The organism is Rhizobium sp. SVR5-9E, assembly GCF_056755095.1.
Map to the genome: position 1 here is coordinate 1 of NZ_JBNDHS010000029.1, position 56,054 is coordinate 56,054.

Sequence of the window (56,054 nt, forward strand, 5' to 3'; positions counted from 1 at the left end):
CAGGACAATCAGGGCTTCGGACAGAAGCTGGGCGCGCCCGAAGTAGCGCCGCCTCCGGCCGCGAACACCTCCATGAGTGTGCTGTTGTCCCAGGGCTATGAAATCAAGGCTGCCGTTCCGAACGGCAACAAGTTCGTTGTGTTTATGCAGAAAGACCAGTCGGCCTATGCCTGCGAGATGCAGTCTCTGGCTGCCTCCCGGTGTGGGACCCTAAACTGACAAGGCGTGAGAAAGAATGTCTGTTCGTCGACTAGCCGAAGATCAATTCCAGCCTGCCGCATTCGCCTTCAATGACGAGAACGCGGCTTGGGCGGACAAGACGATCAAGAAATATCCCGCGGGCCGTCAGCAATCGGCAGTCATTCCGCTGTTGATGCGGGCGCAGGAGCAGGAGGGCTGGGTGACCCGCGCGGCGATCGAGAAGGTCGCCGACATTTTGGGCATGGCCTATATCCGCGTCCTCGAGATCGCGACCTTTTACACGCAGTTCCAGCTTGCTCCCGTCGGAACGCGCGCGCACGTTCAGGTGTGCGGCACCACGCCCTGCATGTTGCGCGGCGCCGAAGGTCTGATAAAGGTCTGCAAGAGCAAGATCCATGATCATCCCTTCGAGAGGAACGCCGAGGGCACGCTCTCCTGGGAGGAAGTCGAATGTCTCGGCGCCTGTGTCAACGCGCCGATGGTGATGATCGGCAAGGACACCTACGAGGACCTGACGCCGGAGCGCCTGGAAGAGATCATCCATTCCTTCGATGCCGGCATTGGCGCAAGCGTCACGCCCGGCCCGCAGATCGACCGTCATTTCTCGTCGCCCGCAGGTGGCCCGACGACGCTTCTGACGGCGGACCCAAAGCCGACGGCGAAGACCTCCGCCAAGCAGCCCGCAGAAGACGCGGTAAGCCTGCCTCCCGCCGAGGCCGGCCGGCCGAAGAGCACGGACGCTGAAACCAATCCAGCACTGAAGACGCCCCACACGGCGCCCAAGTCCGCGGCGAAAAACGCGAAAGCTGCGGAAACGCAGCCGCTTTCCGGAACGGCTGCAAGCGTTTCGGAAGCGAAGACGCCGGGCAGCAAGGGGCAGGGGGCTCCGGTCGCGGCAAAGCCGTCGCTGACCGACAAGAACCGCCCGGCTGGCATCGAAAAACCGGCAGCGCCGGACGATTTCAAGTTGATCTCGGGCGTCGGTCCGAAGATCGAAAGCACTTTGAACGAACTCGGCATCTTCACCTACGCACAGGTCGCAGGCTGGAAGAAGGCCGAGCGCGAATGGGTCGACGGATACTTGAATTTCAAGGGCCGCATCGAGCGCGACGACTGGGTCAAGCAGGCCAAGGCGCTCGCCAAGGGCGGCGAAGCGGAATATATCAAGGTCTTCGGTAAGAAGCCGCGGTAAGAGGTGAAGCATGTTACAAGATAAAGACCGCATCTTTACCAACATCTACGGCCTCAAGGACAAATCCCTGAAAGGCGCGATGAGCCGCGGCCATTGGGACGGCACCAAGCAGATCCTGGAAAAGGGCCGCGACTGGATCGTCAACGAGATGAAGGCCTCCGGCCTTCGCGGCCGTGGTGGCGCAGGCTTTCCGACTGGTCTGAAGTGGTCCTTCATGCCGAAGGAAAGCGATGGCCGCCCGCACTATCTCGTCGTCAATGCCGACGAGTCGGAGCCGGGGACCTGCAAGGACCGCGACATCATGCGTCACGATCCGCATACGCTGATCGAAGGCTGCGTTATCGCGAGCTTCGCGATGGGTGCCAATACCGCCTACATCTACGTCCGTGGCGAATATATCCGCGAGCGTGAAGCCCTGCAGGCAGCGATCGACGAATGCTATGATTACGGTCTGCTCGGCAAGAACAACAAGCTCGGCTGGGACATGGACATCTTCGTCCACCACGGCGCCGGCGCGTATATCTGCGGCGAGGAAACCGCGCTGCTCGAAAGCCTGGAGGGCAAGAAGGGCCAGCCGCGCCTGAAGCCGCCGTTCCCGGCCAATATGGGTCTCTACGGCTGCCCGACGACGGTCAACAACGTCGAGTCGATCGCCGTCGCGCCGACGATCCTTCGCCGTGGTGCAGCCTGGTTCTCCTCGATCGGCCGTCCGAACAATGTCGGCACCAAGCTCTTCATGCTCTCCGGCCACGTCAACAAGCCGTGCACCGTCGAAGAAGAGATGGGCATCACCTTCCGCGAGCTCGTCGATCGTCATGGCGGCGGCATCCGCGGCGGCTGGGACAACCTGCTTGCCGTCATTCCCGGTGGCGCATCGTGCCCGATCGTTCCTGCCAAGGACATCATCGACTGCCCGATGGATTTCGACGGTCTGCGTGCAGTCGGTTCGTCCTTCGGTACGGCCGCCGCGATCGTCATGGACAAGTCCACCGACGTCATCAAGGCGATCGCCCGCATCTCGGCTTTCTTCAAGCACGAGAGCTGCGGCCAGTGCACGCCGTGCCGCGAAGGCACCGGCTGGATGTGGCGCGTGATGGAGCGCATGGCCAAGGGCAATGCCCACAAGCGCGAGATCGACATGCTCTTCCAGGTAACGAAGCAGATCGAAGGCCACACCATCTGCGCGCTCGGCGACGCCGCCGCATGGCCGGTGCAAGGTCTGATCCGTAATTTCCGCCCGGAAATCGAGGCGCGTATCGACCAGTACACGGCGAGCGCACTGGATCACGGCGCGGTCCTCGAAGCTGCGGAGTAGAAAGATGAAGGCATCTCACAGTGCATGGAAGGAAGGCGCGACCGATCTCTCGGCCGACTTCGGCCGGCTTGCTGTCGAGATGCTGGAGCGTACTTTGCCGGTGCATCCGCTGATGGCGCCGCCCGTCGCCGCGATGGCGGCCGCGACCGCGATCGGTTTCGGCTTCTCGACGCAGATGGCGGGTGCATTCCTGGGCGCGATGCAGGGTGCGTTCGAGGCTACGCACAGATTGGCGGAAGCGCTCGACGACACGCCGCCGGAAGAACCCAAGCCGGAAGTGCGGATCAAGCCGGAACATATCCGGCCGGCAGCGGTGAAGACGGCCAAGCTTGCGATTGTCCCGGTAGCGGAACAGAAGGCATCGGCGCCGAGGCAACCTGCGGCGCCAAAGAAGCCGACGGTACGAGCAAGGAAAGCCGACGACCTGAAGCGGATTGCCGGCATCGGGCCGAAGCTGGAGCAGGTGTTGAACGCAAGGGGCATTCGGACCTTTGCCGAGATCGCGGCCTGGACGGATGCGGATATCGCCAAGATCGACGCCGAACTCGGTTTCGACGGCCGCATCGCCCGTGATGATTGGACGGGTCAGGCGAAGGCGCTTGTTGCGAAGGGCCGCAAGCGGACTTGATCTTTTGCGGCTGCCGCAAAGCAGCCGCGGACCCGGTTTCGGTTGCCGAAGCCGGATAGAGAATTTGGGCGACACCGGTGCCTGCGGGGACAAAATCCTGCCTGGCAGCGGCAAATGTTGCAGAATGGGTTTGTTTGCCGCCATCCGGCGAACAGGAAACAGGACTGAGTGACGATGGCAAAACTGAAGATTGACGGCAACGAGATCGAAGTCCCGGATCATTTTTCGCTGCTGCAGGCATGCGAAGAGGCTGGTGCTGAAGTTCCGCGCTTCTGCTTCCACGAGCGGCTGTCGGTCGCCGGTAATTGCCGCATGTGTCTTGTCGAAGTGAAGGGCGGCCCGCCGAAGCCGCAGGCATCCTGCGCCATGGGCGTGCGCGACATCCGCGGCGGCCCGAACGGCGAATTGCCCGAAGTCTTCACCAACACGCCGATGGTCAAGAAGGCCCGCGAAGGCGTGATGGAATTCCTGCTGATCAACCATCCGCTCGACTGCCCGATCTGCGACCAGGGCGGCGAATGCGACCTGCAGGACCAGGCGATGGCTTTCGGCATCGATACGTCCCGCTATCAGGAAGACAAGCGCGCCGTCGAAGACAAGTACATCGGCCCGCTCGTCAAGACGGTCATGAACCGCTGCATTCACTGCACGCGTTGCGTCCGCTTCACGACGGAAGTTGCCGGTATCTCGGAACTCGGTCTGATCGGCCGCGGCGAAGACGCCGAAATCACCACCTATCTCGAGCAGGCGATGACCTCCGAGCTGCAGGGCAACATCGTCGACCTTTGCCCGGTTGGTGCGCTGACCTCGAAGCCTTTCGCCTTCACGGCCCGTCCGTGGGAACTGAACAAGACGGAATCGATCGACGTCATGGACGCGCTTGGTTCGGCGATCCGCGTCGATACCCGCGGCCGCGAGGTCATGCGCGTCCTGCCGCGCGTCAACGAAGCCATCAATGAAGAGTGGATCTCCGACAAGAGCCGCTTCATCTGGGACGGCCTGAAGACGCAGCGTCTGGATCGCCCTTACGTTCGCAAGGATGGCCGTCTCCAGCCAGCGACATGGGCAGAAGCCTTCGGCGCCATCAAGACGGCCGTCGCTGCAGCGACCGGCGACAAGATCGGCGCTGTTGCCGGTGACCTCGCTTCCGTCGAGGAAATGTACGCGCTCTCCGAGCTGGTGAAGTCGCTCGGCTCCGAGAACCTCGATTGCCGCCAGGATGGAACGGCACTTGATCCGTCGCTCGGCCGCGCAAGCTACATCTTCAACCCGACGATCCAGGGCATCGAAGAAGCGGACGCACTTCTCATCATCGGCGCCAATCCGCGCTACGAAGCCTCGGTGCTCAACGCCCGCATCCGCAAGCGCTGGCGCCGGGGTGGTTTCCCGATCGGTGTGATCGGCGAAGCCGCCGACCTGCGCTATCAGTACGAATATCTCGGCTCCGGCCCGGACACGCTGAAGGAGCTGGTTGACGGCAACCATGGCTTCGCCTCGGTCCTGACCGAGGCCAAGAAGCCGTTGATCATCATCGGGCAGGGCGCTCTGGCGCGTGGCGACGGTGCCGGTGTGCTCGCAAGCGCTGCAAAGCTCGCGGACGCTGTCGGTGCTGTTGTGGACGGCTGGAACGGTTTTGCCGTGCTTCATACGGCCGCTTCGCGCGTCGGGGGCCTCGATCTCGGTTTCGTGCCAGGCACCAAGGGCGTCAATGCCGCTGACATGCTCGCCTCGATGGATGTGCTCTTCCTGCTCGGTGCAGACGAGCTCGATTTCTCGCGCAAGGCTGCCAAGCTCACGGTCTATATCGGTTCGCATGGCGACAACGGCGCGCACAATGCCGATGTCATTCTGCCGGCTGCCGCCTACACCGAAAAGTCGGGCATCTGGGTCAACACCGAAGGCCGCGTCCAGATGGGCAACCGTGCCGGTTTCGCACCCGGCGACGCGCGCGAAGACTGGGCGATCCTGCGTGCGCTTTCCGACGTCCTCGGCAAGAAGCTTCCCTTTGACTCGCTTGCCGAACTGCGCTCGAAACTCTATGCCGTGTTCCCGCATTTCGCGGCCCTCGACGAGATCGCACAACCAGACAGCGCCAAAATTGCCGCACTGGCCAAAAAAGCCGGGAAGATGAACAAATCCGGGTTTGCTTCACCCGTCAAAGACTTCTATTTGACGAACCCGATAGCGCGTGCCTCGGCTGTCATGGCCGAATGCTCCGCATTGGCCCGCAACAACTTCAAAGTCGCGGCAGAGTAAGGGCAGGGGACCATGGACTCATTCTTTTCGACATATGTCTGGCCGGGCCTCATCATGGTCGGCCAGTCGCTTCTCCTCTTGGTCTGCCTTCTGATCTTCATCGCCTATGTCCTGCTTGCCGACCGCAAGATCTGGGCAGCGGTGCAGCTTCGCCGCGGCCCGAACGTCGTCGGTCCCTTCGGCCTTTTCCAGTCCTTCGCCGACCTTCTGAAGTTCGTCTTCAAGGAGCCGATCATTCCGGCGGGCGCAAACAAGGTCGTGTTCCTGCTCGCACCGCTCGTCACCGTGCTTCTGGCGCTGTCCACCTGGGCTGTCGTACCGCTGGCGGATGGCTGGGTCATCGCCAACATCAACGTCGGCATTCTCTACATCTTCGCGATCTCGTCGCTCGAAGTGTACGGCATCATCATGGGCGGCTGGGCTTCGAACTCGAAGTACCCGTTCCTTGGCGCGCTTCGCTCGGCGGCGCAGATGGTGTCCTACGAAGTCTCGATCGGCTTCGTCATCGTCACCGTTCTCCTCTGCGTCGGTTCGCTGAACATGACGGACATCGTTCTTTCGCAGCAGACCGGCCTCGGCACCAAGCTCGGCCTGCCACCGTCGTTCCTCGACTGGCACTGGCTGTCACTGTTCCCGATGTTCATCGTCTTCTTCATCTCGGCTCTGGCTGAAACCAATCGTCCGCCCTTCGACCTTCCGGAAGCAGAATCAGAGTTGGTTGCCGGCTTCATGGTCGAATACGGCTCTTCGCCGTACATGATGTTCATGCTCGGCGAATACGCGGCCGTCTGCCTGATGTGCGCGCTGACGACGATCCTCTTCCTCGGCGGCTGGCTGCCTCCGGTTGACGTTTGGTTCCTGAATTGGGTACCGGGCATCATCTGGTTCACGCTGAAGGCGTGCCTGGTGTTCTTCATGTTCGCGATGGTCAAGGCTTTCGTGCCGCGCTACCGCTACGACCAGCTGATGCGCCTCGGCTGGAAGGTCTTCCTTCCGCTGTCGCTCGCCATGGTCGTCATCGTTGCATTCGTGCTGAAACTGACGGGATGGGCATGATGATGTCCGCCGTTGTTTCCAGCAAATTTGGAGGTTGAAGATGGCTAGCTTGTCTAACGCCGTCAGCTCGCTGTTCCTCAAGGAATTCGTCGGCGCATTCTTCTTGTCGATGCGCTATTTCTTCCGTCAGAAGGCGACGATCAATTACCCCTTCGAGAAGAATCCGGTCAGCCCGCGGTTCCGCGGCGAACATGCGTTGCGCCGCTATCCGAACGGTGAGGAGCGCTGCATCGCCTGCAAGCTCTGCGAAGCGATCTGTCCAGCTCAGGCGATCACCATCGAGGCGGGTCCCCGCCGCAACGACGGCACGCGCCGCACCGTGCGATATGACATCGACATGGTGAAGTGCATCTATTGCGGCTTCTGCCAGGAAGCGTGCCCGGTCGATGCCATCGTCGAAGGCCCGAACTTCGAGTTCGCCACGGAAACCCGCGAAGAACTTTATTTCGACAAGCAGCGGCTTCTCGATAATGGAGATCGCTGGGAGCGCGAAATCGCCCGCAACATTGCGATAGATGCGCCATACCGTTGATCGGAATTTGAAATGCCGCGCGGCGGGCACTTGCCTCCCGCGGTCAACATGCACCGGAGCTGTTGCTGGCTTGACGCTCGCGAAGCTCCATCGGGCAGGGAACTCCCGGCTGCCCGGGGGAAGATGAAAAAGGCACCAACATGGGTCTGCAGGCTCTATTTTTCTATCTTTTCGCCTTTGTCGCGGTAGCGTCGGCGTTCATGGTCATCTGGGCAAAGAACCCGGTTCACTCGGTTCTGTTCCTCATCGTGACCTTCTTCAATGCCGCTGGCCTGTTCCTGCTCTTGGGAGCTGAGTTCCTGGCGATGATCCTGCTCGTCGTCTATGTCGGCGCGGTCGCGGTTCTCTTCCTTTTCGTGGTGATGATGCTCGACATCGACTTCGCGGAGCTGCGCGCGGGCGTCCTCGAATATGCGCCGGTCGGCGCGCTGATCGGCCTGATCCTTGCGGCCGAACTGATCATCGTCGCCGGCGGCAGCGTGATCTCGCCCAACGTCGCAAAGAACGTCGGCATGCCGATCCCGGCCATTACCGAGCGCACCAATACCGCCGCGCTCGGCGATGTGCTCTATACGAACTACATCTTCTACTTCCAGATCGCCGGTCTGGTCCTTCTCGTCGCCATGATCGGCGCGATCGTGCTGACGCTCAAGCACCGCACCAACATCCGCCGGCAGAATATTTCCAGACAGGTTGCCCGCACGCCCGAGACCGCCGTCGAGGTGGTCACGGTCAAGCCGGGGCAGGGCGTCTGAGGCAGGGACAAGGAACAAAGAACATGGTCATCGGTCTTTCCCATTACCTGACGGTCAGCGCCATCCTCTTCACGATCGGCATCTTCGGCATCTTCCTCAACCGGAAGAACGTCATCATCATCCTGATGTCGGTCGAACTCATCCTGCTCTCGGTCAACATCAACATGGTCGCCTTCTCGTCGTTCCTCAACGACATCGTCGGCCAGGTCTTCGCACTATTCATTCTGACGGTTGCCGCGGCCGAAGCGGCGATCGGTCTTGCAATTCTCGTTGTCTTCTACCGTAACCGCGGCTCGATCGCGGTCGAAGACGTCAATATGATGAAGGGCTGAGTGGCTCATGTTCCTCTATAAGGCTATTGTCTTTCTTCCCTTGATCGGCGCGATCATCGCCGGCTTTTTCGGCCGTGCGATCGGTGCAAAGGCGTCGGAATACGTCACATCCGGTCTGCTGGTCATCGCCGCCATTCTTTCCTGGTACGTCTTCTTCACGGTCGGCTTGGGTCATCTCGAGGGTGGGCCGATCAAGGTCGAGGTGCTGCGCTGGATCCAGTCCGGTGGCATCGATTCTTCCTGGTCGCTGCGCATCGATACGCTCACCTCCGTCATGCTGATCGTCGTCAACACGGTCTCGTCGCTCGTACACATCTACTCGATCGGATACATGCATCATGATCCGCATCGCCCGCGCTTCTTCGCCTATCTCTCGTTCTTTACCTTCGCCATGCTGATGCTGGTGACCTCCGACAACCTGCTGCAGCTGTTCTTCGGCTGGGAGGGCGTTGGCCTTGCGTCCTATCTGCTGATCGGTTTCTGGTACAAGAAGCCGTCGGCGAACGCAGCCGCGATGAAGGCTTTCATCGTCAACCGCATTGGCGATTTCGGTTTCCTTCTCGGCATTGCCGCTGTGTTCTACCTTTTCGGTTCGATCGGCCTTGATACGATCTTCGGCAACGCCTCGAGCTTCGCCCCTGCGGAAAGCGGAGGTGAGGGCGGTCAGATCGTTCTCAATTTCCTCGGTATGCACCTCGACAAGTCGCATGCGCTGACAGCGGCCTGCCTCCTGCTCTTCATGGGCGCCATGGGTAAATCCGCGCAGGTCCCGCTGCATACCTGGCTGCCGGATGCCATGGAAGGCCCGACGCCGGTTTCAGCACTCATCCATGCCGCAACCATGGTGACTGCAGGTGTCTTCCTTGTCGCCCGCATGTCGCCGCTCTTTGAACTTTCGCCGGACGCTCTGACCGTCATTACGGTCGTCGGCGCGATCACTGCCTTCTTCGCGGCAACCGTCGGCCTCGTGCAGAACGACATCAAGCGCGTCATCGCCTACTCGACCTGCTCGCAGCTCGGCTATATGTTCGTGGCGCTCGGCGTCGGGGCATATGGCGCGGCGATCTTCCACCTCTTTACGCACGCCTTCTTCAAGGCGCTGCTGTTCCTCGGCGCCGGCTCCGTGATCCATGCCGTCGATGGCGAGCAGGACATGCGCCACATGGGCGGCCTTCGCGGGCACATTCCGATGACGTTCGCGATGATGACGATCGGCACGCTGGCGCTGACCGGCGTCGGCATTCCCTTCACGCCGATCGGTTTCGCCGGCTTCTTCTCCAAGGACGTGATCATCGAGGCTGCGTTTGCCTCGCACTCTCCGGCAGCAGGCTTCGCCTTTACGCTGCTGGTGATCGCGGCTCTGTTCACGAGCTTCTATTCCTGGCGCCTTATCTTCCTCACCTTCTTCGGCCGGCCGCGCGCCTCCCATGAGGTGATGCACCACGTTCACGAATCTCCGCAGGTCATGCTCGTGCCGCTCTACATTCTGGCGATCGGTGCAGTCTTCGCCGGCGTCCTGTTCGAAGGCCGCTTCTACGGCGAGGAGTATGCCGAGTTCTGGAAGGGCGCGCTCTTCACCAGCGCCGAGAACGAACTACTGGAAGAATTCCACCACGTTCCGGTTTGGGTAGGCCTCAGCCCCTTCATCGCGATGCTCATCGGCTTCGTCACGGCCTGGTATATGTACATCAAGTCGCCGTCGACGCCGCGCACGCTCGCGCACCAGCACCGGGTGCTCTACCGGTTCCTGCTCAACAAGTGGTACTTCGACGAGCTTTACGATTTTCTCTTCGTCCGTACCGCAAAGGGCCTCGGCCGCTTCCTTTGGCAGAAGGGTGACATCGGCGTCATCGATACCTACGGACCGAACGGCGTTGCCGCCCGTGTCCTCGACGTCACCAATCGCGTGGTCCGTCTGCAGACCGGTTACCTTTATCACTATGCCTTCGCCATGCTGATCGGCATTGCGGCGCTCGTTACCTGGATGATGCTCGGGAGTTCTATCTGATGACCGATTGGCCTATCATTTCAACGGTCATCTTCTTGCCGATGGTCGGTGTGTTACTGCTGTTGTTCATGCGCGACGACGGCCCACACGGTCGCCAGAACGTCATGATCATTTCGCTCGTGACGACCATTGTCACCTTCCTTCTCTCTCTGGTCGTCTGGTTCGGCTTCGATGGTAACAGCCCCAGCTACCAGATGGTGGAGCAATACGCCTGGATGGCGAACGGGATCTCCTACCACGTCGGCGTCGACGGAATTTCAGTTCTGTTCGTCGTCCTCGCGACTTTCCTGATGCCTTTCGGCGTGTTGACGAGCTGGAATGCGATTACGCTGCGCCCCCGGGATTACATGATCGCCTTCCTGGTCTTGGAAACGCTGATCATCGGCGTTTTCGCCTCCATGGACATTGTCCTCTTCTACGTGTTCTTCGAAGCCAGCCTTATCCCGATGTTCCTGATCATCGGTGTGTGGGGCGGACCTCGGCGCATCTACGCGACGTTCAAGTTCTTCCTCTACACGCTGCTTGGCTCCATCTTCATGCTGATCGCCATCATTGCGTGCTATATCGAGGTTGGCTCGACGTCGATCCCGGCACTCCTCGGCCATCATTTCTCCCCGGAAATGCAGACGTGGCTCTGGCTTGCGTTCTTCGCGTCCTTTGCCGTCAAGGTACCGATGTGGCCCTTCCACACCTGGTTGCCGGACGCGCACGTCGAGGCTCCTACGGCTGGCTCCGTCGACCTTGCAGCGTTGCTCCTGAAGTTCGGCGGCTATGGCTTCCTGCGGTTCTCCCTGCCGATGTTCCCGCATGCGTCGGAGTACTTCGCGCCGCTCATCTTCGGTCTGTCGATAACCGCCATCATCTACGCATCGCTGGTGTCGCTGATGCAGACCGACATCAAAAAGATGATCGCTTATTCGTCGGTGGCGCATATGGGCTACGTGACGATGGGTATCTTCGCCGTGAACCAGGAAGGCATTCATGGTGCGATCTTCCAGATGCTGTCGCACGGCATCATCTCGGGCGCGCTCTTCCTCTGCGTCGGCGTCATCTATGAACGCACCCATACCCGCGACATCTCGCACTATGGCGGCGTGGTCAGCACGATGCCGCGGTATGCCACCGCTCTGATGGTATTCACCATGGCCAATGTCGGCTTGCCGGGAACATCCGGTTTCGTCGGCGAGTTTCTGACGGTGATCGGCATATTCCGCGTCAACACCTGGGTCGCAATTTTCGCGGCCTCAGGTGTGATCCTGTCGGCTGCCTATATGCTCTGGCTTTATCGTCGCATCATCTTTGGTGCGCTCGAAAGGCAATCGATCAAGGAGCTGCTGGATATCTCCTTCCGCGAGAAGTTCATCGTTTATCCCTTGATGGCGGTGATCATCTTCTTCGGTATCTATCCTGCTCCGGTCTTTGATGCGTCGGCTGCTTCAGTGGATCTGCTAATCAACAATTACCGCGCGGCAGTCGACGCCCTGCCGAGCACCGCACTGCTTGTGAAATGATGACGGGACTTTGGAAATGACTGCTGAAACACTCTTTGCCAGCCTGCATCTTTCCGCGCCGGAACTCATCCTGGCGGTCGGCGCCCTTGTCCTGCTCATGATCGGCGTATTCGCGGGCGAGCGGTCCGGGCGCGTGGTGAGCGTGCTCGCGATGATCCTGTTTGCCGCGTCGGCGCTCTGGCTGATCTTCGTGCCGGCCGAAGGCGTTGCTTATGGCGGTGTCTACCGGGCGGACGGCTTCTCCCGCTTCATGAAGGTGACGGCGCTTATCGGCTCCTTCGCGGCGCTTTTCATGTCGATTGGCCACGCAAGGGAAAATCAGCTCGACAAGTTCGAGTTTCCGGTCCTGGTCGTGCTCGCCACGCTAGGCGTCCTGCTGATGATCTCGGCAAACGACCTGATCGCCCTTTATCTCGGCCTCGAGTTGCAGTCGCTGTCAATCTACGTCATCGCGGCAATCAACCGCGAGAACCTGAAGTCCTCGGAAGCTGGCCTCAAGTACTTCGTTCTTGGTGCGCTTTCTTCAGGCTTGCTGCTCTACGGAATGTCGCTGGTTTATGGCTTCACAGGCCACACGCAGTTCGTCGCCATCGCTCAGGCGCTTTCCGTCGAAGGCGCGCGGTCGCTCGGCCTGATCTTCGGGCTGGTCTTCATCCTCGCAGGCATCGCCTTCAAGCTTTCGGCCGTTCCTTTCCACATGTGGACCCCGGACGTCTACGAAGGCGCCCCGACGCCGGTCACTGCCTTCCTTGCAAGCGCGCCGAAGGTTGCTGCGATGGCGATGATGACGCGCATCGTCATCACTGCCTTCCAGCCGATCATCGCCGACTGGCAGCAGGTGGTGGTGTTCGTCTCGATCGCGTCGATGGTGCTCGGGTCCTTTGCCGCGATCGGCCAGAGGAACATCAAGCGCCTGATGGCCTATTCCTCGATCGGTCACATGGGCTTTGCACTGGTCGGGCTCGCCGCCGGCAACCCCGACGGCGTAGCCGGCGTGATGCTTTACATGCTCATCTATCTCGTCATGTCCCTCGGCAGCTTCGCGATTATCATGTCGATGCGCCGCAAGGACGGCACAGTCGTTGAAGCCGTTGATGAACTCGCCGGCCTTTCGAGCACGAACCCCTTCATGGCGACGATCCTGACGATCCTGATGTTCTCGCTCGCGGGCATTCCGCCGCTTGCAGGCTTCTTCGCGAAGTACTTCGTCTTCGTGGCCGCCGTCGAGGCCAAGCTTTACGCGCTCGCCCTCATCGGCCTTCTGTCATCGGTCGTCGGCGCCTACTACTATCTGCGTATCATCAAGCTGATGTGGTTCGATGAAGCGACGGATGAGTTCGGCCGCGTGCCCGGCGCGCTTCGCTTGGTCTTCGGCCTTTCTGGAGCATTCGTTCTGGCGTATATCTTTTTTGCCGGGCCGATCGGTGTTGCGACCGAGCTTGCGGCGGCGACTCTCTTTTGATGGCGTCTCCCACACGGCGCCGGATATCGCTCGGCGATTTCCGGCACGAGGCGCTGTCTGAAACGTCATCCACGAATAGCGAATGCCTTGCCCGAGCCCGGGCTGGCGACCCCGGGTTCCTCTGGGTGACCGCCGAAAGGCAGACGAGCGGACGCGGTCGCCGTGGCCGCGCCTGGGCGTCGGAACGGGGAAATCTCTACGCTTCTCTTCTTTTGATCGAGCCGGCGCCGGTGGAGCGCCTGGCGTCGCTTCCGCTGGCGATCGCGGTTGCCGTGCATCAGGCGATCCGGATGGTTCTGCCGCCGGGCAGCGCACCGCTTGAGGTGAAGTGGCCGAACGACATTCTGATCTGCCGCAAGAAGACCTGTGGAATTCTCGTGGAAGGCGAACGGCTGGACGATGGCCGTCAGGCTTTGGTCATCGGGATCGGCGTCAATGTCTCGGTCATGCCGGACAGTCCGCTCTATCCGGTCACCTGTCTGCGTGAGCATGGAAGTGCTGCCTCTCCGGAAGAGCTCTTTGCCCATCTCTTCCGCTCGATGGCAGAGGTGCTCGACATCTGGAGCGAGGGGCGCGGCATTCGCGAGATTGCCGCCCGCTGGCGCGATGTCGCTTGCGGCATCGGGGAGAAGATCACGGTCAATCTGCCGGACCGTTCGATTTCCGGGCAATTCGTCGGAATTGATGATAATGGCTTGTTGATGCTTAAAACCGGCGCGGGCAAGATGATGCAGATTGCCGCCGGAGATGTGTTTTTTGGATAGCTGAGCTTATGGCAAAACAGGACGAACTGGTATTTCTGCCTCTGGGCGGCGTCGGCGAAATTGGAATGAATCTCGCGCTGTACGGTTATGGCCGGGCGGATAACCGCCAGTGGATCATGGTTGACTGCGGCGTCACCTTTCCCGGCCCGGACCTGCCGGGCGTCGATCTGGTGCTGCCGGATATCGGTTATCTCGCCAAGGAGCGTAAGAACCTCAAGGCGATCATCATCACACATGCGCATGAGGATCACTATGGCGCGCTGGCCGACCTTTGGCCGGGCCTGAATGTTCCCGTCTACGGTTCGCCGTTCACAGCAGGGCTGCTGGAAGCCAAGCGCAATTTCGAGAAGGACGCAATCGGCGAGGTGCCGGTCACAATCTTCAAGGCCGGCGATACCATCAATGTCGGTCCGTTCAGCATCGAGGGCGTCGCTGTCAACCACTCGATCCCCGAGCCGATGTCGCTGATGATCCGCACGCCTCTGGGGAACGTCATTCATACCGGCGACTGGAAGATCGACCACGAGCCTTCGCTTGGGCCGCTCACCAACGAGACCCGCTTCCGCCAACTCGGCGATGAAGGCGTGTTGGCTCTGATGTGCGATTCCACCAATGCGCTGCGTGACGGTGTGTCGCCGTCCGAGAAAGACGTTTCGGAAAGCCTTGCCAAGATCATCGAGGATGCCGAAGGCCGGGTGGCGGTTACCACCTTCTCCTCCAACGTCGGCCGCATCCGCACCATTGCCGAGGCCGCTGAGGCTGCTGGCCGTGAAGTCCTGCTGCTTGGAAGTTCGCTGAAGCGCGTCGTCGACGTCTCGCGCGATATCGGGCTGATGGAAGGTATCAAGCCGTTCATCGCGGAAGACGAGTATGGCTATATTCCGCGTGACAAGGTCGTGGTTATCCTGACCGGCAGCCAGGGCGAGCCGCGTGCCGCACTCGCCAAGCTTTCGCGTGACGAGATGCGCAACGTCGCATTCTCCGCCGGCGATATCGTTGTCTTCTCGTCGCGCGCCATACCGGGAAACGAGAAGGCGATTCAGGACATCAAGAATGGTCTCATCGAGCAGGGCGTGCACGTCATCACCGACAGCGAGGCCTTGGTTCACGTCTCCGGTCATCCTCGCCGCAATGAGCTGCAGAAGATGTACGAGCTGACGCGGCCGAAGATCGTCGTGCCGGTGCACGGCGAGGCAACGCACCTGACCGCGCACAAGGAGCTGGCGGAGCAATCCGGTATCGGCATGGTGCCGCGCGTGCGTAACGGTGACGTGCTGCGCCTGGCGCCTGGTCCGGCCGAAGTCATCGACGAGGCGCCGCACGGGCGGATTTACAAGGACGGCTTGCTTATCGGCGATTTCGACGAAATGGGCATTGGCGAGCGCAAGAAGCTTTCCTATGTCGGCCATGTCGCCGTCAACGTCGTGATCGACAGCCGCTTTGACATCATCGGCGACCCTGACCTGGTTGCGGTCGGGCTTCCGGTCTTTGACGACGAGGGCGACGACATGGAAGACGCACTCTTTGACGCCGTCGTCGGCGCAATAGAAAGCATTCCGCGCGCCCGCCGCAAGGACCTTAATATGCTGCAGGAGGCAGTGCGCCGGGCGGTCCGCGCCGCGGCGAACCAGATCTGGGGCAAGAAGCCGGTCGTGACGGCGTTCATTACCAAGGTATGATCCGATGCTGGGCCGCGTGAACCACATCGCCATCGTCGTTCCCGATCTTGCTGCAGCAACGGCAAGCTATCGCGATACGCTCGGTGCGAAGGTTTCCGCGCCGCAGCCGCTGCCTGAGCATGGCGTTACCGTCGTCTTCGTGGAGTTGCCGAACACGAAAGTAGAGCTGCTGGAGCCGCTCGGTGAAAATTCGCCCGTCGCCGCCTTCCTGGAAAAGAGTCCATCCGGCGGCATGCACCACATCTGCTACGAGGTCGCGGATATTCTTGCGGCGCGCGACCACCTTGTGAATGCCGGGGCGAGGGTGCTGGGCAGCGGCGAACCGAAGACCGGTGCCCATGGCAAGCCGGTCCTCTTCCTGCACCCGAAGGATTTCTTTGGTACCCTGATCGAGCTGGAACAGGTCTAGCTGGTCCGTCGGAACAGAAGAACCGGAAGACCGTTTGAGCTCTCCGTTATTCCGCTCTATAAGCGTATCTGTTGCGATGTTCGCAGCCGCACCTCGGGACATAAGAATGCTGCAGATTTTTCTACAGGGCTTTGCGGTCTATTTCATCGTGTGGTGGATCACGCTCTTTGCGGTGTTGCCCATCGGCCTGCGCACCCAAGCGGAGGATAACGAGGTCGTTCTCGGCACCGTTCCGAGCGCGCCGACGCGGTTTCGGGCGCTCTTCACCTTCTCGCTGACGACGATCATCTCGGCGGTCGTCTATGTCGCCTGGTATGTTTCGTCGACTTATTTCGGCTGGGGGTTCGATGCCCTCCCGCAGATCGGCCCCCATTTCCAATAATTGGAGCTTTTGCTCGATCTTTGAGCATATGCCGTTGTTCTAATTAAAAATCCCTGTCATACGCGCGTCACAAAAGTGCGGCAGAGAACTCACGCAACGGCATGTGGCCTTACCGTTACGTCAGAAACGGCTTTCTGCAGGTGATGGCTGATAAAAAACCAAAAAAAAACAAGGCTGAAAGCCTTGTTTCAAGTATCGCGTGATCTGTACCGTTGCCGGGGCTGCGATGAACGCGCCTAAGATCTGATCCTCCCAAGACTTGACCGCGAAATTCGACAGGGATTGAACTCCCTGCCTGTTTTGTAAGCTAAAGCTAGCTCAAAGAATGGGCTTTGTCACCAGCTTTTTTTGCATTTTTGCTACAGTTGAGAAGAAAATTCCTGTTGATGACATTTTGACGCAAGCCGTTCAAAAAGCCCGCTTTTTCCAACAGGGGCATCTTTTGACGGTAAACTTGCGGCTACGGAAGGGCGCCTGCGCCCAACGCGGGTTTCTTTCCGGCCGCGAAGCGGTTATGAACGCTCCCAATACCAATGATCGCCGTCGATTCCGTATGAGATGCGGAATCCCAACTGCTCTGGAATCCGTCATGCGTCTGTCCCGCTATTTTATGCCCATCCTTAAGGAAAACCCCAAGGAGGCGGAAATCGTCTCTCACCGGCTGATGCTGCGAACCGGAATGATCCGCCAGCAGTCTCAGGGCATCTATTCCTGGCTGCCGCTCGGCAAGCGGGTTCTCGACAAGGTCAACAACATCATCCGCGAGGAGCAGAACCGTGCGGGCGCCACCGAGCTTCTGATGCCGACGCTCCAGTCCGCCGAACTCTGGCAGGAGAGCGGGCGCTACGACGCCTATGGCAAGGAGATGCTACGCATCAAGGACCGGCAGGACCGGCCGATGCTTTACGGACCGACGAACGAGGAAATGGTGACGGATATCTTCCGTTCCTACGTCAAGTCCTACAAGAACCTGCCGCTCAATCTCTATCACATTCAGCTGAAGTTCCGCGACGAGATCCGCCCGCGCTTCGGCACCATGCGCTCGCGCGAATTCCTGATGAAGGATGCCTATTCCTTCGATCTGACGCGCGAAGGTGCCGAGCATTCCTACAACAAGATGTTCACGGCCTACCTGCGTACCTTCGACCGCCTGGGCCTGCGCGCCATTCCGATGCGCGCCGACACCGGCCCGATCGGCGGCAACTTGAGCCACGAGTTCATCATCCTAGCGGATACGGGCGAATCCGAAGTCTTCTGCCACAAGGATTTCGTCAATTTCGATATTCCGGCTGCAGATACGGACTTCGACAGCGTCGAGGGCCTGAAGGCCGTCTTCGACAAGTGGACCTCGCTCTACGCTGCAACGTCCGAAATGCATGACGAGGCCGCTTTCAACGCGGTGCCGGAGGGCGATCGTCTCTCCGCTCGCGGCATCGAGGTCGGGCATATTTTCTATTTTGGTACGAAATACTCCGAGCCGATGGGCGCCAGGGTGCAGGGTCCGGACGGCAAAGAACACGCCGTTCACATGGGTTCTTACGGGATCGGCCCGACGCGCCTTGTTCCCGCCATCATCGAAGCATCGCATGATGAGAACGGAATCATCTGGCCGGCTTCCGTCGCTCCCTTCGATGCGATCGTGATCAACATGAAGGCGGGCGACGGTGCCTGCGACGCAGCCTGCGAGAAGATCTACGTGGCGCTGTCGAATGCAGGCAAGGACGTTCTCTACGACGATACCGACGATCGCGCCGGAACGAAGTTCGCCACGGCCGATTTGATCGGTGTGCCCGTCCAGATCATCGCCGGTCCGCGCGCGGTCGCGAACGGCGAAGTGGAAATAAAGGACCGCAAGACCGGTGCCCGTGAAACGATGACCATCGACGCGGCGATCAACAAGCTCTTGGCGTAAGGCTGAACGGAGGCGAAATGGCAGAAGCGGCGGTGGACCAGCGGGGTTCGAAATCTGGCTTTGGTCCGGCAAGCAGCCCATTTTCTGCCTTCGAACGCCTTGTGGCGTGGCGCTACCTGCGCGCCCGCCGCAAGGAGGCCTTCATCTCTGTCATTGCCGGCTTTTCCTTCGTAGGCATCATGCTCGGCGTGGCGACGCTGATCATCGTCATGGCGGTGATGAACGGGTTCCGCACCGAGCTGATCTCGCGCATTCTCGGCATCAACGGCCATATGATCGTCCAGCCGGTAGACGGTCCCTTTAACGACTATGCGGCATTGACTGACAAGTTTGCAGCAGTGCCGGGCATCAAGATGGCGCTGCCGCTGGTCGAGGGGCAGACGCTGGCCTCGGGGCAGGCGGGTGCCGGAACCGGCGCGCTGGTGCGCGGCATTCGTGCGGAAGACCTTACCAAGCTCAAGACGGTTTCCGATAACATCAAGTCCGGGGACATGGTGGGCTTCGCCTCCGGGCAGGGCGTTCTCGTCGGTTCCGGCATGGCAACGCAGCTCGGCCTGCAGCCGGGCGATACGATCACGCTGATCTCGCCGGAAGGCGATGTGACGCCGATGGGCATCAATCCGCGCGTCAAGTCATATACCGTTTCCGGCATCTTCGAGATCGGCATGTCGGAATATGACGCGGCGATCATCTACATGCCGCTCGAAGAGGCGCAGCTCTATTTCAATGCCGAGGGGCTCGTTCAGTCGATCGAACTGTTCGCAAACAACCCTGATGATATCGACAATCTCCGTCCGAAGGTGGAGGCGGCGGCTGGCCGCCAGATCGCGATCACGGACTGGCGGCAGCGCAACCAGACCTTCTTTTCCGCCCTTGAGGTCGAGCGCAACGTCATGTTCATGATCCTGACGCTGATCGTCATCGTTGCGGCGCTGAACATCATCTCCGGCCTGATCATGCTGGTGAAGGACAAGGGCAGCGATATCGCCATCCTTCGCACCATGGGTGCGACTTCCGGCTCGATCATGCGCATCTTCTTCATGACCGGTGCTGCGATTGGTATCGTCGGCACCGTTGCCGGCGTGCTGCTCGGCGTGATCGTCTGCATCAATATCGAATCGATCCGCGAATTCTTCTCCTGGGTCTCGGGCACGGTGCTTTTCGATCCGCAGCTTTATTTCCTCAGCCAGCTGCCGGCGGAGATGAATCTCGGTGAAACGCTTTCCGTCGTCATCATGGCGCTGACGCTCTCCTTCCTTGCGACCATTTTCCCGGCCTGGCGAGCATCTCGGCTCGATCCGGTGCAGGCGCTCCGCTACGAATAAGGAATGCTGATTTCAATGAATCGGAACGTCGTTCTCAAGCTTTCCGGCGTCGAGCGTCACTATGGCCAGGGCGAAACGCTGCTTAGCATTCTCAAGGGCGCCGATTTTGCCCTTCATAGCGGCGAGATCGTTGCGCTGGTTGCCCCATCGGGGACGGGCAAATCGACGCTGCTGCACGTGGCCGGGCTGCTGGAACATCCCGATGCCGGCGAAGTCATGATCAATGGCCATGCCTGCGAAGGACTGTCGGATGAAAAGCGCACCGCGATCCGCCGTAGCGAGATCGGCTTCGTCTATCAGTTCCACCACCTCCTGCCGGAATTCTCGGCGCTCGAAAACATCATGATGCCGCAGATGATCGCCGGCCTTCCGCGCAAGGAGGCTGCCGAACGTGCAACGCAGCTGCTCGACTATATGCGCATCGGCCATCGCGGCACCCACCGGCCAGCCGAGCTATCGGGCGGCGAGCAGCAGCGCGTCGCGATTGCGCGTGCCGTCGCCAATGCGCCGGCGCTGCTTTTGGCCGACGAGCCGACCGGGAACCTCGATCCCGAAACCGCGAGCTACGTCTTTGACGCCCTCGAGGCGCTCGTCCGGCAGTCCGGACTCGCGGCACTGATCGCCACGCACAATCACGAACTCGCCCGCCGCATGGACCGCCGCGTGACCATCAGCGAGGGCAAGCTCGTCGAGTTCTGAGAGACGCGCAGCAGGTCTACTTTCCGCAGATAGCCTGACCGGTCTCGTCGGTCCAGTCCTGTATGGCGATTGTCTTCGGCGCGGCCTTAACGCTCTTGCCGTCCTTCTGCAGGCTTCCGGTCAGGGCGTTGTAATCGCAGGAACCGCCGGCATTGGGATCGAGCGTGTCATAATGCGTATAGGTGTAGCCGGCGACGATGAATTGCTTGTCTCGATAGGCAAGCGTCAATGTCTGATCCCAACGATCGCGGCCCATCGCGCTGTTCTGTGAGTGGATCGCAATCGACGACTTGCCGGCTGCCTTGACCGACGGCTCCTGCCCGAACACGCCGTCAGCGTCGGCACTGCCCCAGATCTTGCCAGGCGCGCTCACGGCAAGCCGCAGGAGCTGATGATCCTGGTCTCGAAGATAGATGTAGATGCCTATCTCGCCGCCGTCTTCCGAAGCCGCCGCCAGAACTGCGAGGTCCTGCAGGCCATCCTGATCCCAGTCACCCGTGGCGGCGTCGACGATGCGTGCGGGATCGATCGTTTCAGCCGAGGCAGCAGTGGCAAGGAACGCCCAGCAAAGAATGGTAACTACAATCTTCATGATTTGTTCTCCAGCCTTCCGTCGTTAACCAAACGGAAGAGATTCCTGTTGACACCAGAACAATAGCGGAACAAAGTAAAAACATAACAAGTAAAGGAGAGCCAAATGACTGACCTGATCCGTGATATCGCAGCATTCACCTCCATCGCAATGTTCGTAGCCAGCTTCTCGCTGATTCTGATGTCAATGTAATTTTTTGAGGGGACTGTATAACTTCATACAGCCCGAATAGGGGACTACTTCTGGACATCGCTGCCGGCAACCTCGACAATGCAGCCGATTCATTCGGGCGATTGAAAGGGCATGACATGGCAGATGCAGAGAGCGGTATCATCGGCGGTACGCCGGGTTTCGTCCATCTGCGTGTTCATTCCGCCTACTCGCTCCTCGAAGGCGCGTTGCCGCTGAAGAAAATCCTCTACAAGGCGTCCGGCGACAGCCAGCCGGCGATCGCCATCACAGATACCAACAACCTGTTCGTCGCTCTCGAGTTTTCGCAGAAAGCGATGGAGGAGGGGCTGCAGCCGATCATCGGCTGCCAGCTGTCGATCGACATGGAAGACGGACTGGAGACCGAGAAGCGCGGCGGTCAGCAGGCGTTGCTCAAGCTGCCGTCGATCGTCGTGCTTGCCGCAACCGCCGCAGGCTATGAGCGGCTGGTCGATCTCGTCAGCCGCGCTTACCTCGGCGGCGAGGACAACCAGGCGATCCATATCCGCGCGTCCTGGCTGGAGGAGGCTGGCACCGAGGGATTGGTCGCGCTGACAGGCGCGCTCGGCGGTCCCATCGACATGGCGCTGAAGCACGGCCATGCTGCACAGGCCGAGAGCCGGCTGCTCACCCTGAAGCGCCTCTTCGCAGACAGACTCTATGTCGAGCTGCAGCGCCACGGAACCTACGACAAGCGCCATGAGCAAAGGGTCGTGGGGCTTGCCTACGATCACGACCTGCCGCTGGTGGCAACCAACGAGGCATTCTTTCCGACGCGCGACGACTATGATGCCCATGACGCCTTGATGGCCGTTGCGCACAACGCCATCGTTTCCGACGACAGCCGCTTCCGCCTGACGCCCGATCATTATCTGAAGAGCCGCGCCGAAATGGCAAAGCTCTTTGCCGATCTGCCGGAAGCGCTGGAAAACACGGTCGAGATCGCCCGCCGCTGCTCCTTCATTCTGAAGACCCGCAAGCCGATCCTGCCGCGCTTCACCGGCGCGACGGCGGATGCCGAGGAGGCGGAACGCGCTGAGGCGCTCGAACTCCGCCGCCAGGCGGAAGAGGGGCTCGACATGCGCCTTGCGACGCTCGGCATGTCGGCGGGCTACGAGGAAAAGGATTACCGGGAGCGGCTCGAATTCGAACTGAGCGTCATCGAGCGCATGAAGTTTCCGGGTTACTTCCTGATCGTTGCCGATTTCATCAAATGGGCCAAGCAGCATGATATTCCGGTCGGCCCCGGCCGCGGTTCGGGCGCCGGCTCGCTCGTCGCCTATGCGCTGACGATCACCGATGTTGATCCGCTGCGCTTCTCGCTGCTCTTCGAACGCTTCCTCAATCCGGAACGCGTCTCGATGCCCGACTTCGACATCGACTTCTGCCAGGACCGCCGCGAAGAGGTGATCCGCTACGTTCAGAAGAAATACGGCCGCGAGCAGGTGGCGCAGATCATCACCTTCGGTTCGCTGCAGGCACGTGCCGCTCTCCGCGACGTCGGCCGCGTGCTGGAAATGCCCTATGGCCAGGTCGACAAGATCTGCAAGCTGGTGCCGAACAACCCGGCCAATCCGACGCCGCTCTCCAAGGCGATCGAGGAGGAGCCGAAGCTTCAGGAGGAGGCGGCGAAGGAGCCGGTGGTAGCGCGTCTGCTTGACATTGCGCAGAAGATCGAAGGCCTTTACCGCCACGCTTCGACGCATGCCGCGGGCATCGTCATCGGCGACCGTCCGCTGTCAAAGCTGGTTCCGATGTATCGCGATCCGCGCTCCGACATGCCGGTCACCCAGTTCAACATGAAGTGGGTGGAGCAGGCCGGTCTCGTCAAGTTCGACTTCCTCGGGCTGAAGACGCTGACGGTGCTGAAGGTTGCGGTCGATTTCGTCGCCAAGCGCGGCGTCAAGGTGGACCTTGCCTCGATCCCGCTCGACGACAAGAAGACCTACGAGATGCTGTCGCGCGGCGAAACGGTCGGCGTGTTCCAGGTTGAAAGTGCCGGCATGCGCAAGGCGCTGATCGGCATGAAGCCGGACTGCATCGAGGACATCATTGCGCTCGTGGCGCTCTACCGCCCAGGCCCGATGGAGAACATCCCGACCTACAATGCCCGCAAGCATGGCGAGGAAGAGGTCGAGTCGATCCATCCGACGATCGACTATCTGCTGAAGGAAACGCAGGGCGTCATCGTCTACCAGGAGCAGGTGATGCAGATCGCCCAGGTCCTGTCCGGTTATTCGCTCGGCGAAGCCGATCTTCTGCGCCGCGCCATGGGTAAGAAGATCAAGGCCGAGATGGACCAGCAGCGCGAGCGCTTCGTCGACGGTGCCGTCAAGAACGGCGTGTCGAAGCCGCAGGCCGACAACATCTTCGAGCTGCTGGCGAAGTTCGCAAACTACGGCTTCAACAAGTCGCACGCCGCGGCCTACGCCATCGTTTCCTACCAGACCGCCTACATGAAGGCGCATTACCCGGTGGAGTTCCTCGCCGCGTCGATGACGCTCGACATGTCGAACACGGACAAGGTCAACGATTTCCGTCAGGATGCCAAACGCCTCGGCATCGAGGTGATCGCGCCCTCCGTCCAGACCTCGTTCCGTCATTTCGAAACCGGCGACAACCGCATCTACTTTGCGCTCGCGGCCATCAAGGGTGTCGGCGAAAATGCCGTCGATCACGTTGTCCAGGTGCGCGGCGATACGCCGTTTGCGAGCATCGAGGATTTCTGCCTGCGCATCGACCCGCGCCAGGTCAACCGGCGCGTGCTGGAAAGCCTGATCTATGCCGGCGCCTTCGACTGCTTCGGCCAGGACCGTGCGCAGCTCGCAGCCGGCCTCGATCGCATCATGGGCTACGCGCAGCGCGCGCAGGAAAACAAGTTAAGCGGCCAGTCAGATATCTTCGGCGGTGCGCTGTCATCCGGGCCGGAGAAGATTGCGCTTCCGCCCTTTGCGCCCTGGCTCGCGTCCGAGCGGCTGCTCAAGGAGTTCCAGGTGCTGGGCTTTTATCTGACGGCTCACCCGCTCGACAGCTACAACAGCATCCTGCAGAAGATGCGTGTCCAGACCTTTGCGGAGTTCTCGACCGCGGTGAAGCAAGGGGCAACCAATGCCCGCCTTGCCGGGACCGTCATTTCGAAGCAGGAGCGCAAGACGCGCACCGGCAACAAGATGGGCATCATCGTCTTCTCGGATTCGTCGGGGCAGTTCGAAGCCGTTCTGTTCTCCGAAATGCTGAATCAGTACCGCGATGTGCTGGAGCCTGGAAAATCCTTCGTGCTCACGGCCACCGGCGAAGAGCGGCCGGAGGGCGTCGGGCTGCGCTTGCAGACGATCCAGTCACTCGAGGAAAAGTCGCTGCAGATGCAAAAGGCGCTGCGCGTCTATGTCCGCGATTCGGGCCCGCTGCGCGCCGTTGCGGCGCATCTCAACGCCAAGGGCGACGGCCTCGTTTCCTTCATCGTCATCAAGGAAGAGGGCAAGCGCGAGGTCGAAGTCGAGCTGCCGCAGAAATACCGCATCACGCCGGAGATTGCCGCCGCACTGCGCGCCGCACCCGGTATCATCGATGTCGAACTTGTCTAGGTCCTCAAGATTTCCTGCGCCGGCCTACAATTTTAAGCGAAGGTCGTTTCGAGCGCCTTCGCCGCATCCTTCGCATGGTTTCTACGCTCAATGAAGTTGCGTGCCCGGGGAATTGGGTCATGCAGATATTGATCAGGCCCGCGCATCTTCCGTTGGTTTAGCTCGGCCGTATTGAGCGGATCGAAGTCGACTCGCTCTATCGCACAGCCCCATCCGGGACTATGAGACGCCCAGCCCTTCCGATGGTGTTCCAGCAGCCGTTCGCGCGCCGAGTAGCCGTGATAATCGAAGGCGATGATGCCGTTCGTCACATACATATGTCCTCCCCAAAAGCCCTCGTTCGGTATGATGCGCTCAGCATAAAAGCCTTCGAGCGGCGGGCGCTGAAGGAAGACACCTGCGAGGATGTGGCACGCGCCATAGCCGAAGAAGATACGGTCAGGCAGCGCCCACCGCTTTTCGGGGTTTTTCTTGATGCCGTGCTTCAGGACATACATGCGTCAGCATTTCCATTTTTCGATCAAGCGCACCGCTTCATTGATTGATCGAATATCCTGATTCGGCAGAATTCCGGAACTTATGCGCGAGGTTCAAGACCTGCGACAACGCAGTGGGCTAGCGCGTGATCGTGATGAAATCGGTGCCGGCGCCTGTCTCGGGGCCGATGCCGCTGTCGGTGATCGTCAGAGTCGAACCGGCTGCCAGCATCCCGTCGATCCTCCGACGCGTTTCGTCCGGGAGAGAGATGCGCGACAGCGCGTTGGCGATCGGCGTGCCCGTCACGATCGCGCTTTCCTGGTTTGCAATTCCGAGCCGCTTCATCGTCTCGCGGGAGAGATCGTTCTTGAGCGTCACGCCCAGCCAGTCGGCCGTGCCGCTCTCGGCATCAATGGCATGCAGCGTGAAGAAATGCGTGCCCAGTGCGAGCCGCGGATTTTCGATGGTCAGCGGCGCCTCGAACACGGGTTTGAAATCCTGACGCACCATGATGACGCCGTTCGGCGGCTCGCCTTTGCCTGCCGCTGCGTAAACTTCCCTAAGGAGAGTATCGCTGACGAGGGCCTTGTCGCCCTTGAAAAGCGCCGGTCGCAAAGCCTTGAAAAGGTTGATGGCCTGAATGGTCGCCGTGCCGAGCAGGCCGTCCGGCGTACCTGCCGAAAAGCCCAGCTGGTTGAGATAGGTTTGAATATCGAGCACAGTCTCGCGTTGCGTGCGGCGAGTGATCAGAATGCGGATCGGATCGGTGTTCTCAGGTACCGCGATGGCCGCTACAGGCTGGGGGCCGACGGTGTTCATCGCCAGTTGGACGGACTTCCCGCTGGTATCGCCGATCGCCGGGCGCAGTTGCACATCCGAGAGCAGCAGTGGCGGCTCCGGCACTTCGGGATGGAAAAGATTGGGATGCACGATCGACTCCGGCGCCACTTCGGCATCGCTGATGATGACCGGCACGCTCAGGTCCGTCATCTTGTAGAGTTCCCTGGCAAAGGCGGCAGGCATGCGCACGCAACCGTGCGAGGCAGGATAGCGCGGCACTGAATTCGATTCGTGGAGCGCGATGCCGGACCAGGTCAGCCGCTGCATCCAGGGCATGGGAGCGTCCGAATAGAGGTTGGACTCGTGATACTTCTGCTTCTCGAGAACGGAGAAGATGCCGCTCGGCGTCGTGTGCCCAGCCTTGCCGGTCGAAATCTTCGACGTCGCCACCACTTCCGCGCCGTCATAGACCGTAAGCGACTGTTTGTCCTTGGAAACGAAGATTTGCAGGGTGCGAGCGTCGGCCGCAAGCGCTGCATGATGCACGAGTGCGGTCGCCGACAGCAAGCCGAGGCCGAAAACTAAACGCGAGAACATGTTATCCAACCAATACGCAATACTTGCCCGGGACAGTATGGCACGATGTTTAATGAAGCCTTGAGCATTCGTAGCTCAAAGCGGTCCTCACGCATTGGTGATTTTGAGGCCGCTCCGGCGGCGTGGTTGCCAGACTATCCGTCGCGCTTGCCGCCGCCGAACGTATAGCCGGTCTCCACGGTTTTCTGGCCGAATTTCTCGCGCAGTCTGTCCATGGCGGCTTCCGCTGCTGCGCGCCGCGTGGATTGCTGGTCGATGAGATCCGGCGGATCGGCCCGTGCCGGGTCGCAAAGGTCGGTGACGCCAATGCCGATCAGGCGGAATTTCGTGCCGTCCGTCTCTTTCTCCAGAAGCTCGATGCCGGTGCGGAAAATCCTGTCGGCGAGCTGCGTCGGGTCTTCCAGCTTCCGGTTGCGGGTACGGGATTTGAAGTCTGCCGTCTTCATCTTCAGCACGACGGTATTCCCGGCGATGCCACTCTTCTTCAACCTCCAGGAGACTGTTTCAGAGAGGTTGCGCAGGATCGGCACCAGCTCGTCGTAGCGGGAGATGTCGTCGAAAAAGGTCGTCTCTGAAGAGACGCTCTTGGCCGGATCGTTGAGGTGCACCTCGCGGTCGTCGATGCCGCGCGAAAGGCGCGCAAGCCTCTGGCCCATGCTGCCGTAGCGACGCATGAGGTCCGGTTCCTCCATTGTCTGAAGCTGGCCGATCGTGCGGATGCCGTCTGCTTCGAGGGTTGCCGCAAAGGCCTTGCCCACGCCCCAGATCGTGGTGACCGGCCGCGGCGCCAGAAACTCAACGGCCTCTTCACGACCAATGACGGAAAAGCCGCGCGGCTTCTGCAGGTCGGAGGCCACCTTGGCGAGGAACTTGCAATAGGAAAGCCCGACGGAAACCGTGATCCCGATCTCCTTTTCGACGCGGCGGGCGAATTTTGCGAGCGTGCGCGCCGGCGGATCGTGATGCAGGCGCTGGGTGCCGCCGAGCTCGAGGAAGGCCTCGTCGATCGAAAGCGGCTGCACCAGCGGCGTCAGTTCCTGCATCAGGGCGCGGACCTCATGGCCGACCTTGACGTATTTCTCCATATCGGGGCGGATGACGATCGCCTGCGGGCAGGCTTCCAGCGCCTTGAACATCGGCATGGCGGAGCGAACGCCGTGAATGCGGGCGACATAGCAGGCGGTGGAGACGACGCCGCGTTTGCCGCCGCCGATGATGACCGGCTTGTCTGCAAGGTCCGGATTGTCGCGCTTCTCGACGGCCGCATAGAAGGCGTCGCAGTCGATATGTGCAAGCGTCAGGTCATAGAGTTCCTTGTGCCGGACGAGGCGAGGGCTGCCGCAGACCGCGCAACGGCGCGCTTCGCTCTTCTGCTCGGCAAGGCAGTCGCGACAGAAGCCGGGTGTCTTGTCTGGCTTGAGCATCATCGTGGCGGGAACAAAGATTGAACATCGGCAGATTACGCTTTAAGCTTTTGAGTCTCAAGAGACGGGAGAGAATTGACCTTGGATATCGAGCTGCGTTTTGAGCCGCTGACGCCCGGGCGCTGGGCAGATTTCGAAACGCTTTTCGGCCCGCGCGGCGCCTTCTGCGACTGCTGGTGCGTGGCCCTCAGGCTGCCGCATGCCGTTCGCACGAAAATGGGGCCGGATGAGCGGAGGGCGCATATCAAAACCCGCATCGCCGCCGGTCCGCCGCCGGGTATTCTCGCCTACGCGGAAGATCAGCCAGTGGCCTGGGTGCAGGTGGGGCCGCGGCATGACGTTCCGCAGTTCAACTCGCCACGCACCGTTTCGCGCCCGCTGGAGGATAGCGATGCTCTGGATTCCTCGGTCTGGGCGGTCAGCTGCTTCTTTCTTGCAGCACCGTTGCGCGGCAAGGGGCTCAGTCACCATCTGCTGCGGGCCGCCATCGACCACGCGAAGCAAAACGGCGCGCGCTATCTGGACGGCTGTCCCATCGACCACACGAAGCAATCGAAATCGGTGACGCTCTGCATCGGTTCGACGGCGATCTTCGATGCCGCGGGCTTCGAGCCCGTGGCGCGGCGAAAGGACGGAAGGCCGCTCATGCGGCTGGATTTGCAGCAGTGAGGCTTCGCGCGGCGTTGGCCTCGTCGAAATGCCGGCCGATCAGGGACGCGGCTTCGTCCCAGGTGTTGATGCGTGGAATACCATCCATGGCCGCCGGCGCGAAACGATGGATTTCGGAAACCGGCATCATGTGAAGTAGAAGGCAGCTCTCGACATGTTCGCGCACCGAATGAAGGTTCATGGCCATGTCGTCGATGAAAACGACGGGCAGGGCGCGCGTGCCGTGCAGGGTCTTCACCACCAGGCCCTTCGGCTGACGGGTTGCGAGCAGTGGGTAAGCGAGGCCGAACCGATCGAGCAGCCGCCGCCGCCGGTCGGCATAGACCGGCGGCATCGCCGTGAGGAAAACGATGTCAGCGTCGGCGGAGAGCCGGCCGAGTGTCTCGACGACGAGCGAAAGCGGCAACTGCCACTTTTCCTGCCGCTCGAAGAAGGTCTCGATCAGTCGGCTGACATGGACATCCTCCAGCACAACGCCATCTCTAGAGACGATGTTGCCATGCAGGCGAAAGGAACGCGGCAAAAGCTCGTGCCCTTCGCTCAAAAGGAAGCGTTGAAAAGGATCGATGAACTGCAGCACGACGTCATCGACATCGCAGACGATCAGGGGCCGGTTGCCAAGCCGTACATGAGAGATATCGAGCGTCACGGCCTCCATCGCGCTCAGTATTCTCCCGAATCGAGGCCGGGGGAGGAGAAATGCCGCCATGCGGCACTGAGGGCCTCGGGTGTCGTGCCGCTCGCTTCGCAGAAAGCCATTGCCGTCGGTTCGTGGTGCATCAGAAAATCGAGCATGCCGGCGAGGAAACCCGGATCGTTGATAGCGTTGCGGACTTGCGCCGGCTCCACGCCCGTCAGCGCCAGAAAACGCGAGAACATGTCCGGCTCATTGGCGAGCCAGCCGAGAACAGCGATGGCGGTTTCCTGCGGGTCTTTCGCTAATTGTTTGGAAGTCTTGAAGTTGCTTTGCATTTCGCTGGGTGAGTTACCTTTTTTTCAACCAAATACCGGTAGTTTGCAGCTATCGGTTTCCTTGAATCGCGCGCCCGAAGATTTTCCTTCACGGCGCAGGCGGCAGCAAGGGGACGTAAGGATGAGCGTGCCATGCCCAAACAGGTGATGATTGTAGAAGATAACGAGCTAAACATGAAGCTCTTTCGCGACCTCATCGAAGCGTCCGGCTATACCACGATTCAAACCCGAAATGGCATGGAAGCGCTTGATCTTGCTCGCAAATACCGGCCTGATCTGATCCTAATGGATATCCAGCTTCCGGAAGTTTCCGGTCTGGAAGTCACCAAGTGGCTGAAGGAAGACGACGAGCTGCACGTCATCCCGGTGATTGCGGTGACGGCCTTTGCAATGAAGGGCGACGAGGAGCGTATCCGCCAGGGCGGCTGCGAAGCCTATGTCTCCAAGCCCATCTCGGTTCCGAAGTTCATCGAAACGATCAAGACCTATCTCGGCGATGCCTAGCGCATCTGAAAGACGTTTATGACTGCGCGCATATTGGTGGTTGACGATATTCCGGCGAACGTGAAGCTGCTCGAAGCGCGGCTTCTTGCGGAATATTTCGACGTGCTGACGGCCGCAGACGGCTATGAGGCGCTGGCGATCTGCGAGCGCAACCAGGTCGACCTCGTCCTGCTCGATGTGATGATGCCGGGGCTCGACGGCTTCGAGGTTTGCGCGCGGCTGAAGGCAAACGCCAAGACGTCGCATATTCCGGTCGTGATGGTGACGGCACTGGATCAGCCGGCAGATCGCGTGCGCGGCTTGAAGGCCGGCGCCGACGATTTCCTCACCAAGCCGGTCAATGACCTGCAGCTCATTTCCCGCGTCAAAAGCCTCCTGCGCCTGAAGACGTTGAGCGATGAACTGCGCATCCGCGCCGAGACGGCGCAGACGATGGGCATCGAAGACATGCTGCGAGGCAATGAAGGACGCGCGGAAGAGGCCGGCCAGATTCTGCTGGTCGACAGCCGTGCCAACTCGCAGGAGCGCATCATCAAGGCGCTGAAGCCGATCGCCGAAGCGACCGCCATTTCCGATCCGCAGGCAGCATTGTTCGAAGCGGCCGAAAACGCCTTTGAGCTGGTGATCGTTAACGCCAATTTCGACGACTATGATCCGTTGCGGCTCTGCTCGCAGTTCCGCTCCCTTGAGCGCACCCGCTTCCTGCCGATCCTGATCATCACGGAGCAGGGCGCTGATGACATGGTTATCCGGGCGCTCGATCTCGGCGTCAACGACTACATCATCCGCCCGGTCGATACGAACGAGCTCATTGCTCGCAGCCTGACGCAGATCCGTCGCAAGCGTTACAACGACCGTCTGCGCGCCAGCGTGAAGCAGACCATCGAGCTTGCCGTCACCGATCCGCTGACGGGCCTCAACAACCGCCGCTACCTCGACAATCACCTCAACCTTCTCTTCAGCCGCTCGATGGCGCGAGGCCGGCCGCTTTCCGTGCTGATTACCGACATCGACCGCTTCAAGCAGGTCAACGATACGCATGGCCACGATGCCGGCGACCAGGTGCTCAAGGAATTTGCCAATCGCATCCGCTCGACGGTGCGCGGCGCCGATCTCGCCTGCCGCTATGGCGGCGAGGAATTCGTGGTCGTGATGCCGGATACCTCGCCTGAAGTGGCTGCTGCCGTTGCCGAGCGGCTCCGGGCAGCCGTCGAGAGCATTCCCTTCGAGCTGAAGTCGGCAGGGCACGCACTGAACGTCACCGCCTCCTTTGGCATTTCATCGCGCCTGTCTTCCGTCCTCACACCGGACCAGCTTATGAAGCAGGCAGATCTTGCTCTTTACGAAGCAAAGAATACCGGTCGAAACCGCGTTGTTGCTGCGGCCGCCTGATCAAATTCGACGTCACAACGGATCGAAAGAGTAGTTTTCCACCGGAAAACGCTAATCCTTAAACATTTGTAATAATGGCGTCGGAGAAACGGCCCAGTCTGCAGACAGCGCCGTTTGGAAGTGGATCTCTAAATATAAGGGGCCATTTCCGGAAGTGTCGCGAGTAGGGATAAGAACAGCAGCGCTGCCATATAAGAATAGCACGCTTTGAGGGCGTCTTCGGAGAGGGTGCTATTGGCGCAATCGAAGTGTCCGATGTCTTACGTAAGGTCAGCATCCATAGTGCTACTGAGATATATCGGGTGGTTTCTTGGCCGAAACTATTTCATTTTATGGCTGCAGAGATCAATCGGTTATCACCCAGCTGTCCCGAAGTTGGACTTTTAACCATAGGAGCATGCTAGGAATTCCGGCGATTAAGAATTTGTTGATTTTCTTTCATTTTTGCGCAAATTATCGGCTCATAGAGAAAGCGCTCCTTTTGGAGGCGCCGTCATACCCCATGATGCTCAGGTCCGCCGCATCTCCTGGGTCGTGGGGTCGGCCGGCTAGCACGCAACTCAAGCGGTTCCTCGTGCCGCGTTGCCTGCTGGCCGGCCCCCAATCCAAGAGAACGCCGTCCTTCCCCTTGCGGAAGGACGGCGTTTCTGTTTTGCGCAGACATGGTGGCAACTGGCGCTCAAGGCACAAAAAAGCGCGCGACCGGATGGCGCGCGCTTCTTGAATCAACCTGGAATCAAGAATTACTTGATCTTGGTTTCCTTGAACTCGACGTGCTTCTTAGCAACCGGGTCATACTTGGTCTTCGTCATCTTGTCCGTCATCGTACGGCTGTTCTTCGTCGTGACGTAGAAGAAACCGGTGTCGGCCGTCGACAGCAGCTTGATCTTGATTGTGGTAGCCTTGGCCATGGTCGTCCTGCCTTTAAGAAAATGAAAGCCGTGGAAAGCCGGATGGGCTCCACGGCAAATTCTGGCGCGAAACTACGAATCCCGCCCGAAAAGTCAAGCCCGCTTTCGGAGGAAAAGCAGCCTTATGCCGGCCAGTATGGCATAAAGGCCGAAGAAACAGGCGATTGACCATGCAAAGCCGTTGTTTCCGGCAACGTCGATTGCCGCACCGATCACCTGTGGACCGGCAACCGTGCCGACGGCGTAGCAGAAGACGAAGGCGGCATTTGCCGCGGCAAGATCGGAGCCTGTCAGGCGTGAGCCGAGATGGCTGAGGCCTACGGTGTAGAGGCCGGCGACGCAACCGCCCCAGAAAAGCAGCACCAGCGCCATCATGATCCAGCTATGGGAGAGGACCGGAAGCATCAGCGAGCCGATAAGGCCCATGAAGGCCATCCCGGCGAGAAGCGGGCGCTTGTCGGAAATCTTATCGGAGAGCAGCCCGACCGGAATCTGAAAGATAACGTTGCCGACGCCCATGACCGTCAGCAGCAGGGCAGCCTGCGATTCGGTGAAGTTCGCGCGGATCGCGTAGATCGGAAAGAGCGAAAGCCCGCCCGCTTCGACGGCGCCGAAAATAAAGACCGCTGCGGTCGCCGTCGGCACCAGGAAGACATAGCGCATGAAGTGCAGCTCCGGCTTCTCGTCGAGGATGGGGCTTTCATGCCGGGCGATGAAGATCGGAATCGCTGCAAGCAGGATCGCGATCGCGCCGACGAGAAACGGCATTATGCCGTCGCTGCCGAGGATCGAGAAGAGCAGGGGGCCGGCCGCGAAGCCGATTGAAAGCACCGTCGCGTAAATGCCCAGCACGAAGCCGCGTTTCGAAGGCGGAGAGGCCGCGTTGATCCAGAATTCGGAGAGGATGAAGAGGGTGGTCGTCGTGCCGTGGAAGGCAAAGCGCAGCGGAAACCAGAGCCAGAAATTCTCCGCGTAATAAAATCCGAGCGCGCTGAGGGCTGCAATCACCACCGCCCAGAGCATGGTCGATGCGACGCCGAATTCATGCGCGAGTTTCGTCGTGATCGGCGCTGCAATCATGGCGGCGACCCCGGCCATGGCGGTATTCAGGCCGATGAGCGTTGAGGGGATGCCGCGCTTTTCCAGGATGATGCTGAGAAGCGGAAGTCCGAGGCCGATTGCGATTCCCACGGCGGAAATCGACGAGATCGCGGCAACCAGCGACGGCCAATGGATTTCTTCGACATCGCCCGCTGTGCCGTTTCTCGGCTGAGACATTAATTCATCCTTGAGTGACTAAAGCGAATCGCCCGTTTTTTTTGACACATAGAAAGGCACATGCGTGCCAAATCTAAGTGACGGACTTTGTTTACGGAAAGTCCGGTGCCGATGGCAATAGATCAGGCAAGATGTTCATTTCGAAACGCTTTACCATTCACTTGGCCGGACCGGCGCTGAAGGGCGTCGATAACCCCGCAGCGCCGATGAGCGTTGCCCACTACATGCGAAATATGTCTTGACCGTGAAGGTTCGCTTACATTGAGCGGCGGCGACCGGGGATCTCGTATTCGTCGTGATCGTCGCCGTGACCGCCGAAGCCGTGCAGACGAAGCGCCCATTGCAGGCCGATCACGCCACCCTTGATCGGCTGGATTATCAGCAGCGCCGCCAGCAGGGTAAGGGGTGTCCAGATGGCGAAGGTGAGCCACAGCGGCATTGGCCAAACCAAGTCGGTCATCATGTAGCCCCCGATGATGATGTGGCCGACGACGACGATGGTGAGGTAAGGCGGCAGATCGTCGGAACGGTGGTGATACATTGCCTCGCCGCAGACGGCGCAATTGTCGACGGGCTTCAGGAAAGCCCTGAAAAGCTTGCCGGTGCCGCAATGCGGGCAGCGGTTCTGCATGCCGCGCATGATGGAGCGGCCAAGCGGTCGTTCGGTCTTCTCTGCTTCTCCATAACGGATCGGTTGTTCGTTGGAGGCGGTGCTCATGGTCTTCCTTCCTGCGTCCCTACACGCATGGAGCGCCGCCGGCCCGCCGTGCGGACAAGGGACGCTCTTCACTTCAAATGCAGAGCACCCCGGAAGGATGCTCTACCGCCGCCCTCTGGGCGGCCTTGTCCCGGCCTTGTTGCGGGCCTGCCGGTTGTCGCGGCGGCCAGCCTTGTGGAAGGAGCGCACCGCCGTCGGCATCTTGCGTCCTTCGCTTACCATCTCGAAACGAAGCGCACCCGCAAGCGGGATCGCTTCAGCGAGCTTTACGGTCACGTCGTCCCCAAGACGGTACCCCAGTCCGGTCCTTTCACCCGACAGCGCCTGATGCGCCTCGTCATAGATGAAATAGTCCGTACCGAGCGTTGATATAGGTATGAAGCCATCGGCTCCATATTCAGGGAGAGCGACAAATAGTCCCGATTTCGTGACACCGGAAACGCGGCCTTCGAATTCTTCGCCGACGCGCGTGCTGAGGTGATGGGCGATCAGGCGATCGACCGTTTCACGCTCCGCCGCCATCGCGCGGCGCTCGAAGGTCGAGATTTCGGCGGCGATATCGTCAAGCGAGGCTTCTTCCTCCGGCGTAATGCCGCCTTCGCCAAGACCGAGCGAGCCGACCAGCGCGCGATGGACGATCAGGTCCGCGTATCGGCGGATCGGCGATGTGAAGTGCGCATACTTCATGAGGTTCAGCCCGAAATGGCCGATATTCTCCGGACTGTAGATTGCCTGGCTCTGCGACCTGAGCACCATTTCGTTGACCATGGTCTGATGCGGTGTGTTTTCGGCCTTGGCGAGGATGCCGTTGAAGCTGTTCGCCCGCACGTTACCGCCCTTGGCAAGCGAGATGCCGAGCGTTGCCAGAAATTCCCGCAGGATCTCCTGCTTGGCGAGGGTCGGCCCATCGTGGATGCGATAGATCAGCATCTGACGCTTCTTCTCAAGCGTTTCGGCGGCACAGACGTTGGCCTGGATCATCATCTCTTCGATGAGTTTGTGGGCGTCGAGCCGCGGCGGCACGAAGACGCGGTCGACGGTGCCGTCCGGTTTCAACAGGATCTTGCGCTCAGGCATGTCCAGCTCGAGCGGCTGACGCCTGTCGCGGCCTCGCTTTATCACCTCATAGGCCTGCCAAAGGGGCCTCAGGATCGGTTCCAGCAGCGGCCCGGTCTTGTCATCCGGCGTGCCGTCGATTGCCGCCTGCGCCTGGCTGTAGGCGAGCTTCGCGGCACTCTTCATCATCACACGGTGAAACGTGTGCCCGATCTTTCGCCCTTCCTTCGAGAAGACCATGCGAACGGCAAGCGCCGGCCGGTCGACGCCTTCCTTCAACGAGCAGAGATCGTTGGAAATACGCTCCGGCAGCATCGGCACCACGCGGTCGGGGAAATAGACCGAGTTGCCGCGCTTCAACGCTTCGCGGTCGAGTGCCGAATTTGGCCGCACATAGTAGGACACATCGGCAATTGCCACGGTGATGACCACGCCGCCGGGATTATCTGGCGAGGGATCCGTTTCGGCATAGACCGCGTCGTCATGATCCTTTGCGTCGGCCGGGTCGATGGTGATCAGCGGCACATCGCGCCAGTCCTCGCGATGCGACATGGTCGCGGGCTTTGCAGCCTCGGCTTCGTCGATGACTGCCTGCGGGAACACATGCGGGATGCTGTGCGCGTGGATCGCGATCATCGAGATCGCCTTCTCGGAGCCGACGGAGCCGACGACCGACAGCACTTTTGCGCGCGGCAGGCCGAAGCGTCCCAGGCGGGCGATCTCGACTTCGACCAGGTCGCCGTCCTTGGCGCCGCCGGTATAATCCGGATCGATCACCATTTCCTCGCCGCGCTTCTCGATCGGCAGCAGCCGTCCCGCGCCGCCGGGCGCCGTGCGGAAGACGCCCATGCTCGCGCCACGGCGCTTTTCGATGATCTTGATGATGCGCGCCGTATAGGCGGGGCCGCCTCGGTCCTTGGCCGGGAAGATCTTCGCTACGACGCGGTCGCCCATTCCGGCAACGGGCGCCTTGCCCTTGCCCTGGCGTCCCGCCGGTGACGACTGGCGGATGGCGACCGCAGGCGCAACGCCCTGATCCTCCGGCCATTCCGCCGGCCGCCCGATCAGTTCGCCGTCCTTGTCGCGCGTGGTGATGTCGAGAACGGTGACAGGTGGAAGCGCGCCTGGCCGGATCAGCGACTTGCGAGTCTTCTGCAGCATGCCCTCCTGCTCGAGATCGCGCAGCAGATGCTTGAGCTCGACGCGGTTGTCGCCCTTCAGGCCAAAAGCCTTGGCGATTTCCCGCTTGGAGGCCTGTTGCGGATGGTCGGCGATGAAGCGCAGGATGACTTCGCGAGACGGCAATGCGCCATGCACGATGTTCAGCGGTTCAACGACCGCGTCATCTTGGTCTGCGCGGCCGATCTTGCCCGGGCGCTTGCCCATGGTGTTCGTTCTTTCGCGCGGGGCCTTGCTCACGGTCAGCTCTTTTTCGTTTTCGCGGGCGCTTTCGCCTTCGCAGATGCCTTGGTCTTTGGCTTGGCGGCTGTCTTCGTCGCCTTGCCTTCGGCAGCCTCGGCCTTCGCCTTCGGCTTCGCTTTGCCCTTGGCCGCCGGCGCCTTGCTGGCCTTTGCGGCGATCAGCGCGAGCGCTTCCTCGACGGTGATCGCCTGCGGATCCTTGCCCTTCGGCAGGGTCGCATTCACCTTGCCCCAGCTTACATAGGGCCCGTACTTGCCGTCGCGAACGGTGATCGCGCCGCCATCGGGATGGTCGCCCAACTCCTTCAGCGCGGCTGGTGTTCCGCGGCCGCGTCCGCCCGGAGCCTTGTTCGCCTTCTCGGCAATCAGCGTCACCGCGCGGTTGAGGCCGACCGAAAACACATCCTCGACACTTTCCAGATTGGCGTAGCCGCCATCATGGAGAAGGAACGGTCCATAGCGGCCGATGCCGGACGAGATCATCTTGCCGGTTTCCGGATGTTTGCCGATATCGCGCGGCAGCGAGATCAGCGCCATCGCCTTCTCGTAGTCGATATCCTCCGGCTTCCAGCCCTTCGGCAGCGAGGCGCGCTTGGCATCCTTGCCGTCGCCGCGCTGGATGTAGGGGCCGAAGCGGCCGGAACGCAGCGTCAGCTCCTCGCCGGTCACCGGATCGGTGCCAAGATTCTTCGGCTCGTTCAGGGCTCCGTTTTCGGCTTCCCCACCGTTTTCGGAGGAAAGCTGGCGGGTATAGTTGCACTCCGGATAGTTTGAGCAGCCGACGAATGCGCCGTATTTGCCAAGCTTCAGCGATAGGTTGCCGGTGCCGCAGACCTGGCAGATGCGCGGATCGCTGCCGTCCTCGCGCTTCGGGAAGACCAGCGGCGCCAGCGCCTCGTTGAGCGAGTCCAGCACGTTGGTGACGCGCAGTTCCTTGGTGTCCTCGATCTGCGAGAAGAAATCCTTCCAGAAATCGCGAAGCACCTGCTTCCAGTTCAGCTCGCCGGCTGAAATCCGGTCAAGCTTTTCTTCCAGATCGGCCGTGAAATCATATTCGACATACTTCGTGAAGAAGCTTTCGAGGAACGCCGTGACCAGACGTCCCTTGGAGTGGGGAATCAGTTTGCGCTTGTCGATCGTCACATATTCGCGGTCGCGGAGCGTCGCGAGCGTGGCAGCATAGGTGGACGGACGACCGATGCCGAGCTCTTCCATCTTCTTGATCAGCGAGGCTTCCGAATAGCGCGGCGGCGGTTCGGTGAAGTGCTGCGTGGAATTGATCTTCTGCTTGGCGAGAGTTTCGCGCGCATTGATCTCCGGCAGGCGGCCATCCTCGTCGCCGTCGTCGGGTTGCTCGCCGTCTTCCTTCTGGTCGGTGTAGGCCGCGATGAAGCCGTCGAATCGGATAACGGAGCCGACGGCGCGCAGGCCGGCCTTCTGGCCATTGTTGTCCGCGGTGATTTCTGCTGTCGTGCGTTCGATTTCGGCCGACGCCATCTGGCTTGCGATGCCACGCTTCCAGATCAGGTCGTAAAGCTTGATCTGGTCGGCATCGAGGAATTTGTGCACGCGGTCAGGCGAGCGATTAAAGTCCGTCGGCCGGATAGCTTCGTGGGCTTCCTGGGCATTCTTGGCCTTGGTCGAATAGAATCGGGCTTTCTCGGGCATGTAGCGCTCGCCGAACTGATCGACGATGGCGCGGCGCGCCGCATCGATCGCTTCCGGCGCCATCTGCACGCCGTCGGTACGCATATAGGTGATGAGACCGACCGTCTCGCCGCCGATATCGACACCCTCGTAGAGCTTCTGCGCGACCTGCATGGTGCGGGAGGCCGAGAAGCCGAGCTTCGAGGAGGCCGCCTGCTGCAGCGTCGAAGTCGTGAACGGCGGTCCCGGGTTGCGCTTGACGGGCTTTGCCTCGACGCTGTCGACGACATAGGCCGCTCCCTCGAGCAGCGCCTTCAGCTTGCCGGCCTCCTCGCCGTTGCCGACCGCGCGTGCCTGCAACCGCTTGCCATTGGCTGCAACCAGTTTGGCTTCGAATTCGTCGCCGCGCGGCGTCTTCAGCAGTGCCGAGATATTCCAGTACTCTTCGGAGATGAAGCGCTCGATCTCGGATTCGCGGTCGCAGACGAGACGCAGGGCAACCGACTGCACGCGCCCGGCCGAACGGGCGCCCGGCAGCTTGCGCCATAGAACCGGCGAAAGATTGAAGCCGACGAGATAGTCGAGGGCGCGCCGTGCCAGATAGGCATCGACCAGCGGCACGTCGATGTCGCGTGGCTCCGCCATGGCGTCGAGCACGGCCTTCTTGGTAATGGCGTTGAAGACGACGCGCTTGACCGGCTTGCCGTTCAGCACACGCTTCTTGTTCAGCACGTCCAGCACATGCCAGGAGATCGCTTCACCCTCGCGATCCGGGTCGGTCGCCAGGATCAATCCGTCGGACGACTTCACCGCGTCTGCAATATCCTTCATGCGCTTGGCCGAGGCGCTGTCGACCTCCCAAAGCATTTCGAAGTCCTGGTCAGGAAGAACCGAGCCGTCCTTGGCAGGCAGATCGCGCACATGTCCGAAGGAGGCGAGCACCTTGTATCCGGACCCCAGATACTTGTTGATCGTCTTAGCCTTGGCAGGCGATTCCACCACTACAACATTCATCATGATTCTCTAAAAAAAGTGCCGCATCCGGCGAGGAGAGTGCCGTAATACTTGCCGCTTGAGGAATACCGGTTCTCCGACATGGACAGGGAAATCGTTCCGGTCAAGGGGTATGCAGAATTTTGCTTGCCACAATGGTTTGCAACCAAAGAGTGATTATTTGCAGATTGCAATTTATGATAATTGGATTATCGTCCTTCAAGTGTGGTCAAGGCTCCTATCAATGTGGCCGTCCGTAATTGTTGAGAGACCCTTCATGGCGCCAAAGGTTGAAACAAAGAATAGCAAATCGGCCTCGCGGGAAAACATTGCATTTATCCGCCAGATGCTCGGGGAGTTGCATCAAGTCGCCGAAAAGGAAAAGGCGGACATGCTCTGCTACCTTATCGAGATGGCCTATGTGGAGGCCGGCGAGCTTCACAGCCGCATGTAGTAAACTCAATCCCCCATCGCAAGGGAGACGAGACCGGCCGGATGCCGGTGCAGCCTACCGGCGATATCCAGCTCCAGAAGCACTAGGTAGACAGCGGACGCCGCGAGCCCGGTATGCCGGATAACGTCGTCGATCTCAACCGGTGAAGGCCCGAGTGCCTCGACGATCCGGGTGCGTTCGGAATCGTCGGGCGGCAGCATATCGGGCTCGCCCACGTCCGGCTCCCTGACCGCGGGTGTCGAAAAGAGATCGCGCTGCGAGAGCGGCGCCAGCGCCTCGACCACGTCTTCAGGCGACGTTACGATCATCGCGCCCTCCTTGAGCAGCCCGTTCGTGCCATGGCAGCGCGGATCGAGCGGCGAGCCCGGAACAGCAAAGACCAGCCGTCCGAATTCGCCGGCAAGCCGCGCGGTGATCAACGAGCCGGAACGCGTCGCCGCCTCGACGACCGCGACCCCCAGCGAAACCCCGGCGATCAACCGGTTGCGCCTTGGAAAGTCCCGCGCCCGCGGCTCCCAGCCAAAAGGCATTTCGCTGATGGCGAGCCCGTTGCCGTTCCATATCTCGTCGAGGAGCCCAGTATTTTCTGGAGGGTAGGGCTGGTCGAGCCCGCCGGCCAAGGCGGCGATGGTGCCGGTCTCCAGGCTTGCGCGGTGCGCGGCCGTATCGATCCCGCGGGCGAGGCCCGAAACGACGGTATAGCCGGCGCGCCCGCAATCGCGGGCAATCATGGCGGCGAACTTCGCACCGCTGACCGAGGCGTTTCGGGAGCCGACGATGCCGACAGCCGGGCGGCTCACGGCCGAAAGATGCCCCTTGACGGCAAGCAGGGGCGGCGCGCCTTCGATCTGCCCCAGCGCCTGCGGATAGTCCGGCTCGCCGATGGCGACGAAGCGGGCGCCGAATCTGTGTGCCAGTTCCAGTTCCCGATGCGCCTCGGCCTCGGTTGCAATACGGACGGAGCGAGTCGCGCCCCCGCGCGACGAAAGCTCCGGCAGCATCGAAAGTGCGGCTTCCGCCGAGCCGAAATGATCGATGAGTTGCCGAAAAGTGGCAGGCCCGACATTGTCGGAGCGGATGAGACGCAGCCAGGCGATCTTCTGCCTTTCCGTCAGCGCAATTCCCTTTGGCCTTGCGCTGCTTGCGTCCATCCTATCCCTTCGCCCCGATCTTGCTTTCCGTCCCGCTCAACAGGCGGGAGATGTTGGCCTTGTGCTTGTAGTAGGAGATGACCGTCATGATCGCCATGACGGCTGCAACCTTCTCGGCGCCCAGTATCCACAATGCAACCGGAATGACAAGCATCGCGGTGAGGGCCGCTAACGACGAGTAGCGGAAGATGAAGGCAACGGCGAGCCAGACGGCCGCGAAGACGAGCACGAAGAGCGGGGCGATGCCGAGCAGCGTGCCGATATAGGTGGCGACGCCCTTGCCGCCCTTGAAGCCGAGCCACACCGGGAAGAGGTGACCAAGGAAGGCGAAGAGGCCGGCAATGGCACCTGCCTCAGGACCGGCAATATACCTCATGATCAAGGCCGCTGCTGTGGCCTTCAGCGCATCGAGCAGAAGCGTTGCCGCCGCAAGCTTCTTGTTGCCGGTGCGAAGCACGTTGGTTGCGCCGATGTTGCCTGAACCGATGCTTCTGACGTCACCGAGCCCGGCCGCCCGCGTCAGGATGAGGCCGAAGGGGATCGAGCCCAGCAGATAGCCGATGACGGCAGCCGTGAGCGCCAGCGGCAGCGTGATCTGCCAAGTCGAAAGATCGGAAATCATTGTCCCCTCCGGACCCTGTTCTTAAAGAGAGTGCACACATTGTCCCGCGACATAGGTCGCGACAGCCCGTCCGCTGAAGCGTGCATCCTCGAAAGGCGTGTTCTTCGAGCGAGAGAGAAGCATGTCTTTCGAAACAAGCCAAGGGTCGTCGAGGTCGATGAGCGTGATATCGGCCTTTGCGCCCGGCTTCAAAGTTCCGGCATCGAGGCCGAAGATCTGAGCCGGCCGCGTCGACATCGCATCGATCAGCCGCATCAGGTTCACCTGTCCGCTATGATGCAACCTCAGCGCCGCCGCGAGCATGGTCTCCAGGCCGACGGCGCCGTCGGCCGCCTCGCCGAAGGGCAGGCGCTTGGTATCGACATCCTGCGGGTCATGCGACGAAACGATGATGTCGATCGCGCCGGTCGCCAGTGCATCCACCATTGCGACGCGATCGTCCTCGGAGCGCAGCGGCGGATAGAGCTTGAAGAAGGTCCGGTATTCGCCGATGTCGTTTTCGTTGAGTGCCAGGTTGTTGATCGAGATACCACAGGTGACCTTCGCACCGCGGCTCTTTGCGAGCTGGATCGCTTCGACCGATTCCGGCACCGAAATCATCGCCGCATGATAGTTTCCGCGCGTCAGCTGGGCGATGCGCAGGTCACGTTCCAGCGGGATGAGCTCTGCTTCCTTCGGGATACCGCCGAGGCCGAGCCAGCTCGCGAACAGGCCCTCGTTCATGACGCCGGTTGCGCCGAGATACTTGTCGCGCGTTTCGCAGGAGATGACGGCGCCGAATTCGCGCGCATAGGTCATGACCCTGCGCAGCACCTGCGTGTCGTGCACGCTGGAGCGCCCATCCGTGAAGGCAACCGCTCCGGCTTCCATCAATAGCCCGATCTCGGTCATTTCCTCGCCGGCCAGGTGTTTGGTGATCGCCGCTGCCGGGTAGACGTTGACGAGCGCCTTGTCCTTTGCCGTCTTCTTGACGAATTCGACCAGGGCGATATCGTCGATGACCGGATCGGTATCGGGCATCATGATGATGGAGGTCACACCGCCCGCCGCAGCTGCTCGGCTTGCGGAGGCGATCGTTTCGCGATGTTCGGCACCCGGCTCGCCGATGTGGACGCGCGCATCGACCAGGCCGGGCGTTGCGATCAGACCGCTGCAGTCGCGCACCGTGGCACCTTCCGGCGCACCCTGGTTTTGCGCATCCCTACTGGCCGCGGCAATCACGCCGTCCTTGACGACGATGGTGCCGACTTCATCGAGATTGCGCGAAGGATCGATGATGCGGACATTTTTAAAAACGATGGAGTTGCTCATGCGCCAAGTCCTTCAGTGCGGGGGCCTTGGTTCTGAGAGACAAGCAAAGCCTCCATCACCGCCATGCGCACCGCGACCCCCATTTCCACCTGTTCGGCAATCACGCTCTGGGGACCGTCGGCCACTTCGGAGGATATCTCCACGCCGCGGTTCATGGGTCCCGGATGCATCACCAGCGCGTCGTCCTTGGCCGCCTTCAGCGTTTCGGCGTCGAGACCGTAGAAGTGATAGTATTCGCGCACTGACGGCACGAAGGCGCCGGACATCCGCTCACGCTGCAAGCGCAGCATCATTACCACGTCGGCATCCTTCAGCCCTTCCTTCATCGAATGGAAGACCTCGACGCCCATGTCGGCAATGCCGGCAGGCAAGAGCGTTGCCGGTGCGACGACACGGACGCGCGCGCCCATGGCATTCAGAAGCAGGATGTTCGAGCGGGCAACGCGCGAATGCAGCACATCGCCGCAGATCGCGACGATGATGCGCGACAGCTTGCCCTTGGCGCGGCGGATCGTCAGTGCATCGAGCAGAGCCTGTGTCGGGTGTTCGTGCTGACCGTCGCCGGCGTTGACCACCGAGCAGGAAACCTTCTGGGCCAGCAGCGCCGCGGCACCCGCGCTCGAATGGCGGATGACCAGCACATCGGGCCGCATGGCATTCAGCGTCATCGCCGTATCGATCAGCGTCTCGCCCTTCTTCACCGAGGAATTGCCGACCGACATGTTCATGACGTCGGCGCCGAGGCGCTTTCCGGCGAGTTCGAAGGAGGCTTGCGTGCGTGTCGAGGCTTCGAAGAAGAGATTGATCTGCGTCAGGCCGCGAAGAGTCGACGTCTTCTTCTCTCGCTGGCGGCTGATCTTGACGGCCTCGTCCGCCTTGTCGAGAAGGTAGGTGATATCCTGCTCGGTAAGGCCTTTTATGCCGATGAGGTGGCGGTGGGGAAAGAAGACCATGAACCTGCCTCTTGCTGTGTCAGGCGCTCTATAATGAGTGGAGAGGTGAGGGGCAAGCATGTGCTGTGGGCGAAGGCTCATGTCCTAATGGAATTTTGCGGCAAATCCGTTAGAGCAGGAGGCGGAAAGCGTAACTTCCGGTTTCCTTTTGCCTGCCTCTTGCACTAGAAGCGATTCATGACCTCCGCTGAAGAAAAATTCGCCGAACTGAACCAGCCAAGTCTGTGGTCCGGCATCAATGCCTATCGGTCCGATCCGCTGATCGTCGACCTGACGGCGGGTCTGCCGCGCGGCACGCGCGAGGACCTGGAAAACATGGGCCGTTACGCCACCTCCCCGGAGGCGCAGGAGCTGGCGCGGATGGCAAACCAAGGCACGCCCCAGCTTCGCACGCATGGTCCGCGCGGCGAGCGCCTGGATGTGGTCGAGTTCCATCCCGCATGGCACGCGCTGATGCGCCGCTCCATGTCCGTCGGTCTGCACTCCTCGGTCTGGGACCCGCAAGCGGATGCCGACGCCAAGGATCAGGCACACAAGGTTCGCGCCGCGCGTTTCTATCTGACCGCCCAGCTCGAAACCGGCCATCTTTGCCCGCTGACGATGACGAGCGCTTCGGTCGCGGCACTGTCCGCCTCTCCCGCCGTTCAGAAGGACTGGGCGCCGAAAATCCTATCGCGCAAATACGATTCGTCCAACAAGCCCGCCATGCAGAAAACCGCCGTCACGATCGGCATGGGCATGACGGAAAAGCAGGGCGGCACGGACGTCCGCTCCAACAAGAGCACGGCGGAAAAGGTCAGCGAAGGTATCTACCGCCTGTCCGGCCACAAATGGTTCATGTCCGCGCCGATGAGCGACGCGTTCATCATGTTGGCGCAGACGAAGGAGGGCATGGGCTGCTTCCTGGTTCCGCGCCTGCTGGAAGACGGCTCTGCCAACGGCCTGCAGTTCCAGCGCCTGAAGGATAAGCTCGGCAATCGCTCCAACGCATCTTCCGAAGTCGAGTTCAACGACACCTTCGGTTTCCTGCTTGGCGGTCCGGATGCCGGCATCCGCACGATCCTCGACATGGTGACGCTCACGCGCCTCGACTGCGCGCTGGCCTCTTCCGGCATCATGCGCGCCTCGCTCGCCGAGGCCGTGCACCACACGCGTGGCCGCAGCGTCTTCGGCAAGATGCTCGTCCACCAGCCGATCATGACCCGCGTGCTCGCCGATATGGCGCTCGACGTCGCTGCCGCAACGGCACTCTCCTTCCGTCTCGCGGACGCCTTCGACAAGGCGCGTGGCAATGCTGAAGAGGCAGCCTATGCCCGCGTCATGACGCCGGTCGCCAAGTACTGGTGCTGCAAGATTGCGCCGGCGCTGATCTATGAGGCGATGGAATGCATCGGCGGCAGCGGCTATATCGAGGAACGCCCGATCGCCCGCCATTACCGCGAAGCCCCGGTCAACGCGATCTGGGAAGGCTCCGGCAACGTCATGGCGCTCGATGTGCTGCGCGTGCTGGCGCGCGGCAAGGATCTCTTCGAGACCGTTTTCACCGGCCTCGCGCGCGATCTCGGCCCGGCAGGCAAGAAGACGATCGACGTCCTTCGCGCCGCCATGGCGCTCTGCGAGCGCGACGAGGGGGCGGGCCGCCTGCTGGTCGAGCAGCTTGCACTCGCTGCCGGTGCCGCCGAACTCTATCGGCTCGGGGCGGGTCGCATTGCCGACGCCTTCATCGAGACTCGTCTTGCGGGCGGCTGGCGCTCGACCTACGGCATGCTCGATTCCCGTTTCGACGCCGGATATATCGTCGATCTTCTCTACCCGCCGGCAACATAGGTCGCGGCGGTGAGGACCACCGGGATGGTCACGAACGAAATCGCGGTCTGGATCGTTGCCGCCGCGGCATAGAGCGCAGCGTCTCCGCCCATCTGTTTGGCGAGGACATAGCCGTTCATCGCGGTCGGCACGCCGGCACTTAGGGCGAGCAGCACGAGCGGCTGCCCATGGATGCCGAAGGCGAGACCGATGCCGATCATGAGAGCGGGAAAGGCGAGTAGCTTCAGCAGCACGGATACCAGCGCCACGGAGCGTGGCCGCAGGGCGTCGGAAATTCTGAGCCCCGCGCCGACCATGATGAGACCGAGCCCCAGGGAGGCCCGGGCGACCAGGTCGACCGTGACCATCAGCGGCTCATAGATCGGTATTTGCGCGAGGTTGACGAGAAGCCCGAGCGCGCAGCCGATGATCAGCGGGTTGGTCACGATCTTCACGGCAAATACCCGCAGGTCGCGCGAAGCGCCCGAGAACCACACCAGCATCCCGACATTGATGAGGTTGATCGGAATGATGATGACCGCCATCACCAGCGCGACGATGGCGAGCCCCTGTGACCCCGCAAGCTTTTCCGCTACCGCGAGCGCGATGAACGCATTCCACCGCGTGGCCGTCTGGAAGAGGGAAGTATAGGCCGCCGGTCGGACACCGGCGCGGGCGAGAACGGGCCACAGAGCGAAGACCAGCGCCGACATGACAAGAACGGCGAGGATCGAGACCAGGCTGATCGTGCCCGTCTCCATGCCGGAAAAGTCCGCTTTCGCCAGCGTGAGGAAGAGAAGGGAAGGGAAGAGAACGTAGTAGCCGAGCTGCTCGAGCCCCGGCCAAAGGCTCTCGTTGAGCAATGGACTGCGGCGCAGCCCAACGCCGAGCAAGACAAGAAGAAAGATCGGGAGGATGCTCTCGAAGATAATCAGCATTTGGCGGCTCCGGCACGTCGTGGCCCGGTTTACCGGCTGTACGGATCTTCGCAACCGGTAAATGCCGCCGCGGAAATGCTTTTCTCCACAGGGCTTTTGGTCCGCAGGCATCCTCGCCCGTTGTCCGGCTCTGTGCGAGTTGCTAATCACCGTCGGGTGACAGGGCTGGGTTGAAAAGCAATGCTGATTGATGAAGCAGCGGCTGTGGCGCCTTTGGCGGCGCCGGTGCCGGAAAAGCGCGTGCGTGACCGCGGCGCGACCGAGAAGACGATTCTCAAGGCAGCGAAGGCGCTGCTGGCGGAGGAGGGTTTCCAGAATTTCGGCATCAATGCCGTCGCCCGCCGCGCCGGATGCGACAAGCAGCTGATCTATCGCTATTACGGCGGCCTGAACGGCCTTGTCGAGACGATCGGCGCCGATCTCGGCACCTGGGTCAGGGACCGGATTCCGGAAGACACAGGCGGCATGTTCCTGCTCACCTATGGCGATCTCATGGAGCGCTTGGCGCTGTTGTTTCTGGAGGCGCTTCGCGACGACCCGCTGATGCGCCGCATCGTCGCCTGGGAGGTTTCCGAGAATACCGAGCAGGTGAGGCGGCTTGCCGAAGCCCGCTCGAAGGCACTGTCGCAATGGCTGGAGCGCATGCGCGGCTCGCTTGCGCCGCCGAAGGGCGTCGATGCAGTCGCCATCAACGCGATCCTGATCGCCGCCATCCAGCATCTTGTCCTCTCCGCTGCTGCGGGCGGCCAGTGCGCCGGTCTGGCGCTGAAGACCCCGAAGGACTGGGAGAAGGCCGCAACGGCGCTGAAGCGCATCGTGCGCGGCGTCTACGGCTGAGCCGCTGCTCGTGTCATGATCCACAGGCGGCAGCTCGCCCGTTAACCTTAACAAATGGTTTACGTTGCGCCCTGCCGGTTAAGGGGACAGGGTATCCGCAGTCTAAATCTTAGCTGTCAGGATCATGGGAACCAAAGCCGCCAAAGCCGCATTGCTCCTTGCCGCGATGATGTTTTTCGCGGTGCTTGCGCTGGACATTGCTGTGCCTGCGCTGGTCCTGAGCGTCATGGCACTGTCGATCTGGGCGGTCACCCTCGACCTGCCTGAGTTCAGGCAAAGAGGGGAGACCGCATGAAGTGGTTCCTGATCTTCTGGTTGGGACCGATCGTCTTTCTCGGCGGCTGGTACTGGCTCTCCTACTACGACATGAACTTCGGGATCTTCATGCTGACGCGTCAGGTCCATGACCTGACCTTCCAGATTTACGGAAAAATCCTCGGCGTGCCGCCGGAGACCATCCCGCCGCTGGTCGCCCGGGCGATCGCCGTCGACAGTCTGGTTGTCTTGGCCATCCTGGGCTTCCGCAGACGCAAGACGATGATCGCCTGGTGGAAGGTGCGTCAGGCGTCGAAATCCTCTGATCTGCCGAGCAGCGAGAGCCTGTCGAGCGCCCCCTGAAGAATGAAGCTTGCCGCTGCCGAATCAATCCGCTCGGCGCGCTTGGCACGTGACACGTCCATTTCCAACAGCGCCCGCTCGGCCGCCACCGTCGAAAGCCGTTCATCCCAATAGACGAAGGGCAGGGCGGTTTTCTGCTCCATGTTGCGCACGAAGGCCCTCGTTGCCTGCACGCGCGGACCTGCAGAGCCATCCATGTTTATCGGCAGGCCGATCACGAAACCGGCTACTTTCTCGCTGGCGGCAAAGGCAAGCAGTGCTTCGGCGTCGATCGTGAACTTCTGCCGCTTGATGACGGGGCGCGGGGTCGCGAAACGCCGCCCGAGATCGGACATCGCAAGACCGATCGTCTTCGTGCCCAGATCGAGTCCGGCGATCGCCTGTCCGGGCGGAAGCATTGCCGCCAGTTCCTCGATCGTCAGCACCGTCATTGTCGTCCATCCTGTCAAAAGAAATTGAAGCACTTACCGCTTTTCTTTGCGGCTGTAACGGATATGTCCATAGCAACCCAATCCAGTTTTTGCATCACGTAACAAAAGGAGAGTTTCATGAAGATTACCTGGCTAGGCCATTCCGCCTTCCGCATCGAAACGGCAAAGGCGAAGATCCTGCTCGACCCGTTCCTGACGCACAATCCGTCTTTTGCCGGTCAGAGCCTCAAGGATGTCTCCGCAGGTGTCACCCATATCCTGCTCACCCACGGCCATGGCGATCATGTCGGCGATACCGTCGCAATCGCCAAGGAGACCGGAGCCGTTGTTCTCGCCAACGCCGATCTGGCGTCCTGGCTCGGCTCCAAGGGTCTTTCGAAGCTTGAAATGGGCAACACGGGTGGCACGATCTCGCTCGGCGGCTTCTCGGCCACGTTCACCAATGCGCTGCATTCCTCCGCACAGATCACCGAGGATGGCGTCTCCCACGCGCTCGGCAATGCCAACGGCCTGATGCTGCATTTCGATGATGAAGCCTCGATCTTCGCGATGGGCGATACCGACATCTTCTCCGACATGGCGCTGATCAACGAACTGCATCAGCCGGATATCGGCCTCGTGCCGGTCGGCGACCGCTTCACCATGGGCGGTGCCGTCGCTGCGCTCGCCTGCCAGCGCTACTTCAATTTCAAGACGGCAATCCCCTGCCATTACGGCACCTTCCCGATCATTGACCAGACGGCCGACAAGTTCGTCTCCGGCATGGAGGGGGCGAAGGCCGCGGTGAAGGCGATGAAGCCCGGCGAGACGCTGTCCATCTAAGCAAAACCCCGTTGCACTGGGCGGACATGGTCTTTATAGCGGGTGGGAAATTTCCCATTCGGAGAATGCCATGTCCGTCGACTTTGCCACCGTTAAGCGCGTTGCGCGCCTTGCCCGTATTGCCGTCTCGGAAGAAGAGGCAAACCGCATGGTTGGCGAGCTGAACGGTATTCTCGGCTTCGTCGAGCAGCTTTCGGAAGTGAACGTCGAAGGCGTCGAGGCGATGACCTCGGTCACGCCTATGGACATGAAGAAGCGCAGCGACGCGGTGACGGACGGCAACAAGGCTGCCGATATCGTTTCCAATGCGCCGCTCACCGATCAGAATTTCTTCCTGGTGCCTAAAGTCGTCGAATAAGGCCCGCTGCCGCTTTCCGACTCCGTTGCCATTCCAGATTTGAAGCGAAACATCATGAGCGAACTCACCAGCCTCACCATTGCCGAAGCCCGCGAGAAGCTGCGTGCCAAGGAAATCAAAGCCGTCGAACTGACCGAGGCCTATATCTCGGCGATCGAGGCGGCAAACGAGAAGCTCAACGCCTATGTGAAGGTCACGCCCGAGAAGGCGCTGCAGATGGCCGAAGTGTCGGATGCTCGCCTGGCCGGCGGCAAGGCAGGCGCGCTTGAGGGCATTCCGCTCGGCATCAAGGATCTCTTCGCAACGGAAGGCATCCACACCCAGGCCTGCAGCCATATCCTCGACGGCTTCAAGCCGCATTACGAATCGACCGTCACCCAGAACCTCTGGGACGACGGCGCCGTCATGCTCGGCAAGCTCAACATGGATGAGTTCGCCATGGGTTCGTCCAACGAGACGTCCTATTACGGCGCGGTCATCAATCCCTGGCGCTCGGCCGGCTCCAACCAGCAGCTCGTTCCGGGCGGCTCGTCCGGCGGTTCAGCCGCTGCCGTTGCCGCACATCTCTGCGCAGGCGCCACGGCAACCGACACCGGCGGCTCGATCCGTCAGCCGGCAGCCTTCACCGGCACTGTCGGCATCAAGCCGACCTATGGCCGCTGCTCGCGCTGGGGCACCGTTGCCTTTGCCTCCTCGCTCGACCAGGCAGGCCCGATCGCTCGCGACGTGCGCGATGCCGCAATCCTTCTGAAGTCGATGGCGTCAGTCGATCCCAAGGACACGACCTCCGTCGACCTGCCGGTGCCGGATTACGAAGCCTCCCTCGGCAAGTCGCTGAAGGGCATGAAGATCGGCATTCCGAACGAGTACAGGGTCGACGGCATGCCCGAGGAAATCGAAACGCTCTGGCAGCAGGGCATCGCCTGGCTGAAGGACGCAGGGGCCGAGATCGTCGACATCTCGCTGCCGCACACGAAGTATGCACTTCCGGCCTACTACATCGTCGCCCCGGCCGAAGCGTCCTCGAACCTCGCTCGCTATGATGGCGTGCGCTACGGCCTGCGCGTCGACGGCAAGGACATCGTCGACCTATACGAGAAGACCCGCGCCGCGGGCTTCGGCAAGGAAGTCAAGCGCCGCATCATGATCGGCACCTATGTGCTTTCGGCCGGTTACTACGATGCCTACTACATCAAGGCGCAGAAGGTCCGTACGCTCATCAAGCGCGATTTCGAACTGGCGTTCAATGCCGGCGTTGATGCCATCCTGACGCCCGCCACGCCCTCGTCTGCCTTCGGCGTCGCCGATGAGAATCTCGCATCCGACCCGGTCAAGATGTACCTGAACGATATCTTCACGGTGACGGTCAACATGGCGGGTCTCCCGGGCATCGCTGTCCCCGCTGGCCTCGATCACCAGGGCCTGCCGCTCGGCCTCCAGCTCATCGGCAAGCCCTTCGACGAAGAAACCCTCTTCAAGACCGCGCACGTCATCGAACAGGCCGCCGGCAAATTCACGCCGGCCAAGTGGTGGTAAGCGGACTTACAATTCGGAAAATGACCGTCGCCGACCACCAACTGGTCGGCGACATCGGTTTTGCGGCATGGCTGTCCAGCAGCCAGGGTGAAGCGGAGTTCGGCGACCGCGACATCGTCGAAGCCGCGCGGAAGGCATTCCTCGATTATCCCGCATCGGCCAAGGGCCACGTTGCCGTAGCCGAAATCGCCGGAAGACTGGCCGGATGGGGCGCCTGCGAAGACGCGCCCGATTATATTTCCGATCTTTGGATCGATCCTGCCTATCAGGGCCGCGGTGTAGGCTCGGCGCTTCTCCGGCATTTCCTGACGCGCATTGCAGCGGCAGGGTTCAAGGTCGCCAAGATCGACACGCGGGCGACAAACGCTGGTGCTATCCGTCTTTATGAGCGGAATGGCTTTTCGATCGTCTGGCGCGGTGTCGAGCGCGACCTAAGTCTTGGCATAGACCTCGACAAGGTCAACCTGGAAAAGCATCTGGGCTAGGCAGCGCGCAGGGAGGCGTTCATGTCGAAATCTGATCTTGCCAATCTCATCGAAGCCTTCGATCGCCTCGCGGCCGCCGGCTTTTCCGTGGGCGGGCAATGGCAGGCCGTCCATGAGATCTGCCAGAGCCGTGAAGGCGAAAGCCCCTTCGATTGGGGACACGCCATCTGTCACCGCATCGAAGGCGACGACTGGAATGCCGATTACTGGTACTGGCGCGCTGGCAAGCGGCGGGGTGGGGGCTCTGTCGCTGAGGAATGGGCGGCGATGAAGGCCGAGCTTTCGGCCGGTCTTTGAGACGTGGCTCCGACCGGAGAGGTCGCAGTCAAGCTGCGGCCGGTTTCGGGGAGCGCTCACAAAAACGGTGGGCCAACTGCGCAAATTAATAGAAAAGCCGCTGATTAGGTGCTCTACTCGTTGCGTCGAACGGGGGTTCCATGATCCACACTCGCAATGCCCACGAGGGCGAAGCGGACCTTTTGAGTGAGATTGGCCTCAGAGCCTGGCAAAGGGCCATGGCGGCGATGGGCGAGTCGGATGCGCTGCTGGATGCGGCGCGGAGCGCTTTTGTGTATTTCACGCAAAGCAACTGGCTGACGATTACGGTCGCCGAGCTTAACGGCCAGATTGCCGGCTGGGGAGCGCGCGAACGGCTGGATGAGACGATTTCCGATTTCTGGATCGATCCGGCCTATACCCGTCAGGGTCTAGGCTCGGCGCTTCTGCAGCGGATCGAAAAGGACATCGCCGAGCAGGGCTTCGAAAAGGCGGCGATGCAGACGCATTCGGGTAATACCGAGGCGATCAGCTTCTTCCAGAAGCATGGCTATGCCATCCATTGGCTTTCGGTCGCCTACAATCCCAAGCTCGACCGCGACGTGCCGTCGGTCGGATTGAGCAAGGACTTCGAACCCGAGGGCGACGGCAGTTACGGTCCAGGCCCTGGCATCTGATGTGCCGAAAGCCTTGCACCGGCAGACCATTTCCGTTACCTCACCAGATGAAAAGAACAGCCTTCCAAAGAGCATCAAATGACCATTGTCGACGTTCGCACGCCTGATCCGAAACGCTTCATTCCCGGCGCCACCGGTGACTGGGAGGTCATCATCGGCATGGAGGTCCATGCGCAGGTGCTGTCGAATTCGAAGCTCTTCTCCGGCGCCTCGACCGAATTCGGCAAGCCGCAGAATTCCAACGTCTCGCTCGTCGATGCCGCCATGCCCGGCATGCTGCCTGTTATCAACGAGGAATGCGTCAGGCAGGCGGTGCGTACCGGTCTCGGGCTGAAAGCCCAGATCAACAAGCGCTCGCTCTTCGACCGCAAGAACTATTTCTATCCCGACCTGCCGCAAGGCTATCAGATCTCGCAGTACAAGGATCCGATCGTCGGCGAGGGCAAGATCGTGATTTCTCTCGGTCCCGACCGCCAAGGCCAGTTCGAGGATATCGAGATCGGCATCGAGCGCCTGCATCTGGAACAGGACGCCGGCAAGTCGCTGCACGACCAGCATGCCACCATGTCCTACGTGGACCTCAACCGCTCGGGCGTCGCGCTGATGGAAATCGTCTCGAAGCCAGACATGCGCTCTTCCGACGAAGCCAAGGCCTACATGACTAAGCTGCGCTCGATCGTTCGCTATCTCGGCACCTGCGATGGCAACATGGACGAAGGCTCGATGCGTGCCGACGTCAACGTTTCCGTCCGTCGCCCGGGTGAAGCTTTCGGCACGCGTTGCGAGATCAAGAACGTCAACTCCATCCGCTTCATCGGCCAGGCGATCGAATACGAAGCCCGCCGCCAGATCGGCATTCTGGAAGACGGCGGCACGATCGATCAGGAGACACGGCTTTTCGATCCGAACAAGGGCGAGACCCGTTCCATGCGATCCAAGGAAGATGCGCACGACTACCGCTACTTCCCCGATCCGGACCTGCTGCCGCTTGAATTCGACGATGCCTTCATCAAGGCTCTCGAAGCGCACCTGCCGGAGCTGCCGGACGACAAGAAGGAACGCTTCGTGCGCGACCTCGGCCTGTCGGTCTATGACGCGTCCGTCCTCGTTTCCGAGAAGGCGATTGCCGATTACTTCGAAGCCGTGGCCGAAGGCCGCGACGACAAGACGGCAGCAAACTGGGTGATCAACGATCTTCTCGGCGCCTTGAACAGGACCGGCAAGGACATTGAGGACACTCCGGTTTCGCCAGCACAGCTGGGCGCGATCATCGATCTCATCAAGGCCGAAACGATTTCCGGCAAGATCGCCAAGGACCTGTTCGAGATCGTCCTCAATGAGGGTGGTGACCCGGCTGACATCGTCGAGGCCCGCGGTATGAAGCAGGTGACTGACACCGGCGCCATCGAGAAGGCCGTTGACGAGATCATCGCCGCCAACCCCGATCAGGTCGCCAAGGTCCAGGCCAAGCCGACGCTCGCCGGCTGGTTCGTCGGCCAGGTCATGAAGGCGACGGGCGGCAAGGCAAACCCGCAGGCCGTCCAGGCTCTCGTCAAGGCGAAGCTCGGTATCGAGGAATAGGCGCGATCAGCGGCGCCCTTTTCTCAGCTTCCGCCGTCCTTGGGCGCGGTCCTGCCATGGAAAGTACGAATGGTCTATTTTGTCCGCACAGCTGGCGAGCGTGATCTCGAGACGATCCGTGGCTTGCTGGTCGAGAGCTTTCATGCCGCCTACGACGGCTTCTACGGCGATGCGAAGGTCGACGAGCTTGTCGCTCATCTTTTTTCGCCCGCCGCGTTGAAGGCGCGGTTGTCCAGAAAGAATGCCGAGTTTCTAGTTGCCGACAGCGGCAAGGATATCGGCGCGGTCGGCTATGCGGCAATGTCCGCGGAGATGGCGAAGACCGCGATCTTGCATCTCCTCTATGTGCGCCCGTCGCTGCAACGTCAGGGAATCGGGCGGGACATGTTCGCCGAGCTGGAAACCTGCTTCCCGAACGCGGAGATCATGCGGCTCGAGGTCGAGCCGAAGAACGAAGAGGCCATAAGCTTCTACAACCGGCTGGGATTCGTCGAGGTGGGACGCAACGAGAATATCGGTCCCGGCCAGTCAGGCATTCCGAGCCTCATCCTTGAAAAGCGCCTGCAGGCGCACTGAGCATCCGATGCCGAACGATCTCATCATCCGCCAGGCCCGCGAAACCGACCTGCCTGCATTGATCGCGCTCTTTGCCGCCGACGATATCGGCGGGCATGGCGACACGACCGATGCAGCTGCCTTTCCCGATTACGCCAGAGCTGTCGCTGGGATCGCCGCTTCGCCGGACCAGGCGCTCTATGTCGCCGAGAAGGCCGGCGAGGTCGTCGGCACCTTCCAGATATCGATCGCGACAACGCTGACGGGGCGCGGCGCATCCTTCATGATAATCGAAGCAGTTCAGACGCGCGGGGATGTGCGCGGTCAGGGCATCGGCGGACAGATGATCGAATTCTGCATCGCACAAGCAAAAGGCCGTGGCCTTGCGCGTGTCCAGTTGATCTCGAACGCCAAGCGCAAGGATGCCCACAGGTTCTACGAGCGCCTGGGATTCGTGCAGTCGCATCTGGGCTTCAAGATGGCCCTGAAGTGAGGCGTCGCCGCTCGGGAATCGCTGGACAATCCGGCATTCCGGCGGCATAAGCGAAGGATCGAATTCCCGACCCGCTTGACCTTCGGCAAGCACAAGGAAAAGACATGAAGAAGTTCCTGCTGCACGTTTTCACCTGGTGGAATTATTACACCCTTGGCACCCTGTACGCCCTGCGCAAATTCAAGCGCGTCGGCGAGGATGAGTTCGGTAACGTCTATTACGAAGGCGGCCTGTCTTCCTACGGTCTGCCGAAGCGCTGGGTGATCTATAACGGTTATGCCGAAGCGTCCGCCATTCCGCCGGGCTGGCACGGCTGGATGCATCACCGCACCGACACTCCGCCGTCCAAGGAAAACTATGTCGCCAAGGAATGGCAGAAGGCGCACCGCCCAAATCTTACGGGGACCGCTCAGGCCTATCGTCCGCCGGGCTCGCTTGCCGCTTCCGGCGAGCGCCCGCGGGTGACCGGCGACTACGACGCCTGGACGCCGGGCAACTGATAACGCA

The 56,054-nt window shown here is 60.9% G+C and carries 55 protein-coding genes; 38 read left to right on the forward strand and 17 right to left on the reverse strand.

The genetic code is table 11. The features are described from left to right. The 19 genes from ACPYOJ_RS15250 to ACPYOJ_RS15340 all read left to right on the forward strand — a co-directional run. The coding region (locus ACPYOJ_RS15250) for a hypothetical protein (protein WP_481417009.1) at positions 1 to 219 on the forward strand (219 nt) is incomplete at its 5' end. A gap of 16 nt (positions 220 to 235) precedes the next feature. After that, positions 236 to 1,393, forward strand: coding sequence for an NADH-quinone oxidoreductase subunit E (locus ACPYOJ_RS15255; protein WP_481417010.1), 1,158 nt, complete (start codon positions 236 to 238; stop codon positions 1,391 to 1,393). Between the two features lie 10 nt (positions 1,394 to 1,403). Next, entirely contained in the window at positions 1,404 to 2,708 is a 1,305-nt protein-coding gene (gene nuoF / locus ACPYOJ_RS15260; protein ID WP_481417011.1) for an NADH-quinone oxidoreductase subunit NuoF, read from the forward strand. A gap of 4 nt (positions 2,709 to 2,712) precedes the next feature. Beyond that, positions 2,713 to 3,336 (forward strand): 5' DNA nuclease, encoded by a 624-nt coding sequence (locus tag ACPYOJ_RS15265; RefSeq protein WP_481417012.1) that lies wholly within the window; start codon positions 2,713 to 2,715, stop codon positions 3,334 to 3,336. A gap of 174 nt (positions 3,337 to 3,510) precedes the next feature. After that, a complete protein-coding gene (gene nuoG / locus ACPYOJ_RS15270) occupies positions 3,511 to 5,592 on the forward strand; it encodes an NADH-quinone oxidoreductase subunit NuoG (RefSeq protein WP_481417065.1) in 2,082 nt (693 codons plus the stop codon). Positions 5,593 to 5,604: 12 nt separating this feature from the next. Further along, positions 5,605 to 6,648, forward strand: a complete 1,044-nt coding sequence (nuoH, locus tag ACPYOJ_RS15275) for an NADH-quinone oxidoreductase subunit NuoH (protein ID WP_481417013.1) — start codon at positions 5,605 to 5,607, stop codon at positions 6,646 to 6,648. 40 nt (positions 6,649 to 6,688) lie between these two features. Then, a complete protein-coding gene (nuoI, locus tag ACPYOJ_RS15280) occupies positions 6,689 to 7,180 on the forward strand; it encodes an NADH-quinone oxidoreductase subunit NuoI (protein ID WP_481417014.1) in 492 nt (163 codons plus the stop codon). A 140-nt stretch (positions 7,181 to 7,320) separates the two neighbouring features. Further along, positions 7,321 to 7,935 (forward strand): NADH-quinone oxidoreductase subunit J, encoded by a 615-nt coding sequence (locus tag ACPYOJ_RS15285; protein WP_481417015.1) that lies wholly within the window; start codon positions 7,321 to 7,323, stop codon positions 7,933 to 7,935. A gap of 23 nt (positions 7,936 to 7,958) precedes the next feature. Further along, positions 7,959 to 8,267: an NADH-quinone oxidoreductase subunit NuoK gene (gene nuoK, locus ACPYOJ_RS15290; protein ID WP_027508541.1), complete on the forward strand. Its 309-nt coding sequence runs from the start codon at positions 7,959 to 7,961 to the stop codon at positions 8,265 to 8,267. A gap of 7 nt (positions 8,268 to 8,274) precedes the next feature. After that, complete coding sequence (gene nuoL, locus ACPYOJ_RS15295; RefSeq protein WP_481417016.1) at positions 8,275 to 10,275, forward strand: NADH-quinone oxidoreductase subunit L; 2,001 nt, start codon at positions 8,275 to 8,277, stop codon at positions 10,273 to 10,275. Further along, a complete protein-coding gene (locus ACPYOJ_RS15300; RefSeq protein ID WP_481417017.1) occupies positions 10,275 to 11,786 on the forward strand; it encodes an NADH-quinone oxidoreductase subunit M in 1,512 nt (503 codons plus the stop codon). Before nuoL ends, ACPYOJ_RS15300 begins: the two co-directional genes overlap by 1 nt. 16 nt (positions 11,787 to 11,802) lie before the next feature. Next, positions 11,803 to 13,248, forward strand: coding sequence for an NADH-quinone oxidoreductase subunit NuoN (gene nuoN / locus ACPYOJ_RS15305; RefSeq protein ID WP_481417018.1), 1,446 nt, complete (start codon positions 11,803 to 11,805; stop codon positions 13,246 to 13,248). Beyond that, the gene (locus ACPYOJ_RS15310; protein ID WP_481417019.1) at positions 13,248 to 14,012 is read left to right on the forward strand and encodes a biotin--[acetyl-CoA-carboxylase] ligase; all 765 of its coding nucleotides are present in this window, start codon (positions 13,248 to 13,250) and stop codon (positions 14,010 to 14,012) included. The genes nuoN and ACPYOJ_RS15310 overlap by 1 nt, the downstream gene beginning before the upstream one ends. 8 nt (positions 14,013 to 14,020) lie before the next feature. Next, positions 14,021 to 15,691: a ribonuclease J gene (locus tag ACPYOJ_RS15315; protein WP_481417020.1), complete on the forward strand. Its 1,671-nt coding sequence runs from the start codon at positions 14,021 to 14,023 to the stop codon at positions 15,689 to 15,691. A 4-nt stretch (positions 15,692 to 15,695) separates the two neighbouring features. Continuing rightward, positions 15,696 to 16,100 carry a methylmalonyl-CoA epimerase gene (mce, locus tag ACPYOJ_RS15320; protein ID WP_481417021.1) on the forward strand — a complete coding sequence of 135 codons (405 nt, stop codon included), beginning with the start codon at positions 15,696 to 15,698 and terminating at the stop codon, positions 16,098 to 16,100. Between the two features lie 106 nt (positions 16,101 to 16,206). Beyond that, on the forward strand, positions 16,207 to 16,482 hold the full coding sequence (locus tag ACPYOJ_RS15325) for a DUF1467 family protein (RefSeq protein ID WP_168829212.1): 276 nt from the start codon (positions 16,207 to 16,209) through the stop codon (positions 16,480 to 16,482). A 589-nt stretch (positions 16,483 to 17,071) separates the two neighbouring features. After that, positions 17,072 to 18,394, forward strand: coding sequence for a proline--tRNA ligase (gene proS, locus ACPYOJ_RS15330; RefSeq protein WP_481417022.1), 1,323 nt, complete (start codon positions 17,072 to 17,074; stop codon positions 18,392 to 18,394). 17 nt (positions 18,395 to 18,411) lie between these two features. Then, positions 18,412 to 19,719 carry a lipoprotein-releasing ABC transporter permease subunit gene (locus ACPYOJ_RS15335; protein ID WP_481417023.1) on the forward strand — a complete coding sequence of 436 codons (1,308 nt, stop codon included), beginning with the start codon at positions 18,412 to 18,414 and terminating at the stop codon, positions 19,717 to 19,719. Positions 19,720 to 19,734: 15 nt separating this feature from the next. Then, complete coding sequence (locus ACPYOJ_RS15340; RefSeq protein WP_481417024.1) at positions 19,735 to 20,418, forward strand: ABC transporter ATP-binding protein; 684 nt, start codon at positions 19,735 to 19,737, stop codon at positions 20,416 to 20,418. 16 nt (positions 20,419 to 20,434) lie between these two features. Here the strand turns inward: ACPYOJ_RS15340 and ACPYOJ_RS15345 are convergent, their stop codons facing one another. Further along, positions 20,435 to 21,010: a hypothetical protein gene (locus ACPYOJ_RS15345; RefSeq protein ID WP_481417025.1), complete on the reverse strand. Its 576-nt coding sequence runs from the start codon at positions 21,008 to 21,010 to the stop codon at positions 20,435 to 20,437. Between the two features lie 308 nt (positions 21,011 to 21,318). Here ACPYOJ_RS15345 and dnaE point away from each other — a divergent pair, with 308 nt between their 5' ends. Continuing rightward, positions 21,319 to 24,804, forward strand: coding sequence for a DNA polymerase III subunit alpha (gene dnaE, locus ACPYOJ_RS15350; protein ID WP_481417026.1), 3,486 nt, complete (start codon positions 21,319 to 21,321; stop codon positions 24,802 to 24,804). Positions 24,805 to 24,836: 32 nt separating this feature from the next. Here dnaE and ACPYOJ_RS15355 read toward each other — a convergent pair whose 3' ends face one another. The 3 genes from ACPYOJ_RS15355 to ACPYOJ_RS15365 form a co-directional block, all read right to left on the reverse strand. Continuing rightward, a complete protein-coding gene (locus ACPYOJ_RS15355; RefSeq protein ID WP_481417027.1) occupies positions 24,837 to 25,301 on the reverse strand; it encodes a hypothetical protein in 465 nt (154 codons plus the stop codon). Between the two features lie 118 nt (positions 25,302 to 25,419). Continuing rightward, complete coding sequence (locus tag ACPYOJ_RS15360; protein WP_481417028.1) at positions 25,420 to 26,658, reverse strand: L,D-transpeptidase family protein; 1,239 nt, start codon at positions 26,656 to 26,658, stop codon at positions 25,420 to 25,422. Between the two features lie 134 nt (positions 26,659 to 26,792). Continuing rightward, on the reverse strand, positions 26,793 to 28,085 hold the full coding sequence (locus ACPYOJ_RS15365) for a DNA polymerase IV (protein WP_481417029.1): 1,293 nt from the start codon (positions 28,083 to 28,085) through the stop codon (positions 26,793 to 26,795). Positions 28,086 to 28,163: 78 nt separating this feature from the next. On the opposite strand from ACPYOJ_RS15365, the gene ACPYOJ_RS15370 reads away from it, so the two are divergent. After that, positions 28,164 to 28,751 (forward strand): N-acetyltransferase family protein, encoded by a 588-nt coding sequence (locus tag ACPYOJ_RS15370; RefSeq protein ID WP_481417030.1) that lies wholly within the window; start codon positions 28,164 to 28,166, stop codon positions 28,749 to 28,751. Here ACPYOJ_RS15370 and ACPYOJ_RS15375 read toward each other — a convergent pair. Then, on the reverse strand, positions 28,726 to 29,409 hold the full coding sequence (locus tag ACPYOJ_RS15375; protein WP_481417031.1) for a hypothetical protein: 684 nt from the start codon (positions 29,407 to 29,409) through the stop codon (positions 28,726 to 28,728). The genes ACPYOJ_RS15370 and ACPYOJ_RS15375 overlap by 26 nt on opposite strands. Before the next feature lie 5 nt (positions 29,410 to 29,414). After that, the gene (locus tag ACPYOJ_RS15380; protein ID WP_481417032.1) at positions 29,415 to 29,723 is read right to left on the reverse strand and encodes a DUF3572 domain-containing protein; all 309 of its coding nucleotides are present in this window, start codon (positions 29,721 to 29,723) and stop codon (positions 29,415 to 29,417) included. Positions 29,724 to 29,855: 132 nt separating this feature from the next. Between ACPYOJ_RS15380 and ACPYOJ_RS15385 the strand changes: the two genes are divergently transcribed. Then, positions 29,856 to 30,227 (forward strand): response regulator, encoded by a 372-nt coding sequence (locus ACPYOJ_RS15385; protein WP_010065708.1) that lies wholly within the window; start codon positions 29,856 to 29,858, stop codon positions 30,225 to 30,227. An 18-nt stretch (positions 30,228 to 30,245) separates the two neighbouring features. Further along, positions 30,246 to 31,619: a PleD family two-component system response regulator gene (locus ACPYOJ_RS15390; RefSeq protein ID WP_481417033.1), complete on the forward strand. Its 1,374-nt coding sequence runs from the start codon at positions 30,246 to 30,248 to the stop codon at positions 31,617 to 31,619. Between the two features lie 743 nt (positions 31,620 to 32,362). On the opposite strand, the gene rpmG is transcribed toward ACPYOJ_RS15390, so the two are convergent. The 5 genes from rpmG to topA form a co-directional block, all read right to left on the reverse strand. Continuing rightward, entirely contained in the window at positions 32,363 to 32,530 is a 168-nt protein-coding gene (gene rpmG / locus ACPYOJ_RS15395; protein WP_003547442.1) for a 50S ribosomal protein L33, read from the reverse strand. A gap of 93 nt (positions 32,531 to 32,623) precedes the next feature. After that, complete coding sequence (locus tag ACPYOJ_RS15400) at positions 32,624 to 33,808, reverse strand: MFS transporter (protein WP_481417034.1); 1,185 nt, start codon at positions 33,806 to 33,808, stop codon at positions 32,624 to 32,626. 256 nt (positions 33,809 to 34,064) lie between these two features. Then, positions 34,065 to 34,526, reverse strand: coding sequence for a DUF983 domain-containing protein (locus ACPYOJ_RS15405; RefSeq protein WP_481417035.1), 462 nt, complete (start codon positions 34,524 to 34,526; stop codon positions 34,065 to 34,067). 102 nt (positions 34,527 to 34,628) lie between these two features. Then, complete coding sequence (rnr, locus tag ACPYOJ_RS15410; protein ID WP_481417036.1) at positions 34,629 to 37,001, reverse strand: ribonuclease R; 2,373 nt, start codon at positions 36,999 to 37,001, stop codon at positions 34,629 to 34,631. A gap of 2 nt (positions 37,002 to 37,003) precedes the next feature. Beyond that, on the reverse strand, positions 37,004 to 39,664 hold the full coding sequence (gene topA / locus ACPYOJ_RS15415; RefSeq protein ID WP_481417037.1) for a type I DNA topoisomerase: 2,661 nt from the start codon (positions 39,662 to 39,664) through the stop codon (positions 37,004 to 37,006). Between the two features lie 256 nt (positions 39,665 to 39,920). Here topA and ACPYOJ_RS15420 point away from each other — a divergent pair, with 256 nt between their 5' ends. Next, positions 39,921 to 40,097: a hypothetical protein gene (locus tag ACPYOJ_RS15420; RefSeq protein WP_168829227.1), complete on the forward strand. Its 177-nt coding sequence runs from the start codon at positions 39,921 to 39,923 to the stop codon at positions 40,095 to 40,097. Between the two features lie 5 nt (positions 40,098 to 40,102). On the opposite strand, the gene dprA is transcribed toward ACPYOJ_RS15420, so the two are convergent. Genes dprA through ACPYOJ_RS15440 form a run of 4 tightly spaced genes read right to left on the reverse strand, consistent with a single transcriptional unit; the run spans position 40,103 to position 44,134 of the window. Beyond that, the gene (gene dprA, locus ACPYOJ_RS15425) at positions 40,103 to 41,248 is read right to left on the reverse strand and encodes a DNA-processing protein DprA (RefSeq protein WP_481417038.1); all 1,146 of its coding nucleotides are present in this window, start codon (positions 41,246 to 41,248) and stop codon (positions 40,103 to 40,105) included. 1 nt (position 41,249) lies between these two features. Next, positions 41,250 to 41,870 (reverse strand): glycerol-3-phosphate 1-O-acyltransferase PlsY, encoded by a 621-nt coding sequence (gene plsY, locus ACPYOJ_RS15430; protein ID WP_481417039.1) that lies wholly within the window; start codon positions 41,868 to 41,870, stop codon positions 41,250 to 41,252. Positions 41,871 to 41,891: 21 nt separating this feature from the next. Further along, a complete protein-coding gene (locus ACPYOJ_RS15435; RefSeq protein ID WP_481417040.1) occupies positions 41,892 to 43,181 on the reverse strand; it encodes a dihydroorotase in 1,290 nt (429 codons plus the stop codon). Further along, entirely contained in the window at positions 43,178 to 44,134 is a 957-nt protein-coding gene (locus tag ACPYOJ_RS15440) for an aspartate carbamoyltransferase catalytic subunit (RefSeq protein WP_168829231.1), read from the reverse strand. Before ACPYOJ_RS15440 ends, ACPYOJ_RS15435 begins: the two co-directional genes overlap by 4 nt. A 177-nt stretch (positions 44,135 to 44,311) precedes the next feature. Between ACPYOJ_RS15440 and ACPYOJ_RS15445 the strand changes: the two genes are divergently transcribed. Beyond that, a complete protein-coding gene (locus ACPYOJ_RS15445) occupies positions 44,312 to 45,961 on the forward strand; it encodes an acyl-CoA dehydrogenase family protein (RefSeq protein WP_481417042.1) in 1,650 nt (549 codons plus the stop codon). Here ACPYOJ_RS15445 and ACPYOJ_RS15450 read toward each other — a convergent pair. Next, positions 45,943 to 46,878 (reverse strand): AEC family transporter, encoded by a 936-nt coding sequence (locus ACPYOJ_RS15450; RefSeq protein WP_481417043.1) that lies wholly within the window; start codon positions 46,876 to 46,878, stop codon positions 45,943 to 45,945. The genes ACPYOJ_RS15445 and ACPYOJ_RS15450 overlap by 19 nt on opposite strands. Positions 46,879 to 47,058: 180 nt before the next feature. On the opposite strand from ACPYOJ_RS15450, the gene ACPYOJ_RS15455 reads away from it, so the two are divergent. The 3 genes from ACPYOJ_RS15455 (at position 47,059) to ACPYOJ_RS15465 (ending at position 48,333) form a co-directional block, all read left to right on the forward strand. Next, complete coding sequence (locus ACPYOJ_RS15455) at positions 47,059 to 47,715, forward strand: TetR/AcrR family transcriptional regulator (RefSeq protein WP_481417044.1); 657 nt, start codon at positions 47,059 to 47,061, stop codon at positions 47,713 to 47,715. 124 nt (positions 47,716 to 47,839) lie between these two features. Beyond that, positions 47,840 to 48,010: a hypothetical protein gene (locus tag ACPYOJ_RS15460; RefSeq protein ID WP_481417045.1), complete on the forward strand. Its 171-nt coding sequence runs from the start codon at positions 47,840 to 47,842 to the stop codon at positions 48,008 to 48,010. Beyond that, positions 48,007 to 48,333 (forward strand): DUF6105 family protein, encoded by a 327-nt coding sequence (locus ACPYOJ_RS15465; RefSeq protein WP_481417046.1) that lies wholly within the window; start codon positions 48,007 to 48,009, stop codon positions 48,331 to 48,333. The genes ACPYOJ_RS15460 and ACPYOJ_RS15465 overlap by 4 nt, the downstream gene beginning before the upstream one ends. Here ACPYOJ_RS15465 and ruvX read toward each other — a convergent pair. Next, complete coding sequence (ruvX, locus tag ACPYOJ_RS15470) at positions 48,276 to 48,764, reverse strand: Holliday junction resolvase RuvX (RefSeq protein ID WP_481417047.1); 489 nt, start codon at positions 48,762 to 48,764, stop codon at positions 48,276 to 48,278. The two genes, ACPYOJ_RS15465 and ruvX, sit on opposite strands and share 58 nt — an antisense overlap. Before the next feature lie 117 nt (positions 48,765 to 48,881). Between ruvX and ACPYOJ_RS15475 the strand changes: the two genes are divergently transcribed. The 10 genes from ACPYOJ_RS15475 to ACPYOJ_RS15520 all read left to right on the forward strand — a co-directional run bounded on the left by ACPYOJ_RS15475 (position 48,882) and on the right by ACPYOJ_RS15520 (position 56,047). Continuing rightward, positions 48,882 to 49,586 (forward strand): metal-dependent hydrolase, encoded by a 705-nt coding sequence (locus ACPYOJ_RS15475; RefSeq protein ID WP_481417048.1) that lies wholly within the window; start codon positions 48,882 to 48,884, stop codon positions 49,584 to 49,586. 70 nt (positions 49,587 to 49,656) lie between these two features. After that, positions 49,657 to 49,944 (forward strand): Asp-tRNA(Asn)/Glu-tRNA(Gln) amidotransferase subunit GatC, encoded by a 288-nt coding sequence (gatC, locus tag ACPYOJ_RS15480; RefSeq protein WP_481417049.1) that lies wholly within the window; start codon positions 49,657 to 49,659, stop codon positions 49,942 to 49,944. Positions 49,945 to 49,998: 54 nt separating this feature from the next. Beyond that, on the forward strand, positions 49,999 to 51,480 hold the full coding sequence (gene gatA, locus ACPYOJ_RS15485) for an Asp-tRNA(Asn)/Glu-tRNA(Gln) amidotransferase subunit GatA (protein WP_481417050.1): 1,482 nt from the start codon (positions 49,999 to 50,001) through the stop codon (positions 51,478 to 51,480). Between the two features lie 20 nt (positions 51,481 to 51,500). Beyond that, complete coding sequence (locus tag ACPYOJ_RS15490; protein WP_481417051.1) at positions 51,501 to 51,965, forward strand: N-acetyltransferase family protein; 465 nt, start codon at positions 51,501 to 51,503, stop codon at positions 51,963 to 51,965. A 21-nt stretch (positions 51,966 to 51,986) separates the two neighbouring features. Further along, positions 51,987 to 52,262 (forward strand): hypothetical protein, encoded by a 276-nt coding sequence (locus ACPYOJ_RS15495; protein ID WP_481417052.1) that lies wholly within the window; start codon positions 51,987 to 51,989, stop codon positions 52,260 to 52,262. A gap of 140 nt (positions 52,263 to 52,402) precedes the next feature. Next, positions 52,403 to 52,918 carry a GNAT family N-acetyltransferase gene (locus tag ACPYOJ_RS15500; protein ID WP_481417053.1) on the forward strand — a complete coding sequence of 172 codons (516 nt, stop codon included), beginning with the start codon at positions 52,403 to 52,405 and terminating at the stop codon, positions 52,916 to 52,918. Between the two features lie 78 nt (positions 52,919 to 52,996). Beyond that, positions 52,997 to 54,499 (forward strand): Asp-tRNA(Asn)/Glu-tRNA(Gln) amidotransferase subunit GatB, encoded by a 1,503-nt coding sequence (gene gatB, locus ACPYOJ_RS15505; RefSeq protein ID WP_481417054.1) that lies wholly within the window; start codon positions 52,997 to 52,999, stop codon positions 54,497 to 54,499. A 69-nt stretch (positions 54,500 to 54,568) separates the two neighbouring features. Next, entirely contained in the window at positions 54,569 to 55,075 is a 507-nt protein-coding gene (locus tag ACPYOJ_RS15510; protein WP_481417055.1) for an N-acetyltransferase family protein, read from the forward strand. 7 nt (positions 55,076 to 55,082) lie between these two features. Next, positions 55,083 to 55,547: a GNAT family N-acetyltransferase gene (locus tag ACPYOJ_RS15515; RefSeq protein ID WP_481417056.1), complete on the forward strand. Its 465-nt coding sequence runs from the start codon at positions 55,083 to 55,085 to the stop codon at positions 55,545 to 55,547. A 104-nt stretch (positions 55,548 to 55,651) separates the two neighbouring features. Next, positions 55,652 to 56,047, forward strand: coding sequence for an NADH:ubiquinone oxidoreductase subunit NDUFA12 (locus ACPYOJ_RS15520; protein WP_481417057.1), 396 nt, complete (start codon positions 55,652 to 55,654; stop codon positions 56,045 to 56,047). Positions 56,048 to 56,054 lie beyond the last annotated feature (7 nt).

Coding starts and splice junctions, on each gene's coding strand:
- ACPYOJ_RS15340 (WP_481417024.1), top strand. CDS start 19,735: ATGAATCGGAACGTCGTTCTCAAGCTTTCCGGCGTCGAGCGTCACTAT.
- ACPYOJ_RS15375 (WP_481417031.1), bottom strand. CDS start 29,409: ATGGAGGCCGTGACGCTCGATATCTCTCATGTACGGCTTGGCAACCGG.
- nuoK (WP_027508541.1), top strand. CDS start 7,959: ATGGTCATCGGTCTTTCCCATTACCTGACGGTCAGCGCCATCCTCTTC.
- ACPYOJ_RS15445 (WP_481417042.1), top strand. CDS start 44,312: ATGACCTCCGCTGAAGAAAAATTCGCCGAACTGAACCAGCCAAGTCTG.
- gatC (WP_481417049.1), top strand. CDS start 49,657: ATGTCCGTCGACTTTGCCACCGTTAAGCGCGTTGCGCGCCTTGCCCGT.
- ACPYOJ_RS15390 (WP_481417033.1), top strand. CDS start 30,246: ATGACTGCGCGCATATTGGTGGTTGACGATATTCCGGCGAACGTGAAG.
- gatA (WP_481417050.1), top strand. CDS start 49,999: ATGAGCGAACTCACCAGCCTCACCATTGCCGAAGCCCGCGAGAAGCTG.
- ACPYOJ_RS15440 (WP_168829231.1), bottom strand. CDS start 44,134: ATGGTCTTCTTTCCCCACCGCCACCTCATCGGCATAAAAGGCCTTACC.
- nuoI (WP_481417014.1), top strand. CDS start 6,689: ATGGCTAGCTTGTCTAACGCCGTCAGCTCGCTGTTCCTCAAGGAATTC.
- nuoF (WP_481417011.1), top strand. CDS start 1,404: ATGTTACAAGATAAAGACCGCATCTTTACCAACATCTACGGCCTCAAG.
- ACPYOJ_RS15385 (WP_010065708.1), top strand. CDS start 29,856: ATGCCCAAACAGGTGATGATTGTAGAAGATAACGAGCTAAACATGAAG.
- ACPYOJ_RS15435 (WP_481417040.1), bottom strand. CDS start 43,181: ATGAGCAACTCCATCGTTTTTAAAAATGTCCGCATCATCGATCCTTCG.
- ACPYOJ_RS15315 (WP_481417020.1), top strand. CDS start 14,021: ATGGCAAAACAGGACGAACTGGTATTTCTGCCTCTGGGCGGCGTCGGC.
- topA (WP_481417037.1), bottom strand. CDS start 39,664: ATGAATGTTGTAGTGGTGGAATCGCCTGCCAAGGCTAAGACGATCAAC.
- ACPYOJ_RS15355 (WP_481417027.1), bottom strand. CDS start 25,301: ATGTATGTCCTGAAGCACGGCATCAAGAAAAACCCCGAAAAGCGGTGG.
- ACPYOJ_RS15405 (WP_481417035.1), bottom strand. CDS start 34,526: ATGAGCACCGCCTCCAACGAACAACCGATCCGTTATGGAGAAGCAGAG.
- nuoG (WP_481417065.1), top strand. CDS start 3,511: ATGGCAAAACTGAAGATTGACGGCAACGAGATCGAAGTCCCGGATCAT.
- ACPYOJ_RS15510 (WP_481417055.1), top strand. CDS start 54,569: ATGGTCTATTTTGTCCGCACAGCTGGCGAGCGTGATCTCGAGACGATC.
- nuoN (WP_481417018.1), top strand. CDS start 11,803: ATGACTGCTGAAACACTCTTTGCCAGCCTGCATCTTTCCGCGCCGGAA.
- ACPYOJ_RS15300 (WP_481417017.1), top strand. CDS start 10,275: ATGACCGATTGGCCTATCATTTCAACGGTCATCTTCTTGCCGATGGTC.
- mce (WP_481417021.1), top strand. CDS start 15,696: ATGCTGGGCCGCGTGAACCACATCGCCATCGTCGTTCCCGATCTTGCT.
- plsY (WP_481417039.1), bottom strand. CDS start 41,870: ATGATTTCCGATCTTTCGACTTGGCAGATCACGCTGCCGCTGGCGCTC.
- ACPYOJ_RS15360 (WP_481417028.1), bottom strand. CDS start 26,658: ATGTTCTCGCGTTTAGTTTTCGGCCTCGGCTTGCTGTCGGCGACCGCA.
- ACPYOJ_RS15520 (WP_481417057.1), top strand. CDS start 55,652: ATGAAGAAGTTCCTGCTGCACGTTTTCACCTGGTGGAATTATTACACC.
- gatB (WP_481417054.1), top strand. CDS start 52,997: ATGACCATTGTCGACGTTCGCACGCCTGATCCGAAACGCTTCATTCCC.
- ACPYOJ_RS15460 (WP_481417045.1), top strand. CDS start 47,840: ATGGGAACCAAAGCCGCCAAAGCCGCATTGCTCCTTGCCGCGATGATG.
- dprA (WP_481417038.1), bottom strand. CDS start 41,248: ATGGACGCAAGCAGCGCAAGGCCAAAGGGAATTGCGCTGACGGAAAGG.
- ACPYOJ_RS15490 (WP_481417051.1), top strand. CDS start 51,501: ATGACCGTCGCCGACCACCAACTGGTCGGCGACATCGGTTTTGCGGCA.
- proS (WP_481417022.1), top strand. CDS start 17,072: ATGCGTCTGTCCCGCTATTTTATGCCCATCCTTAAGGAAAACCCCAAG.
- ACPYOJ_RS15325 (WP_168829212.1), top strand. CDS start 16,207: ATGCTGCAGATTTTTCTACAGGGCTTTGCGGTCTATTTCATCGTGTGG.
- ACPYOJ_RS15455 (WP_481417044.1), top strand. CDS start 47,059: ATGCTGATTGATGAAGCAGCGGCTGTGGCGCCTTTGGCGGCGCCGGTG.
- ACPYOJ_RS15345 (WP_481417025.1), bottom strand. CDS start 21,010: ATGAAGATTGTAGTTACCATTCTTTGCTGGGCGTTCCTTGCCACTGCT.
- ACPYOJ_RS15285 (WP_481417015.1), top strand. CDS start 7,321: ATGGGTCTGCAGGCTCTATTTTTCTATCTTTTCGCCTTTGTCGCGGTA.
- ACPYOJ_RS15265 (WP_481417012.1), top strand. CDS start 2,713: ATGAAGGCATCTCACAGTGCATGGAAGGAAGGCGCGACCGATCTCTCG.
- nuoL (WP_481417016.1), top strand. CDS start 8,275: ATGTTCCTCTATAAGGCTATTGTCTTTCTTCCCTTGATCGGCGCGATC.
- ACPYOJ_RS15335 (WP_481417023.1), top strand. CDS start 18,412: ATGGCAGAAGCGGCGGTGGACCAGCGGGGTTCGAAATCTGGCTTTGGT.
- ACPYOJ_RS15500 (WP_481417053.1), top strand. CDS start 52,403: ATGATCCACACTCGCAATGCCCACGAGGGCGAAGCGGACCTTTTGAGT.
- ACPYOJ_RS15380 (WP_481417032.1), bottom strand. CDS start 29,723: ATGCAAAGCAACTTCAAGACTTCCAAACAATTAGCGAAAGACCCGCAG.
- ACPYOJ_RS15255 (WP_481417010.1), top strand. CDS start 236: ATGTCTGTTCGTCGACTAGCCGAAGATCAATTCCAGCCTGCCGCATTC.
- rpmG (WP_003547442.1), bottom strand. CDS start 32,530: ATGGCCAAGGCTACCACAATCAAGATCAAGCTGCTGTCGACGGCCGAC.
- dnaE (WP_481417026.1), top strand. CDS start 21,319: ATGGCAGATGCAGAGAGCGGTATCATCGGCGGTACGCCGGGTTTCGTC.
- ACPYOJ_RS15495 (WP_481417052.1), top strand. CDS start 51,987: ATGTCGAAATCTGATCTTGCCAATCTCATCGAAGCCTTCGATCGCCTC.
- ACPYOJ_RS15450 (WP_481417043.1), bottom strand. CDS start 46,878: ATGCTGATTATCTTCGAGAGCATCCTCCCGATCTTTCTTCTTGTCTTG.
- ACPYOJ_RS15420 (WP_168829227.1), top strand. CDS start 39,921: ATGGCGCCAAAGGTTGAAACAAAGAATAGCAAATCGGCCTCGCGGGAA.
- ACPYOJ_RS15310 (WP_481417019.1), top strand. CDS start 13,248: ATGGCGTCTCCCACACGGCGCCGGATATCGCTCGGCGATTTCCGGCAC.
- ACPYOJ_RS15400 (WP_481417034.1), bottom strand. CDS start 33,808: ATGTCTCAGCCGAGAAACGGCACAGCGGGCGATGTCGAAGAAATCCAT.
- nuoH (WP_481417013.1), top strand. CDS start 5,605: ATGGACTCATTCTTTTCGACATATGTCTGGCCGGGCCTCATCATGGTC.
- ACPYOJ_RS15365 (WP_481417029.1), bottom strand. CDS start 28,085: ATGATGCTCAAGCCAGACAAGACACCCGGCTTCTGTCGCGACTGCCTT.
- ACPYOJ_RS15475 (WP_481417048.1), top strand. CDS start 48,882: ATGAAGATTACCTGGCTAGGCCATTCCGCCTTCCGCATCGAAACGGCA.
- ACPYOJ_RS15465 (WP_481417046.1), top strand. CDS start 48,007: ATGAAGTGGTTCCTGATCTTCTGGTTGGGACCGATCGTCTTTCTCGGC.
- ruvX (WP_481417047.1), bottom strand. CDS start 48,764: ATGACGGTGCTGACGATCGAGGAACTGGCGGCAATGCTTCCGCCCGGA.
- ACPYOJ_RS15515 (WP_481417056.1), top strand. CDS start 55,083: ATGCCGAACGATCTCATCATCCGCCAGGCCCGCGAAACCGACCTGCCT.